Origin of the sequence: Mesorhizobium sp. WSM4989, assembly GCF_029625795.1 — a bacterium.
In the GTDB taxonomy this organism is placed as follows: domain Bacteria; phylum Pseudomonadota; class Alphaproteobacteria; order Rhizobiales; family Rhizobiaceae; genus Mesorhizobium.
The window spans coordinates 631690-687299 of sequence record NZ_JARTVN010000002.1 but is presented as its reverse complement, the minus strand read 5'-3'; the positions used below and the strand labels follow the sequence as shown (position 1 = coordinate 687299).

Sequence of the window (55610 nt, the reverse complement as noted above, 5' to 3'; positions counted from 1 at the left end):
GGCTTGCCGTCGCCGTCGAGCGCTACCATGACGAAATCGGCATGGGTGACCTTCTCCATCAGGTCGGCGAGATAACGCTGCGCCCAGGCCTCGACCTTGAGCGTCATCGAGGTGCGGCCGACGCGTTCAACATGGGTGTAGATGCAGAGCGTGTCGCCGATCTTCATCGGCTTGGCGAAGGACATCTCCTTGACCGCCGCCGTCACCACACGGCCCTTGGCCCGTTCGGCCGCGCGGATCCCGCAGGCCAGGTCCATCTGAGCCATCACCCAGCCGCCAAATATGTCGCCGGCGGCATTGGCATCCGACGGCATGGCGAGCGTCCTCAATGTCAGGTCGCCGAGCGGCTTTCCGTCCGCGTAGTGCACCATGAGGGATCCTCCAGCCGCTGCTTCCTGAAGCCGTACCAATGCCATCGCGATGTCGCAAGCTTTGCTGAAGGCGAAGGACGCGTCGCGGCTCGGTCGCTTTTTTCACAAGCCATGCCGGAAGCCCCAGCGACGACGTGAGCCGGCAATGTCTAGGGTAAGCCGGATCTCGGAGCCCGCCCGCGCATCATGCAGACTTATGATTTCATTATTGTCGGCTCCGGCTCGGCCGGTTCGGTGGTCGCGGAAAGGCTCTCGGCTTCCGGCCGCTTTTCGGTACTGGTGCTGGAGGCAGGCGGAACCGACCGCCGTTTCTATGTCCAGATGCCGCTCGGCTACGGGAAGACCTTCTTCGATCCGGCCGTCAACTGGAACTACAAGGCCGATCCCGATCCTGGCCTCGGCAACAATGCCGACCACTGGCCGCGCGGCAAGCTGCTCGGCGGCTCGAGCTCGATCAACGCCATGGTCTTCATTCGCGGCGCGCGCGAGGACTTCGATGCCTGGGCCGCCGCCGGCAATGCGGGCTGGAGCTTTGACGACCTGCTCCCCGCTTTCAAAGCGTTGGAGGACAACGAGGCCGGCGCCGACCAATGGCGCGGGGTCGGCGGCCCCTTGCACATCACCGATTGCTCGGATGCGGTGCATCCGCTGACCAAGCGCTATCTGGCGGCCGCCCAGCAGGCCGGACTGCCGTTAAATCCGGATTTTAACGGCGCCTCCCAGGAGGGCGTCGGCGTCTACCAGATCACCACCAGGAACGGCCGCCGCATGTCCGCCGCCCGCGCGTTCCTGCGCCCGGCGATGAAGCGCAACAATGTGCGCGTCGAGACCAACGCGCTGGCGACGAAAATCCTGTTCGAGGGCAAGCGCGCCGTCGGCGTCGAGTACCAGCAAAACGGCGAAACCAAGAGGGTCCGCGCGGGCCGCGAGGTGATCCTCTCCGGCGGCTCGGTCAACTCGCCGCAACTGCTGCAGCTCTCCGGTGTGGGCCCGTCGGCGCTGCTCGGCGATCTCGGCATCCCGGTCGTCCACGCCAACGACAATGTCGGGGCCAACCTGCAAGACCATGTCGGCATCAACTACACCTTCAAGGGCAAGCTGCCGACGCTGAACCAGATCCTGCGGCCATGGTGGGGCAAGCTGCTGGTGGGCATGCAGTACATCCTGCTGCGTTCCGGTCCGCTGTCGTTGTCGATGAACAATGCCGGCGGCTTCTTCCGCACCGACCCGTCGATGGCGCGGCCGAACATGCAGCTCTATTTCCAGGCCTTCTCCACCGTCATCCCCAAGAGCGGCGAGCGCCCGATCCTGACGCCCGATCCGTGGCCGGGCTTCTCCATCGGACTTTCCAATTGCCGGCCGTCGAGTCGCGGCGAGATCATGATCCGCTCGAAGGATCCGCGCGACTATCCGAAGATCACGGCGAACGCCTATTCGACCAACGCCGATGTCGACGAGATGCTGGCGGCGGTGAAGTTCGTGCGCAAGATCGCCTCGATGCCGGCAATGGCCGAGATCATCGAGGAAGAAGTTTTGCCTGGTCCGTCAATTACTTCCGATGCCGATCTGATTCAGGATTTCAGGAAGCGCTCGGGCACCGTCTACCATCCCGTCTCGACCTGTCGCATGGGTCCGGACGCTTCGCGCGCCGTCGTCGATCCCCGGCTTCGGGTGCATGGGCTCGAGGGCTTGCGTGTGATCGACGCATCGATCTTTCCCGACAACATCACGGGCAACACCAACGCCGCCGCAATCCTCACCGGATGGAAAGGCGCCGAGCGGGCTCTGGAGGATCAGAAATGAAAGTCACCGACGTCAAGACCTGGGTTGTCGGCAACCCGCCGCCCGGCATCGGCGGCAAGTATTTCATCTTCGTCAAGCTCACCACCGATGGCGGCGTGGTCGGCTATGGCGAGGCCTACAACGCCACCTTCTCGGCGCATGTCACTGCCAAGATGATCGAGGATATGGCCGAGCGCTACCTCATCGGCCGCGATCCGCACGATATCGAGAACCTCTTCCGCCGCGTCTATTCCTCTGGCTTCACCCAGCGTCCCGACGTTTCCGGGATGGGCTGCTTTTCGGCACTCGAAATGGCCTGCTGGGACATCATCGGCAAGGAGGCCGGCAAGCCGGCCTACAAGCTGCTCGGCGGCCAGGTGCACGAGACGCTGCGCTCCTACACCTATCTCTATCCGCACACCGGCAGCGTCCATTCGGAAGACGCCCGCGGCCAGAACGTCTACAACGATCCCGACATGGCCGCGGCCTGCGCTCTGGAATATGTCGAGCAGGGATTTAACGCCGTCAAGCTCGACCCGGCCGGGCCTTACACGGCCTATGACGGCCATCAGCCGCGCCTGATCGACATCGACCTCTCGGCGCGCATGATCAAGGCGATCCGCGAGGCGGTAGGCACCAGGGCGGACATCCTGTTCGGAACCCATGGCCAGTTCACCGCCTCCGGTGCGCTTCGTATGGCCCGTGCAATCGAGCCCTACGATCCGCTGTGGTTCGAGGAGCCGGTGCCGCCGGACATGCCCGAGGTGATGGCGCAGGTCGCTCGCGGCACCTCGATTCCTATCGCCACCGGCGAGCGGCTGACGACAAAATTCGAATTCGCGCGCGTCATCGAGAACCGCGCCGCGACCATCCTGCAGCCGGATCTCGGCCGCTCCGGCGGCATTCTCGAAACCAAGAAGATCGCCGCCATGGCCGAGGCCTACCACATCCAGGTGGCGCCGCATTGCTATTGCGGGCCGATCGTCGGCGCCGCCAATATCCAGCTTGCGGTGACTCTGCCCAACTTCCTCATCCTGGAATCGCTGAAGCAGTGGGACGGTTTTCACGCCACGCTGCTCAGGAAGAAGATCGAATGGCAGGACGGCAACGTCATCCCGTCGAAGGAGCCAGGCCTCGGTGTCGAGCTCAACGAGGAAGTCTGCGACGCGCATCCCTATAGCGGCAAGGACCTGCATCTGCAGATGATGCAGACGCCGCTGATGCCGTGACCGCACGCCTCGCCTACGCCTTCATCGGCCTTGGTCATCTCGGCGGCAACCTTGCCGCCAGCCTGCTGCGCCACGGCTTCGCTGTTGCCGTTTTCGATCGTGACCCAGCGGCGGTTGCGCGTTTGGTCGCGCTCGGCGCTACGGCGGCGGCGAGCCCGGCGGATGCCGCGACCCGCGCCGGCAATGCGATCACCTGCCTGCCCTCGCCGAAAGTGAGCGAAGCTGTGCTCGCCGGTTCTGACGGATTGCTGGACGGCCTGGCCGCCGGCGGCACCTGGATCGAAATGTCAACCAATGGCCGCGACGAGATCCTGCGGCTGGCCGCACTTGCTTCGGCGAAAGGTGTCGAGACGCTGGAATGTCCGGTCACCGGCGGCGTGCACTTGGCGGCGGCAGGAAAGATCACCGCGCTGGTAGGAGGGGACGCCGCGCTCTACGAGCGCCACCGGCCGGCGATCCAGGCAATGTGCGCCAAATCGTTCCTGATGGGACCGGTCGGCTCGGGGGCGGTGATCAAGGTCATCACCAACATGCTGGCCTTCATCCATCTGGTCGCCGCCGGCGAGGCATTGATGCTCGCCAACCAGGGCGGGCTCGACCTCGCCCAGGCCTATCACGCCATCGTCGCCTCTTCCGGCAACAGCTTCGTCCACGAGACCGAAAGCCAGCTCATCCTGAACGGCTCCTACGACATCGGCTTCACCATGGACCTGGCTTTGAAGGATCTCGGTTTCGCGTTGTGCATGGCCATGGATTTTCGCGTGCCGCTGCAACTGGCACCACTCGTCAACCAGATTTTCGAGGTCGGCAGGCAGAAGTATGGCGGTGGCGCCTGGTCGACCCAGATCGTCAAGCTTCTGGAGGATGCGGTCGGCACGGAGCTTCGCGCGCCAGGCTTCCCGGCCAAGCTCGAACTGTAATCCGCCAAAACTTTAGCCAGCTATTTCAATCGCCTAATCACGCCGGCGGAATCAAACCTTCAGGCAGGTGATTCAACACCTGAGCGTCAATGCGCCGGGCAATATCTCGAAAGTTGCCGGAATCCGACCTGGCGACTCGCCGTCTATGTCGACTAGCGCTCCGTTCTTCTCAACGTCGCCTAGCGGTTCGACCAGCACCTTGCGACCGCGCAGGATGGTGATCGCCGGATGGTTGCGGTGGCGCCCGCCATAGAGGAGACGGATGTCGCGGATCAGCCCAAGCTTGCCGGCGGCGCGCAGGATGACGACATCGAACTGGCCGTCGGACAGATCGGCGTCCGGCGCAATCATCATGCCGCCACCGAAGAATCTCCCGTTGGCTACCGCCACCAGCGCCATGCGCGCCTCGACCGGCTCGCCGTCGTCTATGGTGATCCTGACCTCCTGGAAGCGATAGCGGATGAATTCCAGCACTGTGCGCCAGAAGAAAAGCGCTTTGGCCGAGACCCTCCCCTTGCGCTTGTCCGCATTGACCGCGCGATCGGTGGCGCCGGAGAGGCCGAGGCTGGCGATGTTGATGAAGTGACGGCTGGCGAGCGCGCCGTGGTCGTCGATGTAGCAGACGCGGCCGGCATCGACCTTGCGCGCGCCGGCGCCGGCGATACGCGCCAGTGCTTCCTCGATTTCGTCGGGCAGGCCGAGCCCTCTGGCGAAATCGATACCGGTGCCGCAGGGCAAAAGGCCGAGCGCGCTGGTCCGGCCGGTCTCATGCTCTGCCTGCAGCAGCCCGTCCGCCACCTCGCTGGCGGTGCCGTCGCCGCCGGCCGCGATCACCAGATCGCACCCGCTGGCCGCGAGGTCGATTGCCAATCGCTCGGCGTCGCCGCTGGTCTGCGTCTCGCGCAGCTCGAAATCGCCGAAATGCCTCTTGAGCGATGCGGCGGCTTCGGACCAATGCCGCTTGAGCTTGCCCCCTCCCGCTATCGGATTGAGAACCACCCCGACCTTCAACCTGATCTCCCCCGAGGCATATTGCGTGGAAGCGCAAGGCGACTCGGCTGATGCAGCGCCACAGCACTTTGCCGGCATTCAAACGCGGGCCGACTGGCGGGGCAAGGCTCATCGTCGAAAGGACCGCGGAAAATGGGGACAGGCTGTCTAAGGCGTTCGGCCCGCAAATTCCGAGACTTGTCGCATCGGTCCCCGATAATCCCGCTATCCACAGGTCCGCGTCTATTCCGCAAATTCCTTACCCGGCATACATTGAACCCATCTCAGGCGGCTACCGAACGCCCCGGCCGAAAGGCAGAAGCGCAAGGCGGATTTCCTGAGGCCCGTACGGCCCAGAACGAGAGCAGGTTCGCCTGCTGGAGGGACGGATGCCGAGACCTACGGGTGCCGCGGAAAGCGTGCGAACGCCGACGGCGGACCGATGCTGCCATGAAGGCGGGTGAAACCTTCGATGGTGCGCCGGCAAAGCCCGCAAGGGTGGAGATCGGCGTGGTCTGGAACGGACGCTGCCTTCGGGTGGCGACTGGCAGGACCGTCAAAATCAAGGCCGGCCTGGCGCGACGACTTTACGGAAGTTGCTGCCGTAACCGGTTCCTGATCTGACAGGGAGGCGCTGGGAGCAATCCCAGCGCCGACTGTTTTTTGGGCTGCCCCTTTCACCGGCCCTTTTCCCAGCGTCCTGCACCTCCCCAGCATCTGCCACTGATGCTTCCCCGCCACAGTCGCAAGCCAAGCAACGCGCCGACACTCTCAATTCACAATCGCGGCCAAATCCCGCCTTGTTCCCCGGCGATTGATCGCCTGGGAACGAAGTTCAAAGGGACAAGACCGTGATCAAGACCGCCCTTGTCGCCATGACCATTGTCGGCTGCGACTGCGACGCCAAGCTCTGCGAGTATATCGGCGAGACTCCCGCCAAATGGGCGACGATTGCCGACTGCGAAGCGGCGATGAAGAGCCAGATGCTGCATCAGCGCAATTTCAATTATCCGCTGGTTTCCGGCATCTGCCGCACCAAAGGGTCGGCATCGACTTCGGAGCTCGCAGCCAAAGCGTCAAGGCCGGAGCTGAGGCCGCCGAACCGCGTCGCCGAACCCATTGCCCCATTGCCGCCCGAGCTCAGCCGTCGGCCGAGCGTCCCGGTCGGCACGACGGTGACGGCCAGCGAGACGGAAGCCGCGCGGCCTGTTGCCTTCGAGGCCGCGGTCGACGGCGGCAGCGCCGTGCTCTATCGCACCAAGGCTGGTTATGCCGTGGTCAAGACCGATCTCGGCCGCGCGGCCAACGCGACGGTGGACATGGCAAAGCGATCGGCGAACTGGCTGGCGGGACTGGTGCCGAGCGGGCTGTAATCCAGCACCGGAAGCGCACGAAACCGGTATTCCAGGCACTTGAATATCAGCGCGCCTTACAGTTTGACCTTCAGCGTCTGCCAGAATTTGTCGATCATCGGTTGCTCGGTTGCGGTGTCCTGATCGCCGATGCGCGTGATGAACAGCAGCCCCTGATCGGCAAGACCGAAGCCGACGATCTCGAAATCGGCCTTGTCGGTACGCGTCTTCACCGTGGCTTTGATGCCGGTCAACTGCTTGCCGTCGGCGAGCTTGCGGGTCGTCGGCTCCTGTATCAGCGTGCCGCCCGCCTGAACCGACTCCTTGGTCATCTCTTGCAGCATCAGCTGATTGAGCGACACCGGATTCATCTTGCCGTATTCCTGCACCACGACGACGGTGCCGAGGGCCGAGGCAGCGAGGTATTGGGTGATGCTCTCGCTGAGATCCGTCTTGGTGACGGAAATGCTGCTCGGATGAACAAAGGAAAACCTGCCGCCGGAGAAAGTGTCGAAGTCGTTGCGGTCGAGCCGCACCCTGGCCCTCTTACCGCCGGGCAAGGTCACGTCTGCATCCTCGCCGGGATCATCGCCGTGGCACCAAGTTTCATTCGCATGTCCTGTCCTCTCCGGCGCTCGGCGCTTTCGACTCTTTGACGACCGAGAGCGCTTCAGTTCCCGTTACCATCCGCTCGTGACGGATAGACTGACCACCCGGCAAAAACCATAGGGGTACCGGAACGCTGCAGACGAAGGCCGCCGCTGGCGCGTCGGAACAATGCAGTGCCTGATTGATAATGCCGGCACGATGCGGGAAGATGAGCGCCTACCTGGAGTTGGGGGGCTTCATGACCTTTGCCGTTCGCGCCACACTAAGCTTGTTACTGGCACTCGCGCCCTTGCCTCTTCGAGCGCAGGACACCGATCAGGGTGACGACAAAACGGTGATGGTAGCCCCGGACGATGCCCAAATGGCGGCGGCGATTGCAAAGGCACGATCCAGCCTGGACGACTTCCTGGCTTTGTCCGACGCGCCGCCGCCGGGAACCGGCAGGTTCAAGCTGAAGGTCATGGTGGTCGACGGACATGCGACGGAGCATTTCTGGGTCATCCCCTTCAAGCGGACCGCCACCGGCTTTGTCGGCATATTGGCGAGCGAGCCTAAACTCGTCCGCAACGTGGTATTCGGCCAGAACATCGAATTCTCCAAGGACGATATCTCCGACTGGGGATACACCAGGGACGGCCATCAGGTCGGCAGCTTCACCGTCTGCGTGATGTTCAAGAAAATGTCCAAGGAAGAAGCGGATTACATGCGCACCCAATACGGCTTCGACTGCTGAACTGCATCCAAGGCATTACAGCTGCCTTTGCGGCAAGCTCGCCGCGGCCAGTCGGTCCGGGTCAGAAGTCGGCTGTCAGCCGGAAAAGATCGCGCTTAGGCGTTCGGTAACCTTCCGCTTCAACAATCCCTCCTCCAGCGCCTCCACCGGCACCAGCCGCTCATGGCTGCCTTTGGCGAGGCGCATGAAGAAATGCAGTTTGTAAGCGGCAATCTTGCCTCGCGCGGCTGCGTCCGTGCGGACGTCGACGACCAGGATCGAACCGATGCGGCCGGGCCATGGCTGCCTGGCAAAAGCCGTGCCGAGGAAGTCGCCAAGACCGTAGGCGACGAGCGCATCGCCGATGCGCTCGAGCGGCTGTACGACATGGGCGTGGTGGCCGGCAATCAGCCGGACGCCGCGACCCGCCAGCCGTCGCGCCAGTGCCCGCGTCGCAGGTCTCGGAAAATGTCGGAACTCCCAGTCCCAATGCGGCACCGCACAGAGCAAGTCGACGTCCGCGAGGATCCCGAGCGGCCATTCGGCCGGATCGCCCGCCATGGAAATCCGCGCCCGAAATTCGGCCTCGTCAGCGTTGCGCCAAAGCGTGAACGCGGCGAAGCCGATCGTCAGCGACCCGGCGGCCTGGTGTTGGACCGGGCCGCCGGCCGCGGTGCCGATGGTGCGGATGCCGAGCCGCTTCAGCGCCGCGACCGTCTCGTCGAAGCCGGCAACGCCCTGGTCGAGGACATGATTGTTGGCGAGCGACAGCACGAGACTGTCACGGGCAATGCCGACGGCTGCCAGCGAATCCGCCAGGAAGCGTTCGCTCATCGCGTGATGCGTGCCAAGCCGCGTGCCCGCCACCGCGCTCGGCCGCTCGACGATCGGGCTTTCGCAATTGCCGACCACGAGATCGGCCGAAGCGAGCAGCGCCGCGATCGCAGGGTCGCATTCCGGCACCCTGCGATTGGCGACCGCCGACAGGTCGCCGATGAAGGCAAGCCGCACAGTTTGCGTTGGCCCCGGCACCATCAGCGTCGCTGCCGGCGCCGCGAAACCGTTTCTGTCGCCGCCAAGCGACGGCTTCAGAAAACGCGGCAGCCACGACAATTTGTAGGAGAGCGGATAATTCGACACGCGATGCCCAACCGTTTGCCATCGTGTGTAGACCGTCTACGCGACAGGAGAAAGCTGCAGGCGAAGCGCCGCAAATCCGTATATTGTGGCTGGCGGGATTGGGACGGGAGGATCCATCGTGAAGCGACTGTCGGGCCTTTTGGCACTCACACTCTTGCTGCTCCTGCCGTTTGCTTACGCCAAAGCGGCTAGCCCCGACCCGGCCGCCCTGTTCGAGGCGAAGACCGTAGCGGATCGGAATACTGCCTTGGCGGCACTGGAGGCGGCGGCACCGGGCGATCCGGCATCGGCCTATGCCGCCGGCGCCGGCGAATTCTTTACCGCGCTGGAAATCCTGGCCAGCCGTCTGCATCGGCACGGTTTCGAGAGCCCGCAATCCTTCATGCTGCCGCTGATGCGGCTGCCCGTGCCGGACAATCCCAGTCCCGAGCCGCTGACCTATGAAAAGTTCCGCGCCATCCTGATCGCTTTCCGCGACCGTCTGGAGAAATCCGCCGCCACGCTGGGCTCGGTGCCCGCCGACGCCGATATCGGCATGGTGGTCGACCTCGCCCATGCCGGCATCGATCTCAACGAGGACGGCAACATCGCGCCGGACGAAAGCATCGCCGCGATCATGGCCTCGCTGTCACGCGGCGGCGTCGACGCAAGCGATGCCGCCCCTTCGCTTGCCTTCCGCTTCGACCGCGCCGACGGCTTCTGGCTGCAAGGTTACGCCGAGTTCCTGATGGCGCAGGCCGATTTCTGGCTGGCGCATGATTTCAAAGCCATGTTCGACGGCTCTTTCCACATGCTGTTTCCGCACGCGAAACTGCCGTTGCAGGACGCGCTGCTCCCGCCGGATGGCGGCATGAGCGGCAGCATCTTCGCCTCGGAATGGCGCTTTGCCGACTTCATCTCGCTGGTGCATCTCGTCAACTGGCCGGTGATCGAGCCGGAGCGCCGGAAGGCGGCGCGCAGTCACCTGCTGGAGATGATCCGGCTTTCGCGCGATGACTGGAAAGCGATACGCGCCGAAACCGACAATGACCGCGAATGGCTGCCCGGACCGCAGCAGAAGGGCGTCAACCCGCTCACCGGCCTCGAGGTCGGCGAGGCGCAAGTGCAGGCATGGCTTGCCGCCCTGACCATGGCAGAGGACCTTCTTGAAGGCCGCGTGCTGCTGCCGCATTTCCGCATCATCGGCAAAGGCATCAACATGAAGCGCTTCTTCGACGAGCCGAAACCTTTCGACCTCGTCCTGTCGATCACCGGCCCGGCCATCGCGCCCTATCTCGAAAGTGGAAAAATCCTCACCAGCGACGATTTCAATCAGATTCAGCGCGAGTTCGGCGGCGCCGGCTTCCTGATATTCGCGCTGTGGTTCAACTGAAACGAAACGGCGCGTGCGACATGCCTCCTGACAGCCTTCTGTCAGCAGGCTCGGCAGCGCGCACCCGCCATTTCACTCCGCTCTTTCCATTTCGGCCGAGTCCTCCCATATTCGGGCCATGGCCAAACGCACCGACAAGAAAACGCCCTCGCCGGCGCAAGAGGGCGCGCCGAAACGGCGCAGTCCGCTGACCGAATTCCTCGACGCCGCCGAGCCCCTGGAGCGCGGCGGCTTCGCCGAAGCGCCGCAAAGCGAGTTCTCCGGCGCGCCTCTCACCGGCTCGATCTCCGATTGGGCCGGGCAGATCGAGCGCGAGGCGCAAAAGCAGCCGAAGGCTAAAGCGCCGAAGAAGGTCCCCGAGCGCTCTGCTGCGCCCGGGCGGACGGCGCGCGGCACCTCGATGGGCGGCGCGGCATCGGCGAAAGAACGCGCCGCCGCCGGCCTCAACCCGGTGGCCGGCCTCGACATCAGCCTGGAGGACGCCGAGCAGGTTTCCTCGAGCGGTGTGACCGCGACCGTCGCCGCACTGTCGAAACTCATCGAATCCGGCAATCCGCTGCACAAGGATGGCCAGCTTTGGACGCCGCACCGGCCTGCCCGGCCGGAAAAATCGGAAGGCGGCATCGCCATCAAGATGGTGTCGGATTTCGAGCCCGCCGGCGACCAGCCGACCGCCATCAAGGACCTTGTCGAGGGTGTCGAGCAAAGCGACCGCACCCAGGTGCTGCTCGGCGTGACCGGCTCCGGCAAGACCTTCACCATGGCCAAGGTGATCGAGGAGACGCAGCGCCCTGCCCTGATCCTGGCGCCGAACAAGACGCTGGCCGCGCAACTCTACGCTGAGTTCAAGAAATTCTTCCCCGAAAACGCGGTCGAGTATTTCGTCTCCTATTACGACTACTACCAGCCGGAAGCCTATGTCCCGCGCACCGACACCTATATCGAGAAGGAATCCTCGATCAACGAGCAGATCGATCGCATGCGCCACTCGGCGACGCGCTCGCTGCTGGAGCGTGATGACGTCATCATCGTCGCTTCGGTCTCCTGCATCTACGGTATCGGCTCGGTCGAGACCTACACGGCGATGACCTTCCAGATGCAGGTCGGTGACCGGCTCGACCAGCGCGCCTTGCTCGCCGACCTCGTCGCCCAGCAATACAAGCGCCAGGACATCAACTTCGTGCGCGGCTCGTTCCGCGTGCGCGGCGACACGATCGAGATCTTTCCGGCCCACCTCGAAGACCGCGCCTGGCGCATCTCGATGTTCGGCGACGAGATCGAGGCGATCACCGAGTTCGATCCGCTGACCGGCCAGAAGACCGGCGAGCTGAAGAGCGTCAAGATCTACGCCAATTCGCACTATGTGACGCCGCGGCCGACCTTGAATCAGGCTATCAAGTCGATCAAGGAAGAGCTGCAATACCGCCTGCAAGAGCTTGAAAAGGCTGGCCGTCTGCTTGAAGCGCAACGTCTCGAGCAGCGCACGCGCTTCGACCTCGAGATGCTCGAGGCGACCGGTTCCTGCGCCGGCATCGAGAATTATTCGCGCTATCTCACCGGTCGCCAGCCGGGCGAGCCGCCGCCGACCCTGTTCGAATATGTGCCGGACAATGCGCTGATCTTCATCGACGAGAGCCACGTCACAGTGCCGCAGATCGGCGGCATGTATCGCGGCGACTTCCGCCGCAAGGCGACGCTGGCCGAGTATGGCTTCCGCCTGCCCTCCTGCATGGACAACCGGCCGCTGCGCTTCGAGGAATGGGACGCCATGCGCCCGCTGTCGATCGCCGTCTCGGCGACGCCGGGCGGCTGGGAGCTCGACCAGTCCGGCGGCGTCTTCGCCGAGCAGGTCATCCGCCCGACCGGCCTGATCGACCCGCCGGTCGAGGTGCGCCCCGCCAAGAGCCAGGTCGACGATGTCGTCGGCGAAATCCGTGAGACGACCAGGCTGGGCTACCGTACGCTGGTCACGGTTCTCACCAAGCGCATGGCCGAAGACCTCACCGAATATCTGCATGAGAACGGCATTCGAGTCCGCTACATGCACTCCGATATCGACACGCTGGAGCGCATCGAGATCCTGCGCGACCTGCGCCTCGGCGCCTTCGACGTGCTGGTCGGCATCAACCTGCTCCGCGAAGGCCTCGACATTCCCGAATGCGGCTTCGTCGCCATCCTCGATGCCGACAAGGAAGGTTTCCTTCGTTCGGAAACCTCGCTGATCCAGACCATCGGCCGCGCCGCCCGCAACGTCGACGGCAAGGTCATCCTCTACGCCGACCAGATCACCGGCTCGATGGAACGGGCGATGGCGGAGACCAACCGCCGCCGCGAGAAGCAGATGGAGTGGAACGCGGCCAACGGCATCACGCCGGAATCGGTCAAGTCGCGCATCGCCGACATCCTCGACTCCGTCTACGAGAAGGATCACGTGCGCGCCGACATCTCGCAGTTCACCGACGATGCCGGCGCCATGATCGGCAACAATCTGAAAACCCATCTCGAGGCGCTGGACAAGCAGATGCGCGATGCCGCCGCCAATCTCGACTTCGAGAAGGCCGCCCGCATCCGCGACGAGATCAAGCGGCTGCGCGAAATGGAGCTGTCCATCTCGGACGATCCGCTCGCCCGCTACGCCGACATGGAAAGCCCGGTTTCCGGCCGCGAGAAAGGCAGGCACAACAAGGGACGTGCGGTGCACCGCACCGTCGATGACGACGGCAAGGGCCTGTTCCGCAAGCCGGATCTCGATGAGATGGGCGCGGACGGCGCGGTGCCGGTGAAGAAGCCTCTTTTCGCCAAGCCCTCGATCGACGACATGGGACCGGGCACCGATATGGCAACACCCGCTGGCGCGGTCTCGCGTTCGCTGTTCAAGAAGCAGTCGGCGCAGGAAGCGCATGGCTCCGACTTCGGCATCCCGGGCGATCGCACCGGGTCGCTGTTCCGCAAGAACTCGCTCGACGAGATGACGGTGCGCCGTACCGAAAAACCCGTCGAAGGAACGGTGCCTACGAAGCCACGGCCAATCTCCCCCCTTGTGGGGGAGATGTCCGGCAGGACAGAGGGGGGCGCGAAGGAACGCGACGATAAACCCATCGTCCGCCAGCGCTCTGGCATCGGCTCTTACGAAGACCCAGCCGATGAGCGCCGTCAAAAGCGCCGGCCGAGCAAGACTGGGCGGCCGGGGCATTGATTTTCTGAAGAGATTGATATGTTAACATGCCGGCGGGACAGCGCTCTGTCCTGCCGGACATCTCGCCCACAATGGGCCCACAAGAGGGGAGATCGGTAGTTTCAGCGCCCCCGCTCTGACCTGCCGCCCCTTGCCATGCCCCCCTCCCCAGGTGTACCAGTTTCCCCAACTCGAACATCTGGAAAGGAGGGCTGCGTGTCTATCGATCACCACCGTCAGCGCGGCCCTGTCTGTGCCCTGCGAGCTTGCTTGCAGGGCTGACCAGGACGGTCCGGGAATTTTCCCCCGCTTCGATTTTTGGTCTGCCCTTCGTGGTGCCGCTGATCTCGGCCTGATGGCCTACCGGCGCACCGTCAAAGTGCATTGAGCCGGGCTCCGGCAAGACCAGAGAAATCGACATGGCCCTGATCAGCCTCAAATCCCTCGGCGTCACCATGAGTGCGCCGCTCTTCTCCAACCTCGACCTCATCATCGGTGCCGGCGACCGGCTGGGCATCGTCGCGGCCAACGGCCGTGGCAAATCCACCCTGCTCAGATGCCTGGCCGGCGAGTTGGACGCCACGACCGGCGATATCACCCGGACGCGCGGCTTGCGCGTCGGCCATGTCGAGCAATCCGTCCCCGGCGCGTTGCTCGACCGCAGCTTCCATCAGGTGGTTGCCGATGTCTTGCCGCCTGGGCAGCTTGGCAGCGAGCTTTGGCGCGTCGACGTGGTGCTGGATTCGCTCGATGTGCCTGAGGACATGCGCGACAGGCCGATGCGGGCCTTGAGCGGCGGCTGGCAAAGGCTGGCGCTGATCGCCCGCGTCTGGGTCACCGACCCGGACGTGCTTCTGCTCGACGAGCCGACCAACCATCTCGACCTCGCCAGGATCGGCCAGCTCGAAACCTGGCTCAACGCGCTGCCACGCGAGGTCCCGGTGATCATCGCCAGCCACGACCGCGCCTTTCTCGACGCCACCACCAACCGCACGCTCTTCCTGCGCCCGGAAGAATCGCCGGTGTTTTCGCTGCCCTATTCGCGCGCCCGGCAGGCGCTCGACGAGGTCGACGCCTCGACGGCGCGGCGGTTCGAGCGCGACATGAAGGTCGCACAGCAGTTGCGCCGGCAGGCAGCCAAGCTCAACAACATCGGCATCAATTCCGGCAGCGACCTGCTGACGGTCAAAACCAAGCAGCTCAGGGAGCGGGCCGAAAGGCTGGAAGATGCAGCCGTGGCAGCGCATCGCGAGCGTTCGGCCGGCGCGATCCGATTGGCCAACCGTGGCACCCACGCCAAGGTGCTGATCACGCTCGACGACCCGGCGGTCGAAACGCCCGACGGCACGCTGCTGTTCAGGACCGGCAAGCGCCATATCTGCCAAGGCGACCGCATCGTGCTGCTCGGCCGCAACGGTGTCGGCAAATCGCGCTTCATTGCGATGATCCGCGCCGCCATCGCCGAACTGGGGTCGGAAGAAAGCGTCAAGGTGACGCCGTCGACCGTGCTCGGCTACAGCGACCAGGCTCTGTCCGGCATCGGCGCCGACGCCACCCCGCTGGCGATGGTCTCGCGCCGCTTCGAGATCGGCGAGCAGCGCGCCCGCTCGCTTCTCGCCGGCGCCGGCGTCGCCATCGAGATGCAGGAGAAAAGGATTGCCGCGTTGTCGGGCGGACAGCGGTCGAGGCTGATGTTGCTGGTGCTGCGGCTCCTCAACCCCAATTTCTACCTCCTCGACGAGCCGACCAATCACCTCGACATTGACGGCCAGGAAGCGCTGGAGGACGAGTTGCTGAAGCATCAGGCAAGCTGCCTGCTCGCCTCGCACGACCGCTCCTTCATCCGCGCGATCGGCAACCGGTTCTGGCTGATCGAGAAGCGGCGGCTGACCGAAGTCGACAGTCCGGAAGGGTTCTTCCGCTCGGTGGCCGCGACGGAGCGCTGATAGCCACGACAAGGCCGGCCTATACGGGGGGCCGGCCTATACGGGCCGGCTTTCCGGGCGCGCATGAAAAATTCCGGTGACCTGTCGGATTGCCGCAGCATTCCTCGTCCTTGGGATGCCGACACGGTGCTGACGGCACCAACCAGGGAGAGTTTATCATGTCCATCTTGTCATCCATCAGCCGCATCGCCAGCCAATATGCGACGGCGCGCGCCCGCTACCGCAGCGAGCGCATTCTGCTTTCGCTGCCGGCCGACCTGCGCAAGGACATCGGTTTTCCGGAAATTCTCGACACGCGAAACGGCCGCTGCACAGCCACCTTCTCGACCGACGTCATTTGAAAGCGACCAACGGGTTCATGCGACGGTCATCGGCTTCACCGGCTGCGCGGCCGGTCCGGGCCCGGGCCCGCTAAAAAAAATTCCGCTGCCCGTGTAGGATTGCTGTCGCCTCGTCCGTCTTTTGATCGCAACGCCCAATCAACCCGTGAAGAGGAACACGTGAAATGACCGACCAGAACCCGCCCCGCGCCAAAGTTCTTGGCGGATTGACCCCCTATCTGCAGGTCGACGGCGCCATCAAGGCGGCCGAGTTCTACAAGAAGGCTTTCGGGGCCGAGGAAGTCTTTGCCTATCCGCCGGACGACAAGGGCCGCACCATGCATATCCATCTCTATGTCAACGGCTCGACGCTCATGCTGGGCGACGCCTATCCCGAGCACGGCCATCCGCATCAGGCGGCGCAGGGTTATACGCTCCAACTCCATCTCGGTAGTGACGACGTCGATGCCTGGTGGAAGCGCGCGGTAGACGCCGGCTGCGAAGTCGTCACGCCCCTCCAGGTAATGTTCTGGGGCGACCGCTGGGGCCAGGTGAAGGATCCCTTCGGCGTCGCCTGGGCGATGAACGCGCCGGTAAAATAGGTTTCCCAGCGAGCAAGCGTCGGCCGCCAATCCCAGGGCTGACGCGCTCACCCGCGCCGGGTCGTATCCCCGCCGGCCCGGCGCTCGTTTTCAGCGAAGGAGTTTACCCATGTCCTATGTCGATGGTTTCGTGCTTGCCGTGCCGAAGGCAAATCTTGATGACTACAAGAAAATGGCTGCGAATGCCGGCGCCGTCTGGAAGGAGCACGGCGCGCTCGCCTATGTCGAATGCATCGGCGACGACGTGCCCTATGGCGAACTGACCTCGTTCCCGCGCGCCGTGCAGGCGAAGGACGACGAAGTCGTCATCTTTGCCTGGGTCGTTTACGAATCCAGGCAGAGCCGCGACGCGGTCATGGCGAAAGTGATGGCCGACGAACGTCTCAAGATGGACTGGTCGACAATGCCCTTCGACGGGAAGCGCATGATCTTCGGCGGCTTCCAGCCATTTATCGAGGTTTGAGCACAGCCGATTCGGTCCTCATCCAGGGCGGAGCAGGAACGGAGCTCCTGCTTCCCCCTGGAATGACGAGGTTGCGAGGCAGCGGCTAATCTCACAGGCCTGCGATGGCTGAGAGCAAGCGGCCTACCATCCAACCCGGCCCTATCCGTTCTGGAGCTTGACGAGCAGCGGCTTCAGCCGCTCCCCATAACGCTTCCACAGGTCGACCGAGCCCTGATACATCGGCTGGCGCACCTGCGCGGCCGACGCCGTGCGCACCGGCCGGTCGGTCTCGTGGAACGCCAGCACCTTGTCGTCCCAAGGCAGGCCGAGATGCGCCATCAGCGCCCGCGTCTGGCCTTCCTGATCGGCGACGAAATCCTCGTAGCGGACGTCGTGGACGACGCCGGGCAGAACTTTGTGCCAATGCGCCATGATATCGGTGTAGAGGTTATGGAAATCGGCGAGCTCGCCAAGATCGTAGCCGTAACGATGGCTGTCGCCGCGGAAATGCACTTTGAAGATCGACAGGCACGTGGCCGCGGCGTCGCGCGCGCAATGCACGATCTTCGCCTTCGGCAGCATCATGTGCAGGAAGCCGACCAGCAGGAAGTTGCCCGGCATCTTGTCGGTGACATGGCGGAAGCCCGGATACCGGGCATGCAGCATGTCGATATAGGCCTGCCCGGCCTCGGCAAAGGCCTTGTCCGGCATGTCGGCTATCCCTGAGGGAAAACCGCCCGGCATGCTCATCGGAAACTGCTTGCCGACGACCGACTTCAGGATGCTGAGCTCGCCCGCGCCAAAGACCTGCGGATGGCTGGCTATGATCTGCTCGACCAGCGTCGTGCCGGAACGCGGCATGCCGACGACGAAGATCGGCGTGTCGTCGGAAATGTCGCTCGGCCTGTGCTTTTCGAAGAAGGCCTTGTCGAAGGCCGACTTCATCGCTTCGAACTCGTCGCGCGTTCTCACCGGGTCGTAGTCGATGCCCTTGCGGCGGATCGCATTGCCCTCGGCGAAATAGTCGAAGGCGCGGCCATAATCCTTCAGATCGTCATTGGCCTTGCCGAGGCCGAAGGAAAGCTGCATGCGCGCAAGGCTGTCCTGCGGCGCCTTGGCGTGCTCGGCCTCCATGCCGGCAAGCTCGGCGTCGCGCTCTGTCTGGCGCTTGACCTGGGTCAGCAGAAGCCAGGCTTTCGCCATCGCCGGAGCGATCGCCACCGCCTGGCGGGCAAGATCGGCGGCCTCGGCGAGCTTGCCCTTCTCCATCAGGGCGACGCCCAGTCCGTAGAGCAGCTCGGCATCCTTGGGCCGGATCGACAGCGACTCGCGGAAGAGCGCAATCGCCTCGTCGAGCCGCCCGGCTTCCTGCAGCGTTTCGGCAAGGCCGATGCGGGCGCGGACATGGAACGGGTTGCGGCCGATCGTGCTGCGATAGATCTCCTCAGCGCCATCGAACTGGCCGAGCTGCTTCAGCGACGAGCCGAGATTGTCGCGTGCCGCGAGTTGGTCCGGGCGGATGTCCACTGCGCCACGGAAGAAATCGACGGCGGCGGCAACGCGGCCGAGGTCGCGCATCACCGTGCCCATGTTGTTGAGGAAATCGGCATTTTGGGGCTGCAGCGTGACCGACTGCTCGATGAAGTCCAGCCCTTCCTCGCTGCGACCGGTCTGGTGCAGGAGGAGCCCGAGGAAATGCAGCGCGGCGGCATGATTAGGCTGCTGCCCCAGCACCTGCCGGTAAAGCGACTCCGCCTCCTGCCGGCGTCCTGCCTGGTGCAGCTGCAGCGCCCGTTGCACATAGGGATCGAGGGGGCTCGCCGATCCTGGCTTGCCGCCCGCGTTTGCCGCTCTTCTCTGATCTCTGTTAATGGGAAACCTGCCGTGTTTGTCCGCCCGCCGGACCTAAGCCAAGCGGGCGGCAGATGCAAGTGTGTGGGCAGCGCTCCGGCGACTTGCCCGCAATGCCGCTAGCAAGGCCCGTCGCCGATGATGCGATAGTCCGCCGCGCGGGCCTCGCACGCATTCGGGAAAGTGCGCACCTCGCCGTAGCGTCTGGCGCAGACCGGCGCGTATTCGCGGGTGCAGAAGGTTTGCTCGCCGCCACCGCCGCCATCCCGGCAAGGCCCGTCACGCACGATGCGATACCCTGCCCGCTCCGCCAGGCAGGCATTGGCGAAGGTCTGGCGGTCGCCGCCGCGTCTTGCGCACACCGGTTCGTATTGCATCGTGCAGAGCTGCGGATGCGGCCCCGGCGGACGCGGACGCGGTCCTTCGTCGACGACCACGGTACAGGCCGCCAGCAATGCCGACAGTAGCAGGGCGACAAGGCCCTGCCGCGAAACGATTGCCGCAAGAAATCGCATAGGTCCCTCTCCTATCTGGCTCAGGCGCGATCGCGCCAGCTCGCGCAATTCCTCGCCATTTTGGGATCGAACGCAACCCCGGCTTGTGCTTTGCCCGGGCGAAATTTATCGCCGGTCGGCTTCTCGCACTGGCCCATGCCCGGCTTTTCACTGGCCGATGACCGGTCATGGCGCCGGGTCTATCGATGGCCTGGCGTTGGGCGCGCCGAGGGCGGCCCGCGGTGCTGTCTTGCAACCATCACATTTCCGTGTAATAAATTTGGTGTTCGGGCATTTGCGACCCGGAGAGCGGCACGTTTTGGACGACCTTTCCCCGATAGTGTGAATCTCTGACGGCCCCGTTTTTCGGCGGGGGCTTTGACCATGCGCGAATGCATGACTGCCGAAGCAACACCGGGATCAGCCCAAGGAAGCGGGCGAGCCCACGAGACTGATACGGGTGAAGGAGTTTCCCCCATGGCCCAGACCGGCACCGTAAAGTTCTTCAACGCCACCAAAGGCTTCGGCTTCATCACGCCTGACGGCGGCGCCAAGGACGTGTTCGTCCACATCTCCGCGATCGAGGCCTCCGGCCTGCGTACGCTCGTCGACGGCCAGAAGGTCACCTTCGACGTCGAGCCTGACCGCATGGGCAAGGGTCCGAAGGCGGTCAACCTCCGCGCCGCCTGAGCGGGCGACGCTGCCTGTCTTCCGCTGATGAACGGCGCGGCAGGATCATGAATCGGCTTCGCAGGAAGCTTGAGTTTTCGAGGGCGCGACGGTTCCGTCGCGCCCTTTTTTGTCCGGCAAATAGTTGTATTGGCAGGCGAAAACTTTCTCTTGCCGATAGCGCTAAAATAAAGGACAAATTTCCTCTCGGGCAGTTTGCCGGCCCGAGACTGACTTGATGGGATCAAAGGAGCTTCCCATGCCGCAGACCGGCACCGTCAAATTCTTCAACCATGCCAAGGGCTTCGGCTTCATCACGCCCGACGATGGCGCGAAGGACGTCTTCGTCCATATTTCGGCCGTGCAGGCGTCGGGCCTTCCCGGTCTTGAGGATGGGCAGAAAGTGACATTCGACACCGAGCCCGACAAGCGAGGCAAGGGTCCGAAGGCCGTCAACCTGTCTATCGGCTAAGCCGGCTCAAGACAGATCCGACGGAGACTGAGCAGGCGGGGCGCTCCCGCAGAGCTCGGAATTTTGTCGAGCCGCGAAATCGTTCGCGCAGTGCCGTTCAGCCTCCGTTCAGCCACGGTCTTCTACTAACCCCTGCTAAAGCCGACCCGCATCCCCTGAAATACGCGGGCCGGCGCGAAGGAGACCGAAAATGAACCGAATTCTCAAGACCGCCATTGTGACCGCCGGCGTCGCCGCGACCACTTTGGCCACCTTCTCGGCGGCAAATGCTGATGATTGGCGCTGGCGTCGTCATCATCACAATGGCGGCGACGCCCTTGCCGCGGGCGTTGTCGGCCTGGCGGCGGGCGCCCTGATCGGTAGTGCTCTCAGCAACCCTGGGCCGAGATACTACGATCCCGCCTATGATGACGGCTATTATGTCGACCGCCCCGTTCGCCGCTACTATGTACAGCCGCGCGTCGTCTATGCCGACCGCTATGCCGAGCCGTGGACCCGCGAATGGTACGAGTATTGCTCCGACCGCTACCGCACCTTCAACTCGCGTACCGGCACATTCACCGGCAACGATGGCGAACAGCATTTCTGTGTTGCCAACTAAGACTTAGGTTTCCAGTCCAGGCAAAAGCGCCGCCCTCGAGCGGCGCTTTTTTCTTTGCGCAGAGGATCAGGCCAGGAAGGGATTCGTCCGGCGCTCCTCGCCGAAGCGGCCGCCCGGACCGTGACCGCAGATGAAGCCGATATCGTCTCCGAGCGGCAGCAGCTTGTCTTTGATCGAGGTGATCAGCGCGGCGTGATCGCCGCCTGGCAGATCGGTGCGGCCGATAGAGCCGCGAAACAGCACGTCGCCGACATGGGCGAATTTGGCCGAGCGGTTGTAGTAGACGACGTGGCCCGGCGCGTGCCCCGGACAATGCAGCACCTCGAACGAATGCTCCCCGAAAGAGACCGTGTCGCCTTCGCTGACGAAACGGTCTGGAATGCAATTGCGCACCGGATCGGTAAGGCCGAAGCGCTTGGCCTGGTTCTCGAGATTGGCAAGCAGCGGCCGATCGGCCTCGTGCGGGCCGATGATGTCGATGCTGAGTGCATCCTTCAGATCCATCGCGCCGCCGGCATGATCGATATGGCCGTGAGTGATCCAGATCGCCTTCGCCGTGATCGCGTTGTCCTTGAGTACCGCCAGAATCTTGTCGACGTCGCCGCCGGGATCGACGACGACACCCTGTTTGTCGTCCATGTCGAAGAGAATGGTGCAATTCTGCTGGAAGGGCGTGACCGGCACGATGCCGGCATTGAGCTGACCCATGGCTTTCCTTTCGAGGTGTTGCCCTGATGTAGAGAGCACAGCCGACTGCGTCCACCGGTGATCCCTCTAAAAGAAATGGGCGGCCATAGCCGTCCATGGGAAGCCTGAAATTCTGCCAAGCCTATTCTTCATCACGGTCATGACCGCGCGCATGATGTCGGTGAGGATGGCGCCGGCGCCGACGATGATGCTTTGTATGCCCATCGCCCTGCCAGTCCACCGGCTGCTCCGCTGCCGTCGCCGGATCGCCCGCACCCATGAGACGCCGAATTGCTGCGCAGGCGCCTAAATAAAAGGGGCGGCCCGAAACCGCCCCGTTGCACAAAAAGGCTGTGACTATCGCTATTCTGCGGCGATGGCGTGCTTTGGCTGCACCGCGGCAGAATAGTCGTTCATCAGCGTCTTGGCGATCTCGCCGACCTCGAATCGGTACGGGCCGATTTCCGAGACCGGCGTGACTTCCGCGGCCGTGCCGGTAAGGAAGCACTGCTCAAAGCCATCGAGCTCTTCGGGCATGATGGCGCGCTCGATCACCTCGATGCCGCGGTCCTTGGCCAGGCCGATAACGGTGCGGCGGGTGATGCCGTCGAGGAAGCAGTCGGGCGTCGGCGTGTGGATCTTGCCGTCCTTGACGAAGAAGATGTTGGCGCCGGTGGCTTCCGCCACCTGGCCGCGCCAGTCGAGCATCATGGCGTCGGCATAGCCCTTGGCCTCGGCGGCGTGCTTGGAAAGCGTGCAGATCATGTAGAGGCCGGCGGCCTTGGACTTGGATGGCGCGGTGCGCGGGTCGGGCCGGCGCCATTCGGCGACGTCGAGACGGATGCCCTTCAGCTTCTGCGCCGGGTCGAAATAGCTCGGCCACTGCCAGATGGCGATGGCGCAGTTGATGCGGTTGTTCTGCGCCGAAACACCCATCTGCTCGCTGCCGCGCCAGGCGATCGGACGCACATAGGCGTCCTTGAAACCCTGCTTTTTCAGAAGCTTGCGGCAAGCCTCGTCGACCTCGCCGACCGAGTAGGGAATCTTGAAGCCGAGCAGGCGCGCCGATTCATGCAGGCGCTCATTGTGCTCGGTGAGCTTGAATATCTGGCCGCCATAGGCGCGCTCGCCCTCGAAGACGGCGCTGGCATAGTGCAGGCCATGGGTCAGCACGTGGATCTTGGCCTCGCCCCATTTGACGAACTCCCCGTTCATCCAGATGAAGCCGTCCAGTTGATCGAAGGGAACGGATGCCATGGAAACCTCCCGCGGGCGGCCGCCCGCCAATCGTTGTGTCATACGGCCTTTCGTATCGGCCCCGCCACTGGGTCCGAAACCGCCGGCCTGTGTCTGGAAGCGTAGGCGGATATTCAATCCCTGGCAAACTTAGGAAGTTCCGGAAAAACGGCTTCCGCTTGCCTTTTCGTTCGCAATCCGCCGAAAAGCTTGTCAAAAATTATCATTTGCGGGAAATTACGTCAACAGTACTGACGTAATTCCCGCTTGGCATGGAGAAATGATGACGGAACGAAGCCCCGCAGCCGGAAAACCGATCAGGACGGCGATCACCGACGAGGACGGCATCGACTTTGCCATCATCGAGCTGTTTTTCTTCGCTTATCGCGACTTCACCTCCGATCCCGACCAGATCCTTGCCGATTACGGCTTCGGCCGTGCCCATCACCGCGTCCTGCATTTCGTCAACCGCAGGCCCGGACTGACGGTAGCCGAGCTGCTCGATGTGCTGAAGATCACCAAGCAGAGCCTGGCGCGGGTGTTGAAGCAGCTGATCGACACGGACCATATTGTCCAGGTGCAAGGGTTGCGCGACCGCCGGCAGCGCGAGCTCTATCCGACTGCCAAAGGCCGCGCGCTGGCACTGGCGCTGGCACGGCCACAGTCGCGCCGCATCCGTGCTGCATTGGAGGATTCCGGGACCGCCGAGCGCGCCTCGATCGAGAGATTCCTCGAGGCGATGGTCAATCCGGAACTTAGAGCGCAGATCGACATTGTGCCTGCGCAAACATCGGGGAAGCAAAATGGAGACCACTGAGAAGGTTGATCATCCGGCAGCGCCCGGCGATGATGCGCCGCATCTGCTGGTGGTCGACGACGACACCCGCATTCGCAATCTGCTCAAGCAATATTTGTCCGAGAACGGTTTTCGGGTCACCGTCGCCGGCAACTCGGGCGAGGCCCGGCGCAAGCTCGCGGGGCTGGACTTCGACCTGCTCGTGCTTGACGTCATGATGCCCGGCGAAACCGGCGTCGACCTCACCAAGGCGCTGCGGGCCGAGAAGAACGTGCCGATCCTGATGCTTACGGCGCTGTCGGAAACCGACAGCCGTATCACCGGGCTCGAGGCCGGCGCCGACGACTATCTTCCGAAGCCCTTCGATCCGCGCGAGCTCATCCTGCGCATCAACAACATCCTGCGCCGCGGCGGCCCGGCGGCGACGCCGAAAGTCGAGCAGCTCGTCTTCGGCCCCTACACGTTCCAGATCGCCAAGCGCGAACTGAAGCGTGGCGGCGAGGCGCTGAAGCTGACCGACCGCGAGCAGGAAATCCTGGCGATCTTCGCCGCCCGGGCGGGCGAAACCATACCTCGGCACGAGCTCGTCGGCGACGAATCGGATGTCGGCGAGCGGACCATCGATGTCCAGATCAACCGGCTGCGCCGCAAGATCGAGCGCGATCCGTCAAATCCGGTGTGGCTGCAGACCGTGCGCGGTATTGGGTATCGGCTCAGCGTGGAATAACATGCTCGCAGACGGCCTTGGCTGAATGGCCGTCTACGAGCGGAAGGGCGAATGGCGACCACGCAACTGGAAAAGCCCAAGACCGGGAGCCTCGGCGATCTCGCTTTGCGCACGCTGAGGGCGATGCCGCGCGCCTGGAACCGGTTCTGGCGCCTGGTCGCGCTCTACATGCCGAAGCGGCTTTATGCCCGCTCCCTGATCATCGTCATCGCGCCGATGATCCTTTTGCAGTCGGTCGTTGCCTTCGTCTTCATGGAGCGCCACTGGCAGACAGTTACCCAACGCCTGTCGCAGGCGACGATCGCAGACATCGCTGCCATCATCGACATGATGGAGACCTATCCCCACGACGCCGATTACGCCAACATCATCCGCATCGCCCAAGACCGCATGCAGCTGAAAGTGGATCTGCTGCCGCCCGATCCCCTGCCGGCCCCCGGGCCGAAGCCGTTCTTCTCAATCCTCGACACGGCCCTGTCGTCGGAGATTACCCGGCAGATCAACCGTCCCTTTTGGATCGACACGGTCGGCAACTCCAATGTCGTCGAGGTCCGCGTCCAGCTCGAAGGCAAGGTGCTGCGCGTCTTCGTGCGTCGCAGCCAGGCTTATGCCTCAAACACCCATATCTTCCTGATCTGGATGGTCGGCACCTCGCTGGTGCTCTTGATGATCGCCATCCCCTTCCTGCGCAATCAAATAAGGCCGATCCTGACCCTGGCCGAAGCCGCCGAGAGCTTCGGCAAGGGCCGGCCGATGCCGCGCGATTTCCGTCCGCGCGGCGCGGAGGAAGTGCGCCGCGCCGGCTTCGCCTTCATCCAGATGCGCGAGCGCATCGAGCGCCAGATCGAGCAGCGCACCGCCATGCTGACCGGCGTCAGCCATGATCTCAGGACCATTCTGACCCGCTTCAAGCTGCAGCTGGCCCTGGCCGGCGGCAAGGCCGAGACCAAGGCCGCGCTGAACCAGGACATCGACGACATGCAGTCGATGCTGGAGGGCTATCTCTCCTTTGCCCGCGGCGAGGCGGCGGAAGACACCGGCCGCTTCGATCTCGATGCCTATTTCCAGAAGCTTGGCGAGGAAGCGCAACTGCGCAAATGCAAGCTGTCGACGACACTGACCGGCGATCCGACCGTGCATGTGCGGCCGAACGCCTTTGCCAGGCTGATGTCCAACGTCATCGGCAATGCCTTCCGATATGCCAAGACGGTCGAGGTCCATGCCAATCATGGGCGCGGCTCGCTGACCGTCACCATCGACGATGACGGTCCCGGCATCGCGCCGGACAAGCGCGAGGAAGTGTTCAAGCCATTCCTGCGGCTCGACGAAGCGCGCAATCTTGATGCCAGCGGCACCGGCCTTGGTCTGTCGATCGCCCGCGACATCGCCCGAACTCATGGCGGCGACATCATGCTGGAAGACAGCCCGCTTGGCGGTTTGCGAGCCGTGATCAAGGTGCCGGCTTAGTCGGACAAAGACGGCCTTCATCCCTCCGTCATGAGATCATGGTCAAGAGCGCGCATGAAGCGCGCGACTTTTATCGATTCGGCCATGCCGCCCCGCTTCGATCCCGCACCCGCCCGGGTGCGCTGGAGCGAAGCGCGAGCTGCAGCCTGGCTGCCGTTCCGCCATCGTGCCGGCGCGCCCAAGAATCTGTGCGAAGGGTCGCCATGCGAATCCTGATGGTCACCGATGCATGGCGACCGCAGGTCAACGGCGTGGTTCACACGCTGGAGCGGCTTACCGAAACGCTGAAATCCTTCGACGTCCAGCTCGATTTTCTGACGCCGAACATCTTCCGCACCTTGCCGCTGCCGACCTATCCGGACATTCGCCTCGCCTTGACAACCCCCGGTCATGTTGCGCGGCTGATCGAAGCGGGAAAGGCCGACCACATCCACATTGTCACCGAAGGGCCGCTCGGCATCGTGGCGCGCCGCTACTGCCGCAAGGCCGGCCGTCCCTTTACCACCAGCTACCACACGCGTTTTCCCGAATATCTCAGCGCCCGCCTGCCGGTGCCGGAGAGGTGGGCCTATAACTGGCTGCGCGACTTCCACAATTCCGGGCAGGGCACGTTGGTCGCCACGCAATCGTTGGCGGACGACCTTGCCTCGCGCGGCTTCGATAAGCTGAGGCCCTGGACTCGCGGCGTCGACACCGATCATTTCCGACCGGACAAACGCAAGGACACCAGCTTTCCCCGCCCCATCTTCCTCTGCGTCGGCCGTGTCGCGATCGAAAAGAACCTGACCGCCTTCCTCGATCTCGATCTCCCCGGCAGCAAGGTGGTGGTCGGCGAAGGGCCGGAACTGGCAAAGCTCAGCGCCCGCTATCCGAACGCGCATTTCCTCGGCCATCGCCCGAACGACGAACTGGCGGAAATCTACGCTTCGGCCGACGTCTTCGTCTTTCCGAGCCGCACCGACACCTTCGGCAACGTCATCATCGAGGCTCTGGCCAGCGGCACGCCGGTGGCTGCCTATCCGGTGACCGGACCGATCGACATCGTCGGCGACGGCGTCGGTGGGGCCGTATCCGGGGATTTGCGCGATGCGGCGCTCAAGGCGCTTCACATTGACCGCGCGGGGGCGCGCCAGCGCGCTCTGCGCTACAGTTGGAAGGCATGCGCCGAGATGTTCCTCGACGTTGTCGAAGAAGCGCTGGGAATGCCGCGCAAGCGCGCCGATCAGAACGCGGTGACGTCAGGCCGGCCCAGGCTGGTTCTAGAATAGACGCCCGCCGTCCGGCACTTTGCGCTCGATGGCGCCGAGCACGACGGCGCCCTCCTCGTCCGGAAAGCCAAGCGTCAGCACTTCCGACATGAACGGGCCGATCTGGCGCGGCGGGAAATTGACCACCGCGAAGACCTGCCGGCCGATCAGCGTCTCCGGCGCATAATATTTGGTGATCTGCGCCGACGACTTCTTCACTCCCAGCGCCGGGCCGAAATCGATCTTCAGCTTGAATGCCGGCTTGCGCGCCTCCGGAAAGGGCTCAGCCTCGACGATCGTGCCGGCACGGATGTCGACACGATCGAAATCGGCAAAGCTGATCTCGGGCTTGCGCTCGCTGCTGGAACTCATCGGCGGTATTGGCTTCGCTCAGGCGCTTCCGTGGGTTTCAAAGAGCACGCTGGACAGCGCGTCCTTGGCCGACGTACCCGACCAGACGACGAATTGGAAGGCCTGGAAATAGCATTCGCAGGCCTCTAACGCCGATGACAGAAGCACCTCGACCTGCTGGCTCGACGGCTCGACCCCGCCGGCGAGCAGCAGCGATTGCCGGAACATGATCGCGCCCTCCTGCTCCCACAGGTCGAAATGGCCGAACAGCATCTGTTCGTTGATCAGCGAAAGGAGCCGCATCACCTCCAGCGCGCGCGTTTCCGGCACCTTGATGTCGAAGGCGCAGGCCAGATGCAGCGCCTCGAAATCTTCCATCCAGGAGAAGGAGACATGATAGTCGGTCCAGCTGCCTGTTACCGAAATCGAGATCTCGTCGTCGCCGGCGCGTTCGAAGGACCAGTCATTGTTGTGGGCCACCTGCTCGATGACGTCCACCGGGTGGATTTCGCGGGAGAATTCGAGTTCGAGGAGTTCCATGAATGCTTCCTGTCGTTCTGAGAGCGCCGCCACACGCTCCGCGAGAGAGGGCACGCACAACGAACAATCTTGTCTAGAACTCGGACGGCCAGGACTTTCCAAACGCAAAGACCCCAACCGGACCCCACCGCCCGGCGCATGACCCTGCTTCGAATCATGCAACAAATTCAGTCTATTGATCGGGAGTCGCGTGAACAGCCCAATTTTTCGCACTGCGTCATTCGCATGTGGAAAGGCGCTGTCAAAAAGATTCATGCAATGCCGGTAAGCGATTCACGGCAAAGCGATTTTTCGGATCGTGCTTTGTGGAAAAGTTTACGATTATTTTTTTGATCTGGGCTTCGCCGCAGCCGCAGGTGCGGCTTGCCCGGTCAATTCGGCGAGCTTGGCCTCGAGCGCTTCGACGCGCACCGCAAGCTGGATGTTGTCTTCTCTTGCCTTGACGGCCATCTCGCGCGCAGCCTCGAACTCCTCGCGTTTCACCACATCCATGGAGTTGAGCAGGCGCTCGGCCTGGCTGCGGAAAGCCGTCTCCATCTCGCGCCTGACGCCTTGGGCTGCCCCCGCGGCATCGGTCATCAGCTTGGCGAATTCATCGAGAATGCGGTTCGTTCCGGTCGACATGGCAAATCCTCGCTTGATTGTTTTGACGTAGTAGCGCGCGGCACGGATTGCAAGCGAAGCGTGCCTTGACCCCGCCAAAACCCTGCCGCATGGTCCGCGCCCGATAGACGACCGCAACCGGAGCGACCCAGTTTGAGCAAATATTTCCTGCTGCCGCTGGCCTCCCTGCCCTTCCCCAATATCGACCCGGTTATCGTCCATATCGGGCCGCTGGCGGTGCATTGGTATGGCGTCGGCTACATCGTCGGCATTCTGTTCGCCTGGTGGTACGCCAAGCGCCTGGTCAGCAATGCCAGCCTTTGGCCGGACGGCAAGCTGCCGATGAAGCCCGAGGATCTTGACGATTTCATCGTCTGGGCGGCGATCGGCGTGGTGCTCGGCGGGCGCACCGGCTATGTCCTCTTCTACGACCTTCCACGCTATATCGCGCATCCGCTCGACACCTTGGCGGTCTGGCAGGGCGGCATGTCGTTCCATGGCGGACTGCTCGGCGTGATCCTCGCCATGACCCTCTTTTCGCTCAAGCGCGGCATTCATACCTGGACGCTGTTTGACGTCGTCTCGGCCGGCGTGCCGGTCGGCCTTGGGCTGGTGCGTGTGGCCAATTTCATCAATTCGGAGCTCTGGGGCCGTCCGTCGGACGTGCCCTGGGCGATCGAATTCCCCAATGGCGGCCCGTTCACCCGGCATCCCAGCCAGCTCTACGAGGCGCTGCTGGAAGGTCTTGTGCTCTTCCTGGTGCTGCGCTTTCTCACCCACTCGCGGCTGAAGCTGAAGACACCGCGCTTCGTCGGCGGCGCCTTCATCTGCGGCTACGGCCTGTCTCGCATCTTCGTCGAGTTCTTCCGCGAGCCTGACCGGCAGCTCGGTTATCTGCTCGGCACCAACTGGCTGACCATGGGCATGGTCCTGTCCTCGCCGATGGTGCTCGCCGGCATCTGGGCCATGGCCACCGCAAAGCCGACGACGCAGACGCAGCCGGCATGACCAGGCTGAAGGAGCGCATCGTCGGCCTGATCGGCGCGGTGGGGCCGATCCCGGTCAGCGAATACATGGCGCTCTGCCTGTTCGACCCTGAGGACGGCTATTATACGACGCGCGAGCCCTTCGGCGCCGCCGGCGACTTCGTCACCGCGCCGGAGATCAGCCAGATGTTCGGCGAGCTTGTCGCCGTCTGGCTCTACCAGGCCTGGCAAGGCGGCGGGCGTCCGCTGCCAGCCACCTTCGCCGAAATCGGCCCCGGTCGCGGCACGCTGATGAAGGACATGCTGCGCACCTGGTCCCGCCTCGATCCGGCGCTTGCCGCCAAGGCTTCCTTCGCCATGATCGAGACCAGTCCGCGCCTGGCCGAAATCCAGAAAGAGACGCTCGCCGGCCAGAGCCCCGCCCTGAGCTGGCACCAAACCATCGACACGCTGCCGCAGCAGCCGCTCTTCATCGTCGGCAATGAACTCTTCGACGCCGTGCCGATCCGCCAGTTCGTCTATGTCGGCGCCGGCTGGCGCGAGCGCATGGTCGGGCTCGACGAACAAGACAATCTTCATTTCTTCGCCGGCGCGGGTTCCGTCGACCCGGCGCTGCTGCCGGCCGGCGCGGCCGATGCTCTGCAAGGCGCCATCGTCGAGGTGGCGCCGGCCCGCGCCGCGCTGATGGCAGCGATTGCCGAGCGTATCGCCGGCCATGGCGGCGCCGGGCTGTTCATCGACTACGGCCATCTTGAGCCGGGCTTCGGCGACACATTGCAGGCTGTGCGCAGGCACGATCACGAAGACGTGCTGGCCAATCCCGGCGGGGCCGATCTTACCGCTCACGTCGATTTCGCCGCGTTGGCTGCAGCTGTCCGGGAGCACGGCCTCCAGGCGGAACTGACCACGCAGAGCGAATTCCTGCTCGGCATGGGCTTGCTCGAGCGCGCCGGCGCGCTGGGCGCCCGGGCCGATGATGTCGCGCGTCAGGCGATTTCCGAGGCGGTCAAGCGCCTTGCCGGCCCCGATGCGATGGGCGAGTTGTTCAAGGTGATGAAGATCCTGCCAGCCGCGAAAACTGGCTGACATCGGCGGGCAACCCGTGCAAGCTGACCCTGCCACTTGCCCGAGCCTCACATCCCCAACCGAACTCCACCTTGACGAAATCGCCCACGCGGACAACAAACCCTTCCATGCTGAATCAGACCAGACCCGATCCAGTACGCTCGCCGCTGCTTGCGAAGGCGCCAGGCATACGCCACGGCTATTTCACCCGCATCGGCGGCGTCTCCGGCGGCATCTATCAAGGCCTCAACATCGGCACGGGCTCCGGCGATGATCAGACGCTGGTTGCCGAGAACCGTCGCCGCGTTGCCTACTGGATGGGCGTGCCGGCGGATCATCTCCTCACCGCGCACCAGGTCCATTCTCCCGATGTCGTCATTGCCAGGGAGCCTTTTGCCGGCCCCCGCCCCAAGGCAGACGCCATCGTCACCGACCGGCCGGGCATCGCTGTCGGCGCCTCGACGGCCGATTGCGGACCGGTGCTGTTCGCCGACGCGGAGGCGCGCGTCATCGGCGCGGCCCATGCCGGCTGGAAAGGCGCCCTCACCGGCGTGCTCGAAAACACCGTAGCCGCGATGGAAGGGCTCGGCGCCCGCCGCGATCGCATCGTCGCCGTGCTCGGCCCTTCCATCGGACCCGACAATTACGAGGTGGGACCGGAATTCGTCGCTCGCTTCGTCGAGGCCGACCCCGGCAATCAACTCTACTTCAGATCGTCGCAGAACCCTGGCCACTCGATGTTCGACCTCAACCAATATACGGTCGATCGGTTGCGCAAGGCCGGCGTGACCGCCGACGGGCTCGGCCGCTGCACTTACGCCGAAGAACACCTTTTCTATTCCTACCGCCGCACCACCCACCGCAAGGAAGCGGATTACGGGCGGCAGGTTTCGGCAATCGTTCTGGAGAAAGAGTAAATGGCGCTGCATTTCGAACGTTCGGAATTCGACGCGCGGCGCGACCGGCTGCTGATCGAGATGGCCGAGAAGAAGCTCGACGCCGTGCTTTTGTTCGCGCAGGAGAGCATGTACTGGCTGACCGGCTACGACACTTTCGGCTTCTGCTTCTTCCAGTGCCTGGTGGTGAAGGGCGACGGCTCGATGGTGCTGCTCACCCGCTCGGCCGATTTCAGGCAGGCGCGAAACACCTCGACCATCGAGAATATCGTATTGTGGACCGATCGTGATGGCGCCAATCCCGCGATCGACCTGCGCAACCTGCTCAACGATCTCGATCTGCTTGGCGCCCGCATCGGCGTGGAATACGACACGCACGGCCTCACGGCCTACAATGGCCGTCGCGTGGACGAGCAGTTGCAGACCTTCGGCCAGATCGCCGATGCTTCCGGGATAGTCGGCCGGCTGCGTCTCTTCAAGAGTCCGGCCGAGATCGCCAAGGCCGAAAAAGCCGCAAGCCTCGCCGACGATGCGCTCGATGCCGCGCTGCCGCTGATCAAGCAGGGCGGCGACGAGGCGCTGATCCTGGCCGCCATGCAAGGAGCAGTTTTTGCCGGCGGCGGCGACTATCCCGCCAACGAATTCATCATCGGCTCCGGCGCCGATGCCCTGCTCTGCCGCTACAAGGCCGGCCGCCGCAAGCTCACCAAGAACGACCAGCTGACGCTCGAATGGGCGGGCGTCTTCCATCACTATCACGCGGCGATGATGCGCACCGTTTTGACCGGGAAGGTCTCGAAGCGCCACCAGGAACTGTTCGATGCCGCCCGCGCGGCCCTGCTTGCCGTCGAGAAGGCGATGACGCCGGGCAATTCCTTCGGCAACGTCTTCGACGCGCATGCCCGCACGCTGGAGGCGCATAATCTGACCAAGCACCGGCTGAACGCCTGCGGCTATTCGCTCGGCGCCCGCTTCACGCCGTCCTGGATGGACATGCCGATGTTCTACCAGGGCAATCCGGAGCCGATCGCGCCCAGCATGACGCTGTTCGCGCATATGATCATCATGGATTCGGAAACCGATACGGCGATGACGCTCGGCCGCACCTATCTTACCACGGAATCGGCGCCGAAGCCGCTCTCGCGCCATGATCTCGACTTGATCGTGCAGTGAATCCATAATGGTTGGTTCACGCGGGGGCGTTCGCCACCAAGGAGTTGTCGGGCAAATGAGACGATCGCAGGTGACGACCGTGTCATTGCTTGCGGCGCTGGCGCTGGCCGCCTGCACCAACGCCAAGGACGTCCTCGATCCTTCTGCCGTCAAGCCGCCGGCGGGTTCGGCCCAGGCTCTGCCGGCCACCCAGGGCACGTCGGCCACCGCATCGCCAACAACGACCACCGCGCCCGCGCCCACAGCGACCGCGGCGGCTTCAACGCCTGCCACGCCGGCTCAGGCCGCCGCCATCGCCAAGACCCGGCTGCAGGTAGCGCCGATCGTCGGCGCCTCGGTGGAGGCCGCAGCACCCTTGACGGCGGAATTGCAGACGCGCGCCAGGCAGCGCGGCGTGACCCTTGTCGGCAGCACCGACCAGACGGCGACGCATGTGCTGAAGGGATATTTTTCGACGATGTCCGAAGGCAAGGAGACCACAGTCATCTATGTCTGGGACATCTACGATCCTTCGGGCAACCGCCTGCATCGCATCAATGGGCAGCAGAAAGCGGCCTCGGTTGGCAGTGGCGAAGGCTGGCCGGCGGTAGCGCCGGCGACCATGCAGGCCATCGCCGACCAGACGATCGACCAGTTCACCGCGTGGCTCGGCGGCGACGGCGCCGGTTGATCGACCAACCTGTTGCCGGCTTGCGATCCAGCCGGCCTTTGTTGCGCCTTGTCGAACGATTCCCGATCACGAGGCTTGCAATACCGGCGCGGGCCGCTAAAAGCCCGGCATAAAGGCTCATGAGAGTCTGTCCCGTCTCTCCATCCTTCACCAGGAACGGTGCATGAAGCTTTTTGCGGGCAATTCCAACAGGGTGCTGGCCGAAGCGGTCGCTCGCTATCTCAACATCCCGCTGGGGAAGGCCAGCGTCAGGCGCTTCGCCGATCAGGAGATCTTCGTCGAGATCCAGGAGAACGTGCGCGGCGAGGATGTCTTCATCCTGCAGTCGACCTCCTATCCGACCAACGACCATCTGATGGAGCTGCTCATCATGATGGACGCCTTCATGCGCTCCTCGGCAAGGCGCATCACGGCGGTCATTCCCTATTTCGGCTACGCCAGGCAGGACCGCCGCGCCTCAGGCCGCACGCCGATTTCGGCCAAGCTCGTCGCCAACATGATCACCCGCGCCGGCGCCGATCGCGTGCTGACGCTCGACCTGCACGCCGGCCAGATCCAGGGCTTCTTCGACATCCCGACCGACAATCTGTTCTCGGTGCCGGTGATGGCCCGCGACGTGAAGGCGAAATACAAGCAGCTCGGCAATGTCGTCGTCGTATCGCCCGACATTGGCGGCGTAGTGCGGGCGCGCGCGCTTGCAAAACGCTTCGATGCGCAGCTCGCCATCGTCGACAAGCGCCGCGAGCGGCCCGGCGAATCCGAGGTGATGAATATCATCGGCGCCGTCGCCGGCAAGGATTGCCTCTTGATCGACGACATCGTCGATTCCGGCGGCACGCTCTGCAACGCGGCCGATGCCTTGCTCGCCAACGGCGCGACCAGCGTCACTGCCTACATCACCCATGGCGTGCTCTCGGGCGGCGCCGTTGCCCGCATCAGTGGCTCGAAACTGCAAGAACTGGTGATCACCGATTCCATCCAGCCCAGCCAGGCCGTGCTCGACGCGCCCAACATCCGCGTCATCTCGATCGCCGACCTGATGGGCGAGGCGATCTCGCGCACGGCGACAGAAGAATCGGTCTCAAGCCTGTTCGACTAAGCCGCGGCGCTGCTGGCTTGAACCGGGCCGCTTGATCGCTTTGGCCCCTCGCCTGACTCGCGCGCGCCGCGCATATAGCCGCGAGGCGAGCTGCCGAGCATGCGCCTGAACATGGTGATGAACGCCGGCACGCTGTCATAGCCAAGATCGAGCGCCACCCTGGTGATGGGTTCGCCGTCGGCGAGCCTCGGCAGCGCCGCGAACAGGCAGGCCTGCTGGCGCCAAGTGGAGAGCGACAGCCCGGTCTGGCGGTGGAAGGCGCGTGTGAAGGAGCGCCGGCTCATGCCAGCGGCATCCGCCCATTCGTCGATCGTCGCATGTGGCGAAGGCGCCGCGACAAAGCGCCGGCAGAGCGCCGCGAGCTTCGGATCCGACGGAAAAGGCAGGCCGAGCGGCCGCTCCGGCAGGTTCGGTATCTCATGCAGCAAGAGCCCCATGATCAGCCCGGCGCGTCCTTCGAGCTCGCCGCCCTGAGGCAGCTTCTCCGATTCCACGATCAGGCTGTGCATCAGCTCGGTGATGCCGACGACGCGTAATCCCTCCGGCAGGCCGGGAATTGCATCCGGCACCACATAAACCGAGCGCATCGAGACGTCGCCCAGCATCTCGACCGAATGCTCGATGCCGGCCGGTATCCACATCGCATGGTCGGGCGGCACCATCCAGCGGCCGTGCCTGGTCGTCACCAGCACGACGCCGACAAGCGCATGCAGCAACTGGCTGCGGCTGTGGCGGTGCCGCGGCACGTGGTAGCCGTCGGGATATTCGGTCGGCAGCGCGACCGCCGGCCCGACCGCCTGCTCCAGCCACTGCCAGCGGCTTTCATGCAGCCGGCCGAGCTCGGCGGCATCGCCCCTGAAGATTTCCCGGCCATGCGGCATTCGATGTGGCCCACTTGCGAAACTATTGGACCAAACCACGAAAGAAGTCGCCATTCAAGCCGATTATAAGACAAGCGGCCAATAAAGCTGGCTGGCTGCGGTTCGCCGCCAAAAAGACCCGGAGCATTGCCTTGACCGATACGACCGCCACCGCCGTCGCCACCCCAGCGCCGGCAAGCCACACCTCGGCGCAAGCGACGGCCTTCACCGTCATTCTTGCGGTGAGCTTCTGCCACTGCGTCAACGACATCATGCAGTCGCTGCTTTCGGCGATCTATCCGCTGCTCAAAGAGAATTACGGTCTCGATTTCTGGCAGATCGGCCTTCTTACGTTCACTTTCCAGGTGACGGCCTCGCTGCTGCAGCCTGTGATCGGCATGATCACCGACAAGCGGCCGATGCCCTATTCCTTGCCTTGGGGCATGGCCTCGTCACTGGTCGGGCTGGTGGTGCTCGCGCATGCCGGCCATTACTGGCTGCTCCTGATCGGCGCCTCGCTGATCGGTATCGGCTCGGCGATCTTCCATCCGGAATCCTCGCGCATCGCCCGCTTCGCCTCGGGCGGCCGCTTCGGTCTCGCGCAATCGCTGTTCCAGGTCGGCGGCAATTTCGGCCAGGCGATGGGCCCGCTGCTCGCCGCCTTCATCGTCGTGCCTTTCGGCCAGACGAGCATTTCCTGGTTCGCCGTCGGCTCGCTGATCGGCATCGTCGTGCTGTGGCAGGTTGGCGGCTGGTACAGCCGGCTGCGCGCCTCGATGGCCAGCCGCAAGCCGGCGGCTCACGTCTCGCCCTTCCCACGCAAAAAGGTCATGGGGGCACTGGCGGTGCTGACGCTGCTGGTGTTGAGCAAGAACGCCTATATCGCCTCGCTGTCCAGCTACTACACCTTCTACGCCATCCATAAGTTCGGCGTTTCGGTGCAGATGTCGCAGGTCATGCTCTTCCTGTTCCTCGGCGCCTCGGCGCTTGGCATCCTGCTCGGCGGCCCGTTCGGCGACCGCTACGGACAGAAGGCGATGATCTGGTTCTCGATCGTCGGCGTTCTGCCCTTCACGCTGGCGCTGCCTTACGCCAATTTGGAATGGACGATGGTGCTTACCGTTGTGATCGGCCTGATCCTGTCGTCGGCCTTCTCCAACATCGTCGTCTTCGCGCAGGAACTGGTTCCCGGCCGCGTCGGCATGATCGCCGGCATCTTCTTCGGCTTCGCCTTCGGCATGGGCGGCATCGCTGCGGCCGTGCTCGGCGTCATCGCCGACATGAAAGGCATCGACTTCGTCTACCACGTCTGCTCGTACCTGCCCTTCCTCGGCCTGCTGACCGTGTTCCTGCCGAACATGAAGGAGGCCAGGAAAGCCTGAGCCGGCCACTCCGGACGAGCTCCAGAGAGCAAAGCACCCGCGCGATGGCGGGTGCTTTTCTGGCGCTGGGACTCAGGCCTGGAAGAAAGCCAGGAGGTCGGCATTGATGACGTCCGCATGGGTCGTCGCCATGCCGTGCGGAAGGCCCTTGTAGACTTTGAGCTCGCCCTTCTTGAGCAGCTTGATCGCGAGCAGCGCCGAATCCGCGATCGGCACGATCTGGTCGTCGTCGCCATGCATGACCAGCACCGGTACGTCGATCTTCTTCAGGTCCTCGGTGAAGTCGGTTTCCGAGAACGCCTTGATGCAGTCGTAATGCGCCTTGGCGCCGCCCATCATGCCCTGCCGCCACCAATTGTCGACCACACCTTCCGACACCGTCGCGCCTGGACGGTTGAAGCCGTAGAAAGGGCCGGCCGGAACGTCGCGGAAGAACTGGGCGCGGTTCGTCGTCAGCGCCGAGCGAAAGCCGTCGAACACTTCGATAGGCAAGCCGCCGGGATTGGCAGCGGTCTTGAGCATGATCGGCGGCACCGCGCCGATCAGCACAGCCTTGGCGACACGGCCTTCGGAACCGTACCGCGCGACATAGCGCGCCACTTCGCCACCGCCGGTCGAATGCCCGACATGGATGGCGTTCTTGAGGTCGAGATGCGCAACCAGCGCCGTCACATCGGCGGCGTAGGTGTCCATCTCATTGCCGGTGTCAGTCTGGCTGGAGCGGCCATGGCCGCGGCGGTCATGGGCGATGACCCGATAGCCCTTGGAGAGGAAGAACAGCATCTGGGCATCCCAGTCGTCGCTGCTCAGTGGCCAGCCATGGTGGAAGACGACCGGCTGACCGGTGCCCCAATCCTTGTAGTAGATCTGCGTGCCGTCGTTGGTGGTGATCGTGCCGCTGCCCGAGCCGGCCTTCGCATGTGAAGCTTCAGTCATCTCAATCTCCGTTTTAGGTGTCGCGATAAATGATATCGCTATAATGATGTGTCTAGCGCAACAATGACTTCTTGTCCACGATAATATGTATCGCGATATGATTTTTTGTGCTAAAGAGCCTCACGACGTCGACAAAAGGATCATGGCGCGATGCCTCTGCCCCTGGACAATCAGCTCTGTTTCGCGCTCTACGCCACGAGCATGGCGATCAACCGTACCTACAAGCCCGTGCTCGACGAGATGGGGATCACGTATCCCCAGTATCTCGTGCTCAATGCGCTTGGAGAGGCCGATGGCATGTCGGTCGGCACCATAGCGCGCCGGCTGGCGCTGGAATCGAGCACCGTCACCCCGCTGGTCAAGCGCATGGAGCAGGCGGGTCTGGTGACCCGCCAGCGCAGCCATCACGATGAGCGGCAGGTGCAGGTCGATCTCACCGCGGCAGGCCGGGCGCTGCTCACGCAATGCAGCTGTCTGGGCGAAACGCTGGTCGAGCGTTCAGGCATGACCTCGGCCGAGATCGATGCTCTCACGCGAAAAGTCCGGGCGTTGCGCGATGCGTTGAGCGGCGACCAATCGGCTGATGCTGCCTGACCTCCAAACGCCGGACAAAGTCTGCTTAGTGCAGGCCACGGCCCGCGTCCCATCGCCGGGGCCATTTCCGCCGCGGCTTGGCAGGCATCCTCGACGATGGTCCTTCGAGAAGGGCCGTTCAAAATCCTTGCTTAACCCGGCACGGCCTCTCTGCTGACCGGCGGCAGTGGCGGCGCATCCAGCCCCTGGAACGGGTCGCTCCAGGCATCGATATGCTCGATCCGCCGATACCAGCGGCTGAGCGATGGATAGTCATCGAGCGGCAACCGGGCAGCATCATTGAACGCGAGAAAGGTCGCCATACGAAAGTCGGCATAGCAAACCGAATTGCCGACCAGCCATTGGCGCCCGCAAAGCTCGGCTTCAAGGATGGCGGCCGTCATGTGGAACTGCCTCAGCCCCTCCTCGACCAATGCCTTGTCGATCGGCCCCAGTCCCCAGCGCTGTTTCGTGCCGCGCTCGAAATGCACCATGTCGCAGGCCCTGACGAAATTCTCCTTGCCCCAGCTCAGCCAGCGGATCATCTGCGGCTCGTCGTCGCCGGTGCGCCAGAAATCCGAATGCATGTCGCGCGAGAGCCGGCATGCGATCGCATCGGCTTCCCACAGGCTCCATCCCCGGCCGACCAGGATAGGCAAGGTCAAATTGGGGTTAAGCGCGCGGTAGCGCTCGGCCTGCCCCGGTGCCATGGGCGAGGCGAATTCGAAGGCGACATCGGCCTTCAGATAGCGCGCTGCCGCGACCGCGAGGCGAGGATTGGGATTGCGGCTGAACAGTAGTTTCATGTCGATCTCCGGTCCTTCGATTGCCTGCCAAGGACGTTTGAAACCGGCCCGATGCTACATGACGCATGCGGGCGGGACCCGGCGCAACTCGCCAGATCCGACTTTGCAGCGGAGCAACGCGTCGGCTATGCCTCCCCGACTGGATATCATCGCGCAGCCTCCATCCGGCTGCCGATAAAACCGGACAACTCGTGCTACCTAATCTGGACAACTCATGTGCTTACGACACCTTGCGGTCCAACGGCTTGCGCCCCTGCCCGCCTTCCGCTATAGAGCCGCCACCCGCGTAGACACCCTTGGAGGCAACGCGGAGGAAGGCCGGCCAGGCCTGCATGATCCCCGAAGCGTTTGGACAGCCAAAAGCGTTGGATCGACCATGCAAGGCCGCGACGGCTTTCGACGTTTACGGATGGGCTTGCCCGCCGCGAACGCTCCATAACACGCGAAAGGAAATGCCATGAGCCACGAGGCTTACGAGCTCAAGGCCGAAGCGCGCGAACAGGTCGGTAAGGGGTCCGCCCGTGCAGTTCGCCGCAACGGCAAAGTGCCTGCAGTTATTTACGGCGACAAGCAGCCCCCCCTGGCGATCGCCCTCAACTACAAGGACATCTTCTACAAGATCCACGGCGGCGGGTTTCTGACCACGATCGCTACGATCGACGTCGACGGCAAGAAGATCCAGGTCCTGCCGAAGGATTTTCAGCTCGATCCGGTCAAGGACTTCCCGGTCCATGTCGACTTCCTGCGCATCGGCAAGGACACCGAGGTCAATGTCGACGTGCCCGTCCACTTCATCAATGAGGACAAGTCGCCCGGCATCAAGCGCGGCGGCGTGCTCAACATCGTTCGTCACGAAGTCGAGTTCCACTGCCCTGCCAACGCGATCCCGGAATTCATCACCGTCGATCTCGCCGGCACCGAAATCGGCGACTCGATTCACATTTCGGCGGTTGCCCTGCCGGCCGGCGTCAAGCCGGTGATCTCCGATCGCGACTTCACCATCGCGACCATCGCCGGCTCCGCGGCAATGAAGCCGGAGACGGAGGAGACTGCCGAAGCGGCGGCGCCGGAAGCTGAGGCCGCTGAGGCCGAAGAGAAGTAATTCTCTCGGCGCCAGGAGACGACGATGCTTGTCTTTGCAGGCCTCGGCAATCCGGGCGCGAAATATCAGAACAACCGGCACAATGTCGGCTTCATGGCGGCGGACGCGATAGCCCGCCGCCATTCCTTTTCGCCCTGGTCGAAGAAGTTCCAGGGCCTGATCGCCGAGGGCGCCCTGGGCGGCGAGAAGATCCTTTTGATCAAGCCGCAGACCTTCATGAATTTATCCGGCCAGTCGGTCGGCGAGGCGTTGCGCTTCTACAAACTCGATGCCGCCGCCCTCACCGTCTTCTACGACGAGATCGACCTTGCCTCCGGCAAGCTCAGGGTCAAGGTCGGCGGCGGTTCCGGCGGCCACAACGGCATCCGATCGCTCGACCAGCATGTCGGCAATGCCTATCGCCGGGTGCGCATCGGCGTCGGCCATCCCGGCGTCAAAGAGATGGTGCACGGCCATGTGCTCGGCGATTTCGCCAAGGCCGACCGTGAATGGCTCGACGTGTTGCTCGACGCGATCGCCGACGACGCCGCACTGCTGGCCAAGGGCGACGACAACTCCTTCATGAACCGCATCACCCTGGCGCTGCGCGAGAAGCTCGTGCCGACCGGCGATGACGATCGGCCTCCGCCCAAGGCGCCAAAACAGCAGAGCCATATCCGCCAGGCCCGCCCGCAGCAGCCGCCGGCGAAGGTTCCCGAGAGCGGGCCGATGGCCGCGATGCTGAAGAAGCTGTTCGGAAAAGACTGAGCGTCGAAACGATCATGCCAAGGGCTTGACGATCGTCCGCGCTTTCGCCCATAGCCCTCACCAAATCTCGAATTCCCGATAGGACCGGACGAACATGGGTTTCAAATGTGGCATCGTTGGCTTGCCCAACGTCGGCAAGTCGACGCTGTTCAACGCGTTGACCAGGACGGCTGCCGCGCAGGCCGCCAACTATCCTTTCTGCACCATCGAGCCGAACACCGGCGAGGTGGCGGTTCCGGACCCGCGGCTGCAGAAGATCGCCGCGATCGGCAAGTCGAAGGAGATCATCCCGACCCGCATCTCCTTCGTCGACATTGCCGGACTGGTGCGCGGCGCCTCCAAGGGCGAAGGTCTGGGCAACCAGTTCCTCGCCAACATCCGCGAGGTCGACGCCATCGTGCATGTGCTGCGCTGCTTCGAGGATGACGACATCACCCATGTCGAGGGCCGCATCGATCCGGTCGCCGACGCCGAGACCGTCGAGACCGAGCTGATGCTCGCCGATCTCGAAAGCCTGGAGCGCCGCATCGTGCAGGTCCGCAAGCGCGCCGCCGGCAAGGACAAGGAAGCAATGACCGTTCTGCCGATGATGGAGGCGGCGCTCGAACTGCTGCAGGCAGGTCGCCCGACCCGCGTCCTGCTCAATGGCATCGCGGCGGAGGATCTGCGCATCCTGCAGGGCCTGAACCTGCTCACATCGCATCCCGTGCTCTATGTCTGCAACGTCGCTGAGGCGGACGCTGCCACGGGAAACGAGCATACAAAGGCGGTGGAGAAGATGGCCGCCGCGCAGGGCGCGGGCACGGTGGTGATCTCGGCGGCGATCGAGGCGGAAGTTGCCCAGCTTTCCGACGAGGAGGAAATGGAGTTCCTCACCTCGCTCGGCCTTGACGAGCCGGGCCTCAACAAGGTGATCCGCGCCGGCTACGAACTGTTGCATCTGATCACCTATTTCACCGTCGGGCCGAAGGAGACGCGCGCCTGGACGATCCACAAGGGCGATAAGGCACCGCAAGCTGCCGGCGTCATTCACACCGACTTCGAACGTGGTTTCATCCGCGCCCAGACGATCTCCTACAACGACTTCGTCACGCTCGGCGGCGAAGTGGCGGCCAAGGAAGCCGGCAAGGCGCGCGACGAAGGCAAGGAGTATGTCGTCCAGGACGGCGACATCATGCTGTTCAAGTTCAACACCTGAGTGCCTGGCTGGCTCACCAGAAAGGACTTGACCAAATTGGCTCGGGCCTCCATCCGGGATGCTCGACCTTCGGGATCACGCGTTCGTCAACCGGATTGCCGACATGACCGGAAAGACCTGGGCCTATGAGGATTTCGTCGAGGGCGCCTCGCTCGACCTCGGCAGCAAGAATGTAAGCGCGGCTGAGATCATCGAGTTTGCCAGCGAATTCGACGCCCAGCCGATGCATCTCGACGAGGCGGCCGGCAAGGCCAGCATCCTGGGCGGCCTTTCGGCTTCGGGCTGGCACACTTGCGCGATGTTCATGCGCATGCTGTGCGATGCCTTCCTGCTCGATTCGACCTCGCAAGGCTCACCCGGCATCGAGCATGTCAAATGGAAGAAGCCGGTTCTGGCCGGTGACCGTCTCACCGGCAAGGTCACCGTGCTTTCCAAGCGCCAGTCCAAGTCGCGGCCGCAGATCGGCCTGGTCAGCATGCGCAGCGAGCTGTTCAACCAGCGCGGCGAATGCGTCTTCGAGCTTGAGAACACCGGCATGTTTCTGACCCGCGGGGCCGTCGCGTGACCCTGGACGAGTATTTCCTCATCGGCCAAACCGTCACCCTCGGCGCGCACAAATTCGAGGCCGACGAGATCAAGGCGTTCGCCAGGAAATACGATCCGCAAATCTTCCATGTCGACGAGGAGGCGGCGAAGAAGAGCATGCTTGGCGGTCTCTGCGCCTCCGGCTGGCACACCGCCGCCACCTGGATGAAATACAACCTCGAAAAGCGCATGGAGACCGAGGGCGTGCGTTGGACCGGTCCCGGCCCGCAGCCCGAATTCGGCCCCTCGCCCGGGTTTCGCAACCTCAAATGGTTGAAGCCGGTCTATGCCGGCGAAACCGTGACCTTCACCCGCACAGCGCTTGCCCATCGGCCCCTTGCCGGCCGCCCCGGCTGGAGCCTGCTCACGCTGCGTTCCGAAGGTTTCGACTCCAGCGGCGATAAGGTTATCGAGTTCGACAGCGCGGTGCTGGTGAAGGTGGAGTAGCGAATGGTGAATAGTGAATGGTGACCAGTGAACCATTCCCTATTCACCATTCACTATTCACCATTCAACACTGATTAATGCCCCTCGAAGCCGATCAGCGTCCTTACCGGCACGCCGAGCGCTTCCAGTTTCTGGCGCCCGCCGAGATCCGGCAGGTCGATGACGAAGCAGGCGGCGACGATGTCGGCGCCGATCTGCCTGAGCAGCTTGACGGCCGCCTCCGCCGTGCCGCCGGTGGCGATCAGATCGTCGACCAGGATCACCTTCTCGCCTTGCGAGACGCCGTCCTTGTGCATCTCCATCTCGTCCAGACCGTATTCGAGGCTGTAGGCGACGCGCACGGTCTCGTAAGGCAGCTTGCCCTTCTTGCGGATCGGGACGAAACCCGCCGAAAGCTGATGCGCCACTGCGCCGCCCAGGATGAAGCCGCGCGCCTCGATGCCGGCGATCTTGTCGATCTTCAGCCCGGCGTAAGGATGCACAAGCTCGTCGATGGCGCGGCGAAAGGCGCGAGCGTCGCCGAGCAGCGTGGTGATATCGCGAAACAGGATGCCGGGTTTGGGGTAATCCGGAATGGTGCGGATGGCCGCAAGCAGCGTGTCTTCGAGCGAGGGTTTCATGAGACGAGCTCCGCGTGTCCGGCTGTCGGATATAACGGCGTCGACGCGCCCGGCGCAACGCAACCAACAACGGCTACCGCGATGGAGCCCGGGAGACAAGCGCATCCGGCAAAGGATCGGCATCGCCTGCCTTGCTCCCGTGCCGGCGCCGCAAGCGAAAAAGGCGCCCGCTGGCGCCCTTGCAGAAACGTCGGCGACGGACGGCTCACATGCCGAGGTCGGACCGCAGCTCGGATCGCGCCACCTCGAACTCGGTCTTGAAATCGGGCCGGCTGAGCAGGACCGCGGCGATCGCGCTGCCGGAAATCTTGCCCATCTCGACATCCGACGGATAATGGATGCCGCCGACCACGCGGTTATGGGCATATTCGGCCGCGCGGGCCATGATCTCGGCCCGCTTCTCCGGCACCATGTCGGACAGGATGATGCCCATCATGGTGCCGACCGTCGCATGGCCCGAGGGCCAGGAACCGGAATTCGACAGCTTCACCGCGGGTTTGACGCTGATGCGGACGCGGACGCTTCCACACGTCCTTGGCCGGATCGACGACCGCGCCTTCGGTCGCCACCACGCGGTCGAAGAAGGCGCTGAACTTCGGCAGCGTCTCCTTGCTGAATTTCGGTCCCATGACATCGGCGAAGCGCCAGACGTCCTCTTCGGCGTCGGCGATAGCACGCTTTTCCATTTCGGGAGTTCGCGTCACTTGCAGGGTCAGCACCTCGCCGAGCTCTGCCTTGATCTCGGCCGAATCATTGGCCGGCGGCGGCGGCAGGATCATCGTCAAGTGGACGTCCTTGTTGGTGACAAAGGGCTGGGCGTCCTCGGCGCGGACTGCCGAGGGGGCGACAAGAAGCAGCACCACGGCTGCAAGCGGCGCAAGTCTTTTCATGGGCACGATCCTTGGCGGTGGGGCAACGCAGGATCGCGATGCGCAATGACAGCCATGTGACACGGCCGGATCAAAGCGGTCCCGAAATATGAAAAGGGCGCCTTTACGGCGCCCCTCGAAAGTGTCTGACCGATCGCGGCTCAGTGCGCTACTTCGGCCCACACCTTGCGCTTGGTCAGGTAGACCAGCGCGCCGAACAGCAGCAGGAACACCAGCACGCGGAAGCCGGTCTTCTTGCGCTCTTCGAGATGCGGCTCGGCGGCCCACATCAGGAACGCCGACACGTCGCGCGAATACTGGTCGACCGTCTGCGGCGAGCCGTCGTCATAGGTCACCTGGCCGTCCGAAAGCGGTTTCGGCATCTTCAGCGACACGCCGGACAGGAAGTATGGATTGTAGTGCGTGCCTTCGGGGATCACCATGCCGGCCGGCGGCGCCTGGTCGTAGCCGGTGAGCAGCGAGTGGATGTAGTCCGGGCCGCCCTGAGCATACTGGGTGAAAATGTCGAAGATGAAACGCGGAAAGCCGCGCTCGACGCCGCGCGCCTTGGCGAGCAGCGACATGTCGGGCGGAGCGGCGCCGCCATTGGCGGACGCGGCGGCCTGTTCGTTCGGGAACGGCGACGGGAAGTGATCCGACGGCTTGCCCGGGCGGTCGAACATGTCGCCGGCATCGTTCGGGCCGTCATGGATGGTGTACTCGGCGGCAAGCGTCTTGATCTGCGCTTCCGAGTAGCCGAGGCCTTCCAGCGTGCGGAACGCCACCAGGTTCATCGAGTGGCAGGCCGAGCAGACTTCCTTGTAGACCTTCAGGCCGCGCTGCAGCTGGGCCTTGTCGTAGGTGCCGAACGGCCCGGCGAAGCTCCAGCTCATTTCCTTCGGTTCATTGATCGGGAAATGCGTCGGGGCCGCCGCGTTGTGTTCCTCTTCGGCGGCGATGGCAGCGGTGCCCGCAACCACCAGGCCAAGCAGCGCCAGCGCGGTGAGAATCTTCTTCATGCCAAATCCCCTCAGATTCTCAGCCCTTGGTTTCCGGCGCGCTGACCGCGCCTGCCGGATGCCCGCCGGCTCCCTTGTTTTTCTTTTCCAGCACCGCCTCGGTGATCGAGTTCGGCAGCCGCCGCGGCGTCTCGATCAGGCCGAGCACCGGCATCACGACCAGGAAGAAGGCGAAGTAGAACAGCGTCGCCATCTGCGCCATGAACACGTATGAGCCTTCCGCCGGCTGCGAGCCCAGCCACCCGAGCAGGATGGCGTCGGCCACGAACAGCCAGAAGAACAGTTTGTACCAGGGCCGGTAGACCGCCGAGCGCACCTTGGAGGTGTCGAGCCACGGCACCAGGAACAGCATGGCGATGGCGCCGAACATGCACAGCACGCCGCCGAGCTTGGAGTTGATCGGCCCGATGTTGAAGGTGATGGCGCGTAGGATCGCGTAGAACGGCAGGAAGTACCATTCCGGAACGATGTGGGCCGGCGTCTTCAGCGGATTGGCGACCGTGTAGTTGTCCGGATGGCCGAGGTAGTTCGGCAGGTAGAAGACGAAATAGGCGAAGAAGAACAGGAACACGATCATGCCGAACGCGTCCTTGATGGTCGCATAGGGCGTGAAGGCGACGGTGTCGGTCTTCGACTTGACCTCGATGCCGGTCGGGTTCGACTGGCCGACGACATGCAGCGCCCAGACGTGCAGCACGACGACGCCGGCGATCATGAACGGCAACAGGTAATGCAGGGCGAAGAAGCGGTTCAGCGTCGGATTGTCGACGGCGAAGCCGCCGAGCAGCAGTTCCTGGATCCAGTTGCCGACCAGCGGGATGGCGCTGAAGAAGCCGGTGATGACGGTGGCGCCCCAGAAGCTCATCTGTCCCCATGGCAGCACATAGCCCATGAAGCCGGTCGCCATCATCAGGAGGTAGATGATGCAGCCGAGGATCCAGAGCAGCTCGCGCGGCGCCTTGTAGGAGCCGTAGAACAGCCCGCGGAAGATGTGAATGTAGACGGCCACGAAGAAGAACGAGGCGCCGTTGGAATGGAGATAGCGCAACAGCCATCCCGAATTCACGTCGCGCATGATCTTCTCGACCGAATCGAAGGCGAGTGTGGTGTCGGACGTGTAGTGCATGGCCAGCACGATGCCGGTGAGGATCTGCGATACCAGCATGATCGACAGGATGCCGCCGAACGTCCACATGTAGTTGAGGTTGCGCGGCACCGGATAGGCAATGAAGCTGTCATAGACAAGCCGGGGAAGCGGCATACGGGCGTCGAACCAGCGTCCGAGACCCGTCTTCGGTGTGTAGGTGGAGTGTCCCTCGCTCATCGAAATATCCCCCTGCCTCAACCGATAAGGATCTTGGTATCGGAAATGAATTTAAACACCGGGATCGCCATGTTCTCCGGCGCCGGGCCTTTGCGGATGCGGCCGGCGGTATCGTACACCGAGCCGTGGCACGGGCAGAACCAGCCGCCGAAATCGCCTTCCTGGCCGAGCGGGATGCAGCCGAGATGGGTGCAGACCTGCACCATGACCATCCAGGCTTCCTTGCCGGGCGTGGTGCGGTTGGCGTCGGTCGCCGGCGCATCGGCCGGCAAGTTGGCATTGCGGGCGATCGGATCCTTGAGATCGTTGAGGCTAACCGCCGCGCCGTCCTTCATTTCCTTGTCGGTGCGGTTGCGCACCACGACCGGCTTGCCGCGCCACTTGACGACCAGCGAGCTGCCGGGCTGCAGCGAGGAGACATCGACCTCGACAGAAGCCAGCGCCAGCGTCGAGGCATCCGGCTGCATCTGGTCGATGAACGGCCAGGCGACGGCCCCGGCGCCGACCACGCCGGCCATGCCAGTGGCGATGTAGAGAAAATCGCGACGGTTGGGATCGTGGATGTCGGTTGCGCTCACGGGTGCCTGATCCTTTCGCCTCTTTCCGTGCCGGCGGCCGAGCCTTGTCCCCGCTCAATCGCGCCGGCCCGACAGCGCATGGCGAACAGGCTAGCGAATTCCTCCGGCATTTGGAGGTTCGGTTTATGCGTGAAGCCCGTTTTTGTCCAGACGCGTGGAGGCACAAGGGCACATTGTCGCGGGCACATGCCGCGGCCCGCGCAACGGCTTGATGATCGGGCCGCCGAACAGCGCTAAATAGCGCTAACTTCAGCGGTAAATCGGAACTCCGCTTGCCTCGACAGCAACCGCCGGCCCGGTCTATTGTCGAGCCATGGCGCATGTCATCGACCGCGACAAATGGGCGAGCACTCCCGACCGTTGGCAAGGTGAGCTGCAATGCGGCGCATTTGGCTCCAACTCCTGCCTGATCTTCAATTATCAGCCCGAGATCGGCGGCGGCCCGCGTCTGCATAAGCATCCTTACGCGGAGATCTTCGTCATCCGTTCCGGCACCGGCCTGTTCACGGTCGGCGATCGGCAGATAACGGCCACCGCAGGCCAAATTCTGATCGTGCCGGCCGAGACGCCGCACAAATTCACCAATCTCGGCCCCGGTCCGCTCGAGACCACCGACATCCACGAGAACGGCAGCTTCATCACCGAATGGCTGGAGTGATGCGGCTTATTCGAGAGACAGGCCCTGTCCGCGGACCGATTCCCGCCTAGTTCTGTCGGTCGGAGCGATCGGACAGGTGAAGGCCGGGCGGATGGAAACTTCCAGCATCGAGGTTGAAGGACTGACCATTGCGATCCGCGAAGCCGGGCCACGGGATGCGCCCGGCCTCGTGCTGCTCCACGGCTGGCCTCAAAGTTCCCATGCCTTCGAGAACGTGATCGGTCGGCTGGCCACCGATCAGCGCGTGATCGCGCCGGACCTGCCGGGTATAGGCGGCTCGCAAGGCACGCGCAAAACCGGTGAGAAAGCCCATCTGGCCAGGGTGATAGCGGCCTTGATTGACGCCTGCGGCCTGCGACAGGTCATGGTGGCCGGCCATGATGTCGGCGGCCAGATCGTCTTCGCGCTTTTGCGCAACCATCCGGAAATCCTCTCCGCCGCTGCGATCATGGATGTTGTCGTTCCGGGCGTGGCGCCGTGGGACAAGGTCATCCGCAATCCAAACCTCTGGCATTTCGCCTTTCACGCGGTTCCTGCTCTCCCGGAACTGCTGGTTGGGGGTCACGAGCGCGCCTATTTCGACTTCTTCTTCGACACCCTTTCGAACGAGAAATCCGCCATCCCGGCCGAAGCAAGAGACATCTACGCCAAGGCCTATTCGCGGCCGGAAAGCCTCAAGGCGGGCTTCGACTGGTACCGCGCCTTTTCCGAGGACGCCAAGGCCAATGCCGTTCCGCCGGCAAGCCCGATCGATACGCCGGTGCTCTGCCTCAGGGGCGCTGCCGAGACCGGCGAGATCACCGATTACCTCAATGGCTTGAAGGCCGCCGGCCTCTCCAATGTCGAGGGCGACATCATCCCCGATAGCGGGCACTTCGTCGCCGATGAGAATCCCGGAGCGCTCGCCTTGCGCCTGGCGCGCTTTCGGAAGGAAGTCAGCGCTTAGCTGGCGCCGAGCCTGGCCAGCACCGCCCGCGGGATGTCGTATTCGCGGATCACGGCGTCATGCTTGCGCAGCCCGCAGAGTTCGCGCTGGATGAAATAGGCGTGGACGGCTTCTGCCGCTTCTTTCAGCAGCCGGTTGCGGTCCCCGCCTTCCCCATTTTCGCGCAGCTTCGCCAAGGCCTCTTCGACGCGCTGGCCGGCGCGACCGAGGGCGGCGGCCTTCTCGGCGAGTATTTCGTGGCCGAGCAGATCGAGAGCGCTCTCCTGCGCGCCTGACCGTCCGAAATTGCTGGGCATTCTGATCGACATGGCTGCGTTTCTACTCCGCCGGGCGCGTCTCTTCCAGCGCGCTTTCCTCATTGAAGAGGAAGCCGCCGGACTGCCGTTTCCAGAGCCGCGCATAAAGACCGTCCAGCGCCACCAGCTCATCATGCGTGCCTTCTTCGACGATGCGGCCGCCGTCGAGCACGACCAGCCGGTCGAGCGCTGCGATGGTGGAAAGCCGGTGGGCGATGGCGATGACGGTCTTGTTCTCCATCAGCCTTGCCAGGTTTTCCTGGATCGCCGCCTCGATGTCGGAATCGAGTGCCGAGGTCGCCTCGTCAAGGATGAGGATCGGCGCATCCTTGAGGAAGAGGCGGGCGATCGCCACGCGCTGACGCTGGCCGCCGGAGAGCTTGACGCCGCGCTCGCCGACATAGGCTTCGTAGCCAAGGCGCTCGCGATTGTCGCGCAGCCCCATGATGAAGTCATGCGCCTCGGCTTTGCGCGCCGCGGCGATCACCTCAGCGTCGGTAGCGTCCGGCATGCCGAGCTTGATGTTGTCGCGCAGCGAGCGGTGGAACAGCGCCGTGTCCTGGCTGACCACGCCGATATTGGCGCGCAGCGAATTCTGCGTCACGCCGGCGATATCCTGGCCGTCGATCAGGATCCTGCCGCCCTCGAGGTCGTAAAGGCGCAGGATGAGATTGGCCAGCGTCGTCTTGCCGGCGCCGGACGGACCGACCAGCCCGACCTTCTCGCCTGGACGCACGACGAGGTCGATGCCTTCGAGGACCCCTGCCCCTTTCCCGTAGTGGAAGGTGACGTTCTTGAGGTCGATGCGGCCACCCGCAACCACCAGCTCCTTGGCATCCGGGGCGTCGGTCAGGCCGAGCGGCTGCGAGATCAGCGCCTTGGAATTTTCCAGCACGCCGAGATTCCTGAGGATACTGTTGAGCTGCATCATCAGCCGTCCCAGCAGCATGTTGAGCCTCAGCACAAGCGAGAGCGTGAAGGCGACGGCGCCGACGGTGATCGAGCCTTCCACCCACAGATAGACTGCAAAGGCGGCGATCGCCGTGATCATGATGCCGGAAAGCGTCGTCAGCGCCACGCGCACGCCGGTCAGCCGCCGCGTGAAGGGCCGCAGCGCATCGAGATAGATGTCGAAGCCGTTGCGGATGTAGCGGTCGTCGCCGTCGGCCGCGAACAGCTTCAGCGTCTGCACATTGGAATAGGAATCGACGAAGCGGCCGGTGATCATCGAGCCGGCCTCGGCGGTCGCCTCGGCATGCTTGCGGATTGCCGGCAAATGGAGCCTGGCCAGCCAGCCGAAGGCGACGATCCAGATCACCACCAGCGCCGCCAGCCTGAGGTCGAGGCCGGCGACCAGCGCCAGCGTCGTCACCGTGTAGACGATCATGAACCAGACGACCTCGATGAAGCTTTCCATGAGGTCGCCCGTGGCCTGCCCCGCCTGCCAGACCTTGGTGGCGATACGCCCGGCGAAGTCGTTTTGGAAGAAGGCGTAGGACTGGCGCGAGACATGCCGATGCGCCTGCCAGCGCACCAGGCTGTAGAAGCCCGGCGTGATCGTCTGCTCGTCGACCAGCGCCGAAAGGCCGACCACCAGCGTGCGGATGATCAGCACCACCGCGCCCATGAACAGCAGCTCTGGCCCAGCGGCCCCCCACAGCGCGTGCCAGCTGCGTTCGCCGGGAAGCTGGTCGAGGATATCGACCAGCCGTCCGACGAAATAGAACAGCCCGGCCTCGACCAGCGGCGCGATGCCGCCGATGATCAGCATGGCGAAGAAAGCGAGCTTCGCTTGCCCGACATAGTGCCAGAGGAAGCCGCCGACGCTGGCACGCGGACGAAGATTCGCCGGCTCGCGGAACGGGTAGACCCAGCTTTCGAACCAGCGATAGACGGCCTTCATCATTCCGCGGCTTCACCTTTCGTCGGCAGATCGTCGGCCGCCTGCTTTTCCTCGAGCAGGAAGCCGCCCGACTGGCGCCGCCAGAGCTGGGCATAGAGCCCGCCCTTGGCGATCAACGCCTCATGCGAGCCGTCCTCGACGATGCGCCCCTTGTCCATGACGACGAGCCGATCCATTGCCGCGATGGTCGACAGACGGTGGGCGATGGCGATGACCGTCTTGCCCTGCATGAGCTTGTAGAGGTTCTCCTGGATAGCGGCCTCCACCTCGGAATCGAGCGCAGACGTAGCTTCGTCGAGAATGAGGATCGGCGCGTCCTTCAGCATAACGCGGGCAATGGCGATGCGTTGCCGCTGGCCGCCGGACAGCTTCACGCCGCGCTCGCCGACGAGCGCCTCATAGCCGCTTTGCCCATGCGGATCGGTCAGCCCCGCGATCACATCGTCGATCTGCGCGGCCTTGGCGGCGCTGAACATCGCCTCATCGCTGGCGGACTGTCGTCCATATTTGAGGTTCTCGCGAACGGATCGATGCAGGAGCGACGTATCCTGATTGACGAAGCCGATCGCCGCGCGAACGCTTTCCTGCGAGACGTTGCGGATGTCCTGTCCGTCGATCAGCACCTTGCCGTCCTGCACGTCGAACAGCCGCAGCACGAGATTGACCAGTGTCGACTTGCCGGCCCCGGAACGGCCGATCAGGCCGACCCGCTCGCCCGGCGCGATCTTCAGCGACAGATTGTCGATGACGCCGCCTTTGCCGTCCTTGCGCCAATAGTTGAAGTTCACCTGCTCGAACTCGATGCCGCCGGCTTTGACCACGAGGGCCGGCGCGTCCTGCTGGTCCTGCATGGTGATGGGGCGCGCGATCGTCGTCATCGAATTGCTGGCGACGCCGATCTGCCGGAAGACGTTGGCGCCGACATCGAGAATCCTGCCGGAAATGTTGGCGATCTGCAGCGCGAACGGTATCGCCGTCGCCACGGCCGCCGTGGTCATGGCGCCGGCGTTCCAGCCGGCCAGCGCCAGCCAGCTTATGGCGATAAGCAGCGCAGCGTTGAGGACGAACAGGGCCGACCACATCAGTGTGAAAACGCGCATCAGCTGATAAAACGTGTCGGCGTGCTCGACGACGGCTTGCGAGACATATTTGTCTTCGTGCTCGCCGGTCGAGAATGTCTTGAGCGTCAGGATGTTCGTGTAGCTGTCGACCATGCGGCCGCTCACCTGCGACCACCGCTCCGACAGTTGGGACGAGCGCTGGGTGATCCTCGGCATCGCAAACCAGAAGATCATGCAATAGAACACCAGCCAGGCCGCCACCACAGCCAGAAGAAGCGGGTCGAGCCGCGCCAGCACAACGATGGCGACCGCGACGAAGACCAGCGCGTACCAGACGGCATCGACGGTGAGATTGACGCTCATCTCCACCGAGTCGCCGCTTTGCATGACCTTCGTTCCGATGCGGCCGGCGAAGTCGTTCTGGAAGAATGACCAGTCCTGACGCACGACATGCCAATGGCTTTGCCAGCGGATGAGGTCGATGAGGTTCGGTGCGATGGCGTGGTTCCGGATGAGCGCGTCGATAACCATGGACAGCGGACGCAGCAGCACGATGATCGCCATGATGACGAGCAGCGGCCCATGCGCGACGAAGAAATCGCCCGGCCTGGTGTTGGAGAGCAGGCCCACGATCAGGCCGACGAAAATCGGCAGCATCGCGTCCACTATTGCCGCGACGGCAACGATGATCATGCGCAGCCAATAGGCGGCGCGAAACTGCCTTATGAAATACCAGTAGAACCGCCAAAGTCCCATTGGCGGCTGCCTGTCTTCGGCCAGCGCCACCGGCGAATAATGGCTTTCGAACCAGGTGAAGATGCGGTCGAACATTTTTCTCTCGTAGATGCCGGAACCCCGCCGGCACCCGATTTGGTCGCCGGCGGGCCTCTGACAGGTCGTGGTTACGCCCGGGAGCGATTCCCCGCAATTGCCGTAACCTTGATGCCAATCGCGATCGCGTTACTCCGCCGCCATCTCGGAGTGAGACCCTTTGGCATCGGACTCAGCCGGCGCATCATCGAGGAGGAACCCACCCGACTGGCGCTGCCAGAGCTGGGCATAAAGGCCGCCCTTGGTGACAAGCTCTTCGTGCGAGCCTTCCTCGATGATGCGCCCCTTGTCCATGACGACGAGCCTGTCCATCGCAGCGATGGTCGACAGCCGATGCGCGATGGCGATCACGGTCTTGCCTTGCATCAGCTTGTAGAGGTTCTCCTGGATCGCCGCCTCGGCTTCCGAATCGAGCGCCGACGTCGCCTCGTCGAGGATGAGGATCGGTGCGTCCTTCAGCATGACGCGGGCAATGGCGATGCGCTGCCGCTGACCGCCGGACAATTTGACGCCGCGGTCGCCGACATGTGCATCGAATCCCTTGCGGCCGTTATGGTCCGAAAGCGCGCCGATGAAATCGAGCGCCTCCGCCCGCCGGGCCGCCTCGATCAGCATCTCGTCGGTGGCGTCAGGGCGCCCGTAGAGGATATTCTCCCGCACCGACCGATGCAGCAGCGAGGTGTCCTGCGTCACCATGCCGATCTGCGCGCGCAACGAATCCTGCGTTACCCCGGCGATCTCCTGGCCATCGATGAGGATCCTGCCGCTTTCCAGGTCGTAAAAACGCAGCAAAAGGTTGACCAGCGTCGACTTGCCGGCGCCGGAGCGGCCGACGATGCCGACCTTCTCGCCGGGTTTCGCAGTGAGCGACAGGTTCTCGATGACGCCCTTCTGCTTGCCGTAGTGGAAGCGGATCTCCTCGAAACGGATCTCGCCCTGACTGACGGCGATGTCGCTGGCGCCCGGGCGGTCCTCGACCAGCCGCGGCAGCGAGATCGACTGGATGCCGTCTTGCACCGTGCCGATATTCTCGAACAGGCTCGACATCTCCCACATGATCCACTGCGACATGCCCCACATCCTGAGCACCAGGCCGATAACCACGGCGACTGCGCCGATCGTCACCGCCTCGCCCAGCCATAGCCACAGCGAGATCGCCGTCACGGAAAACAGAAGCAGCGAATTCAGGATGTAGAGCATCCCGTATAACTGCGTCACCAGCCGCATCGAGCGGTAGACCGTATCGAGGAAGCTCGCCATGCCCTCCCTGGCGAAAGTTGCCTCGCGGCGGGCATGCGAAAACAGCTTCACCGTCTGGATGTTGGTGTAGCTGTCGACGACGCGGCCGGTCATGGTCGAGCGCGCATTGGCCTGCTCCTCGCCGACCTTGCCGAGCTTCGGGATGAAAAAGCGCAAGAGCCCGATATAGCCGACCAGCCATACACCCAAGGGCACAGCCAGTCGCAAGTCTGCCGAGCCGACGATGAACAGCATGCTGAGGAAGTAGACGACGACATAGTTTAGGACATCGATCAGCTTGATGACGCATTCGCGCACGGCAAGAGCGGTCTGCATCAGCTTGGTGGCGATACGGCCGGCAAACTCGTCCTGGTAGAAGGCCATCGACTGCTTGAGCAGGTAGCGATGCACCTGCCAGCGGATGCGCATGGGATAATTGCCCATCAGCGTCTGCTGGTTGAGCAGCGAATGCAGCCATACCGTGCCCGGCAGCGCGAACAGCACGATGAAGGCCATGCCGGCGAGTTTCCAGCGCTCCGTCTCAAGGAAGGTTTCGCGGTTCTGCGCCGACAGCCAGTCGACGATGCGGCCCATGAAACCGAACATCCACGCTTCGGCAAGGGCTATCGCTGCCACAAGCACGGCATCGACGAGGATATAGGGCCAGGCCCCGCGCGTGTAATGCACGCAGAAGGCGACCAGCGTCTTCGGCGGCTCGACCGGCTCCGCGGCGGGAAACGGATCGAGCCTCTTCTCAAACCAGCGGAACATTCGAGGCACTCGACGATTTGTGCGCTCACGCGGCTCGGGGTTGATTGGTAAGGCCGTTCGGCCGCACGGCGCCGCGGGCCGGCGATACGGAATTGTCCGTATCGCCGGCCCTGCTTCGCGCAATATAGGGTGTCGCGGGCTTTTCGCCGACAGGCTTGCCAGAGGATCCTGACGACAAGCTGTCGCCAGCCCTGGTTTTGCCCGGTCGGACCATGCGGATGATCCGGCGCACCAGCGAGGGTCGACCGGGATCGGGCACCGCGC

Annotated in this window: 57 protein-coding genes and 1 pseudogene (2 of these 58 only partly in view); 33 read left to right on the top strand and 25 right to left on the bottom strand. The window is 63.6% G+C overall.

Features of this window, described 5'->3' with window-relative positions; genetic code table 11:
* Positions 1-371: the 5' portion of an acyl-CoA thioesterase gene (locus tag P9217_RS16015; protein WP_278087247.1), read on the bottom strand. It extends 25 nt beyond the left edge of the window; 371 of the gene's 396 nt are visible here — the first part of the coding sequence; its start codon is at positions 369-371; its stop codon lies beyond the left edge, outside the window.
* A 186-nt stretch (positions 372-557) separates the two neighbouring features.
* Here P9217_RS16015 and P9217_RS16010 point away from each other — a divergent pair, with 186 nt between their 5' ends.
* From P9217_RS16010 to P9217_RS16000, 3 genes are read left to right on the top strand one after another with little or no spacing between them, the layout of a single operon-like run.
* Positions 558-2174, top strand: coding sequence for a GMC family oxidoreductase N-terminal domain-containing protein (locus P9217_RS16010; protein WP_278087246.1), 1617 nt, complete (start codon positions 558-560; stop codon positions 2172-2174).
* Positions 2171-3382: a mandelate racemase/muconate lactonizing enzyme family protein gene (locus tag P9217_RS16005; RefSeq protein ID WP_066994453.1), complete on the top strand. Its 1212-nt coding sequence runs from the start codon at positions 2171-2173 to the stop codon at positions 3380-3382. Before P9217_RS16010 ends, P9217_RS16005 begins: the two co-directional genes overlap by 4 nt.
* Positions 3379-4302, top strand: coding sequence for an NAD(P)-dependent oxidoreductase (locus P9217_RS16000; protein WP_278087245.1), 924 nt, complete (start codon positions 3379-3381; stop codon positions 4300-4302). Before P9217_RS16005 ends, P9217_RS16000 begins: the two co-directional genes overlap by 4 nt.
* Before the next feature lie 72 nt (positions 4303-4374).
* Here the strand turns inward: P9217_RS16000 and P9217_RS15995 are convergent, their stop codons facing one another.
* Positions 4375-5313 carry a diacylglycerol kinase family protein gene (locus P9217_RS15995; protein ID WP_278087244.1) on the bottom strand — a complete coding sequence of 313 codons (939 nt, stop codon included), beginning with the start codon at positions 5311-5313 and terminating at the stop codon, positions 4375-4377.
* An 830-nt stretch (positions 5314-6143) separates the two neighbouring features.
* On the opposite strand from P9217_RS15995, the gene P9217_RS15990 reads away from it, so the two are divergent.
* Positions 6144-6665: a hypothetical protein gene (locus tag P9217_RS15990; RefSeq protein WP_067326623.1), complete on the top strand. Its 522-nt coding sequence runs from the start codon at positions 6144-6146 to the stop codon at positions 6663-6665.
* 56 nt (positions 6666-6721) lie between these two features.
* On the opposite strand, the gene P9217_RS15985 is transcribed toward P9217_RS15990, so the two are convergent.
* Positions 6722-7210, bottom strand: a complete 489-nt coding sequence (locus P9217_RS15985) for a hypothetical protein (protein ID WP_278087243.1) — start codon at positions 7208-7210, stop codon at positions 6722-6724.
* A 251-nt stretch (positions 7211-7461) separates the two neighbouring features.
* Between P9217_RS15985 and P9217_RS15980 the strand changes: the two genes are divergently transcribed.
* Positions 7462-7986, top strand: a complete 525-nt coding sequence (locus tag P9217_RS15980) for a DUF2314 domain-containing protein (RefSeq protein ID WP_336618899.1) — start codon at positions 7462-7464, stop codon at positions 7984-7986.
* 75 nt (positions 7987-8061) lie between these two features.
* On the opposite strand, the gene P9217_RS15975 is transcribed toward P9217_RS15980, so the two are convergent.
* On the bottom strand, positions 8062-9105 hold the full coding sequence (locus tag P9217_RS15975) for a CapA family protein (protein WP_095801651.1): 1044 nt from the start codon (positions 9103-9105) through the stop codon (positions 8062-8064).
* A 118-nt stretch (positions 9106-9223) separates the two neighbouring features.
* On the opposite strand from P9217_RS15975, the gene P9217_RS15970 reads away from it, so the two are divergent.
* The 6 genes from P9217_RS15970 (at position 9224) to P9217_RS15945 (ending at position 16983) form a co-directional block, all read left to right on the top strand.
* Positions 9224-10477 carry a hypothetical protein gene (locus P9217_RS15970; RefSeq protein WP_278087242.1) on the top strand — a complete coding sequence of 418 codons (1254 nt, stop codon included), beginning with the start codon at positions 9224-9226 and terminating at the stop codon, positions 10475-10477.
* A 118-nt stretch (positions 10478-10595) separates the two neighbouring features.
* The gene (uvrB, locus tag P9217_RS15965; protein ID WP_067326616.1) at positions 10596-13673 is read left to right on the top strand and encodes an excinuclease ABC subunit UvrB; all 3078 of its coding nucleotides are present in this window, start codon (positions 10596-10598) and stop codon (positions 13671-13673) included.
* Between the two features lie 398 nt (positions 13674-14071).
* A complete protein-coding gene (locus P9217_RS15960; RefSeq protein ID WP_278087241.1) occupies positions 14072-15598 on the top strand; it encodes an ABC-F family ATP-binding cassette domain-containing protein in 1527 nt (508 codons plus the stop codon).
* A 158-nt stretch (positions 15599-15756) separates the two neighbouring features.
* Entirely contained in the window at positions 15757-15939 is a 183-nt protein-coding gene (locus P9217_RS15955; RefSeq protein WP_067326607.1) for a hypothetical protein, read from the top strand.
* Between the two features lie 164 nt (positions 15940-16103).
* The gene (locus P9217_RS15950) at positions 16104-16520 is read left to right on the top strand and encodes a glyoxalase/bleomycin resistance/extradiol dioxygenase family protein (protein ID WP_066994423.1); all 417 of its coding nucleotides are present in this window, start codon (positions 16104-16106) and stop codon (positions 16518-16520) included.
* 109 nt (positions 16521-16629) lie between these two features.
* Positions 16630-16983, top strand: coding sequence for a DUF1428 family protein (locus tag P9217_RS15945; protein WP_067326604.1), 354 nt, complete (start codon positions 16630-16632; stop codon positions 16981-16983).
* A gap of 141 nt (positions 16984-17124) precedes the next feature.
* Here the strand turns inward: P9217_RS15945 and P9217_RS15940 are convergent, their stop codons facing one another.
* Both P9217_RS15940 and P9217_RS15935 read right to left on the bottom strand, forming a co-directional pair.
* The gene (locus tag P9217_RS15940; RefSeq protein WP_278087240.1) at positions 17125-18765 is read right to left on the bottom strand and encodes a tetratricopeptide repeat-containing sulfotransferase family protein; all 1641 of its coding nucleotides are present in this window, start codon (positions 18763-18765) and stop codon (positions 17125-17127) included.
* Positions 18766-18935: 170 nt separating this feature from the next.
* Complete coding sequence (locus P9217_RS15935; RefSeq protein WP_067326597.1) at positions 18936-19331, bottom strand: Kazal-type serine protease inhibitor domain-containing protein; 396 nt, start codon at positions 19329-19331, stop codon at positions 18936-18938.
* Positions 19332-19787: 456 nt separating this feature from the next.
* Between P9217_RS15935 and P9217_RS15930 the strand changes: the two genes are divergently transcribed.
* From P9217_RS15930 to P9217_RS15920, 3 genes are all read left to right on the top strand, one after another.
* On the top strand, positions 19788-20000 hold the full coding sequence (locus P9217_RS15930) for a cold-shock protein (protein ID WP_006202520.1): 213 nt from the start codon (positions 19788-19790) through the stop codon (positions 19998-20000).
* 238 nt (positions 20001-20238) lie between these two features.
* A complete protein-coding gene (locus tag P9217_RS15925; RefSeq protein WP_006202521.1) occupies positions 20239-20451 on the top strand; it encodes a cold-shock protein in 213 nt (70 codons plus the stop codon).
* A gap of 190 nt (positions 20452-20641) precedes the next feature.
* Complete coding sequence (locus tag P9217_RS15920) at positions 20642-21052, top strand: BA14K family protein (RefSeq protein WP_066994411.1); 411 nt, start codon at positions 20642-20644, stop codon at positions 21050-21052.
* 66 nt (positions 21053-21118) lie between these two features.
* Here the strand turns inward: P9217_RS15920 and P9217_RS15915 are convergent, their stop codons facing one another.
* From P9217_RS15915 to P9217_RS15905, 3 genes are all read right to left on the bottom strand, one after another.
* Positions 21119-21760 carry an MBL fold metallo-hydrolase gene (locus P9217_RS15915; protein WP_278087239.1) on the bottom strand — a complete coding sequence of 214 codons (642 nt, stop codon included), beginning with the start codon at positions 21758-21760 and terminating at the stop codon, positions 21119-21121.
* Between the two features lie 66 nt (positions 21761-21826).
* On the bottom strand, positions 21827-21964 hold the full coding sequence (locus P9217_RS15910; RefSeq protein ID WP_164763686.1) for a hypothetical protein: 138 nt from the start codon (positions 21962-21964) through the stop codon (positions 21827-21829).
* A gap of 138 nt (positions 21965-22102) precedes the next feature.
* Positions 22103-22996 (bottom strand): branched-chain amino acid aminotransferase, encoded by an 894-nt coding sequence (locus P9217_RS15905; RefSeq protein ID WP_278087238.1) that lies wholly within the window; start codon positions 22994-22996, stop codon positions 22103-22105.
* A 262-nt stretch (positions 22997-23258) separates the two neighbouring features.
* Between P9217_RS15905 and P9217_RS15900 the strand changes: the two genes are divergently transcribed.
* The 4 genes from P9217_RS15900 (at position 23259) to P9217_RS15885 (ending at position 27233) form a co-directional block, all read left to right on the top strand.
* Positions 23259-23792 carry a MarR family transcriptional regulator gene (locus tag P9217_RS15900; protein ID WP_128203069.1) on the top strand — a complete coding sequence of 178 codons (534 nt, stop codon included), beginning with the start codon at positions 23259-23261 and terminating at the stop codon, positions 23790-23792.
* Positions 23779-24498: a response regulator transcription factor gene (locus tag P9217_RS15895; RefSeq protein WP_059188911.1), complete on the top strand. Its 720-nt coding sequence runs from the start codon at positions 23779-23781 to the stop codon at positions 24496-24498. The genes P9217_RS15900 and P9217_RS15895 overlap by 14 nt, the downstream gene beginning before the upstream one ends.
* A 51-nt stretch (positions 24499-24549) precedes the next feature.
* Positions 24550-25965, top strand: a complete 1416-nt coding sequence (locus tag P9217_RS15890) for an ATP-binding protein (protein WP_082953957.1) — start codon at positions 24550-24552, stop codon at positions 25963-25965.
* A gap of 203 nt (positions 25966-26168) precedes the next feature.
* Positions 26169-27233: a glycosyltransferase family 1 protein gene (locus P9217_RS15885; RefSeq protein ID WP_278087237.1), complete on the top strand. Its 1065-nt coding sequence runs from the start codon at positions 26169-26171 to the stop codon at positions 27231-27233.
* Here P9217_RS15885 and P9217_RS15880 read toward each other — a convergent pair.
* The 3 genes from P9217_RS15880 to P9217_RS15870 all read right to left on the bottom strand — a co-directional run bounded on the left by P9217_RS15880 (position 27225) and on the right by P9217_RS15870 (position 28727).
* Positions 27225-27584 (bottom strand): tRNA-binding protein, encoded by a 360-nt coding sequence (locus P9217_RS15880; protein WP_278053579.1) that lies wholly within the window; start codon positions 27582-27584, stop codon positions 27225-27227. The genes P9217_RS15885 and P9217_RS15880 overlap by 9 nt on opposite strands.
* Positions 27585-27602: 18 nt before the next feature.
* Entirely contained in the window at positions 27603-28103 is a 501-nt protein-coding gene (locus tag P9217_RS15875; protein ID WP_066994911.1) for a YbjN domain-containing protein, read from the bottom strand.
* A gap of 321 nt (positions 28104-28424) precedes the next feature.
* Complete coding sequence (locus P9217_RS15870) at positions 28425-28727, bottom strand: accessory factor UbiK family protein (RefSeq protein ID WP_066994397.1); 303 nt, start codon at positions 28725-28727, stop codon at positions 28425-28427.
* A 132-nt stretch (positions 28728-28859) separates the two neighbouring features.
* Between P9217_RS15870 and lgt the strand changes: the two genes are divergently transcribed.
* The 6 genes from lgt (at position 28860) to P9217_RS15840 (ending at position 34595) form a co-directional block, all read left to right on the top strand.
* Complete coding sequence (lgt, locus tag P9217_RS15865; RefSeq protein WP_278087236.1) at positions 28860-29714, top strand: prolipoprotein diacylglyceryl transferase; 855 nt, start codon at positions 28860-28862, stop codon at positions 29712-29714.
* Positions 29711-30778, top strand: a complete 1068-nt coding sequence (locus P9217_RS15860) for a class I SAM-dependent methyltransferase (protein ID WP_278087235.1) — start codon at positions 29711-29713, stop codon at positions 30776-30778. The genes lgt and P9217_RS15860 overlap by 4 nt, the downstream gene beginning before the upstream one ends.
* A gap of 107 nt (positions 30779-30885) precedes the next feature.
* A complete protein-coding gene (gene pgeF / locus P9217_RS15855) occupies positions 30886-31674 on the top strand; it encodes a peptidoglycan editing factor PgeF (RefSeq protein ID WP_278087234.1) in 789 nt (262 codons plus the stop codon).
* The gene (locus P9217_RS15850) at positions 31675-32826 is read left to right on the top strand and encodes a Xaa-Pro peptidase family protein (protein ID WP_278087233.1); all 1152 of its coding nucleotides are present in this window, start codon (positions 31675-31677) and stop codon (positions 32824-32826) included.
* 55 nt (positions 32827-32881) lie between these two features.
* On the top strand, positions 32882-33496 hold the full coding sequence (locus P9217_RS15845; protein WP_095801664.1) for a hypothetical protein: 615 nt from the start codon (positions 32882-32884) through the stop codon (positions 33494-33496).
* Between the two features lie 163 nt (positions 33497-33659).
* Entirely contained in the window at positions 33660-34595 is a 936-nt protein-coding gene (locus P9217_RS15840; RefSeq protein WP_066994382.1) for a ribose-phosphate pyrophosphokinase, read from the top strand.
* Here the strand turns inward: P9217_RS15840 and P9217_RS15835 are convergent.
* Complete coding sequence (locus P9217_RS15835) at positions 34592-35476, bottom strand: helix-turn-helix transcriptional regulator (protein WP_278087232.1); 885 nt, start codon at positions 35474-35476, stop codon at positions 34592-34594. The genes P9217_RS15840 and P9217_RS15835 overlap by 4 nt on opposite strands.
* 131 nt (positions 35477-35607) lie before the next feature.
* On the opposite strand from P9217_RS15835, the gene P9217_RS15830 reads away from it, so the two are divergent.
* A complete protein-coding gene (locus P9217_RS15830; RefSeq protein ID WP_176477688.1) occupies positions 35608-36837 on the top strand; it encodes an MFS transporter in 1230 nt (409 codons plus the stop codon).
* Between the two features lie 72 nt (positions 36838-36909).
* Here P9217_RS15830 and P9217_RS15825 read toward each other — a convergent pair whose 3' ends face one another.
* Positions 36910-37773: an alpha/beta hydrolase gene (locus P9217_RS15825; RefSeq protein WP_278087231.1), complete on the bottom strand. Its 864-nt coding sequence runs from the start codon at positions 37771-37773 to the stop codon at positions 36910-36912.
* A 150-nt stretch (positions 37774-37923) separates the two neighbouring features.
* Here P9217_RS15825 and P9217_RS15820 point away from each other — a divergent pair, with 150 nt between their 5' ends.
* The gene (locus P9217_RS15820; protein WP_278087230.1) at positions 37924-38367 is read left to right on the top strand and encodes a MarR family transcriptional regulator; all 444 of its coding nucleotides are present in this window, start codon (positions 37924-37926) and stop codon (positions 38365-38367) included.
* A gap of 131 nt (positions 38368-38498) precedes the next feature.
* Here P9217_RS15820 and P9217_RS15815 read toward each other — a convergent pair whose 3' ends face one another.
* Positions 38499-39152 (bottom strand): glutathione S-transferase family protein, encoded by a 654-nt coding sequence (locus tag P9217_RS15815; protein ID WP_278087229.1) that lies wholly within the window; start codon positions 39150-39152, stop codon positions 38499-38501.
* Between the two features lie 457 nt (positions 39153-39609).
* Between P9217_RS15815 and P9217_RS15810 the strand changes: the two genes are divergently transcribed.
* The 5 genes from P9217_RS15810 to P9217_RS15790 all read left to right on the top strand — a co-directional run bounded on the left by P9217_RS15810 (position 39610) and on the right by P9217_RS15790 (position 43231).
* Complete coding sequence (locus P9217_RS15810) at positions 39610-40254, top strand: 50S ribosomal protein L25/general stress protein Ctc (RefSeq protein WP_066994365.1); 645 nt, start codon at positions 39610-39612, stop codon at positions 40252-40254.
* 24 nt (positions 40255-40278) lie between these two features.
* Positions 40279-41001 (top strand): aminoacyl-tRNA hydrolase, encoded by a 723-nt coding sequence (gene pth / locus P9217_RS15805; protein ID WP_095801668.1) that lies wholly within the window; start codon positions 40279-40281, stop codon positions 40999-41001.
* Between the two features lie 94 nt (positions 41002-41095).
* Positions 41096-42199: a redox-regulated ATPase YchF gene (gene ychF, locus P9217_RS15800; protein ID WP_127245972.1), complete on the top strand. Its 1104-nt coding sequence runs from the start codon at positions 41096-41098 to the stop codon at positions 42197-42199.
* Between the two features lie 103 nt (positions 42200-42302).
* Complete coding sequence (locus P9217_RS15795) at positions 42303-42764, top strand: MaoC family dehydratase (protein ID WP_066994904.1); 462 nt, start codon at positions 42303-42305, stop codon at positions 42762-42764.
* Positions 42761-43231, top strand: a complete 471-nt coding sequence (locus P9217_RS15790; RefSeq protein ID WP_066994357.1) for a MaoC family dehydratase — start codon at positions 42761-42763, stop codon at positions 43229-43231. The genes P9217_RS15795 and P9217_RS15790 overlap by 4 nt, the downstream gene beginning before the upstream one ends.
* Positions 43232-43305: 74 nt before the next feature.
* On the opposite strand, the gene P9217_RS15785 is transcribed toward P9217_RS15790, so the two are convergent.
* From P9217_RS15785 to petA, 5 genes and pseudogenes are all read right to left on the bottom strand, one after another.
* Positions 43306-43851 (bottom strand): adenine phosphoribosyltransferase, encoded by a 546-nt coding sequence (locus P9217_RS15785; RefSeq protein WP_066994354.1) that lies wholly within the window; start codon positions 43849-43851, stop codon positions 43306-43308.
* 205 nt (positions 43852-44056) lie between these two features.
* Positions 44057-44741: pseudogene (locus tag P9217_RS15775) on the bottom strand (phosphatase PAP2 family protein).
* 140 nt (positions 44742-44881) lie between these two features.
* A complete protein-coding gene (locus P9217_RS15770; protein WP_278087228.1) occupies positions 44882-45739 on the bottom strand; it encodes a cytochrome c1 in 858 nt (285 codons plus the stop codon).
* A 19-nt stretch (positions 45740-45758) separates the two neighbouring features.
* Complete coding sequence (locus P9217_RS15765) at positions 45759-47063, bottom strand: cytochrome b N-terminal domain-containing protein (protein ID WP_066994345.1); 1305 nt, start codon at positions 47061-47063, stop codon at positions 45759-45761.
* 17 nt (positions 47064-47080) lie between these two features.
* On the bottom strand, positions 47081-47641 hold the full coding sequence (gene petA, locus P9217_RS15760) for a ubiquinol-cytochrome c reductase iron-sulfur subunit (protein WP_066994342.1): 561 nt from the start codon (positions 47639-47641) through the stop codon (positions 47081-47083).
* Between the two features lie 313 nt (positions 47642-47954).
* Between petA and P9217_RS15755 the strand changes: the two genes are divergently transcribed.
* A complete protein-coding gene (locus tag P9217_RS15755) occupies positions 47955-48299 on the top strand; it encodes a cupin domain-containing protein (RefSeq protein WP_127216747.1) in 345 nt (114 codons plus the stop codon).
* A gap of 91 nt (positions 48300-48390) precedes the next feature.
* Positions 48391-49245, top strand: coding sequence for an alpha/beta hydrolase (locus P9217_RS15750; protein ID WP_278087227.1), 855 nt, complete (start codon positions 48391-48393; stop codon positions 49243-49245).
* Here the strand turns inward: P9217_RS15750 and P9217_RS15745 are convergent.
* The 5 genes from P9217_RS15745 to P9217_RS15725 form a co-directional block, all read right to left on the bottom strand.
* The gene (locus P9217_RS15745; protein WP_278087226.1) at positions 49242-49553 is read right to left on the bottom strand and encodes a DUF6665 family protein; all 312 of its coding nucleotides are present in this window, start codon (positions 49551-49553) and stop codon (positions 49242-49244) included. The genes P9217_RS15750 and P9217_RS15745 overlap by 4 nt on opposite strands.
* 10 nt (positions 49554-49563) lie before the next feature.
* Positions 49564-51447 carry an ABC transporter ATP-binding protein gene (locus tag P9217_RS15740; RefSeq protein WP_278087225.1) on the bottom strand — a complete coding sequence of 628 codons (1884 nt, stop codon included), beginning with the start codon at positions 51445-51447 and terminating at the stop codon, positions 49564-49566.
* Entirely contained in the window at positions 51444-53336 is a 1893-nt protein-coding gene (locus P9217_RS15735; RefSeq protein ID WP_095801674.1) for an ABC transporter ATP-binding protein, read from the bottom strand. The genes P9217_RS15740 and P9217_RS15735 overlap by 4 nt, the downstream gene beginning before the upstream one ends.
* Before the next feature lie 129 nt (positions 53337-53465).
* A complete protein-coding gene (locus tag P9217_RS15730; protein ID WP_278087224.1) occupies positions 53466-55346 on the bottom strand; it encodes an ABC transporter ATP-binding protein in 1881 nt (626 codons plus the stop codon).
* A 25-nt stretch (positions 55347-55371) separates the two neighbouring features.
* Positions 55372-55610, bottom strand: the 3' portion of a protein-coding gene (locus P9217_RS15725) for a hypothetical protein (protein WP_095781273.1). Its footprint extends 157 nt past the window's final position; 239 of the gene's 396 nt are visible here — the last part of the coding sequence; the start codon falls outside the window, past its right edge; it ends in the stop codon at positions 55372-55374.

What these genes read in the sequence shown, in the direction of transcription:
- P9217_RS16010 (WP_278087246.1), top strand. Translation starts at nt 558, where the DNA reads ATGCAGACTTATGATTTCATTATTGTCGGCTCCGGCTCGGCCGGTTCG.
- P9217_RS16005 (WP_066994453.1), top strand. Translation starts at nt 2,171, where the DNA reads ATGAAAGTCACCGACGTCAAGACCTGGGTTGTCGGCAACCCGCCGCCC.
- P9217_RS15980 (WP_336618899.1), top strand. Translation starts at nt 7,462, where the DNA reads ATGAGCGCCTACCTGGAGTTGGGGGGCTTCATGACCTTTGCCGTTCGC.
- uvrB (WP_067326616.1), top strand. Translation starts at nt 10,596, where the DNA reads ATGGCCAAACGCACCGACAAGAAAACGCCCTCGCCGGCGCAAGAGGGC.
- P9217_RS15960 (WP_278087241.1), top strand. Translation starts at nt 14,072, where the DNA reads ATGGCCCTGATCAGCCTCAAATCCCTCGGCGTCACCATGAGTGCGCCG.
- P9217_RS15955 (WP_067326607.1), top strand. Translation starts at nt 15,757, where the DNA reads ATGTCCATCTTGTCATCCATCAGCCGCATCGCCAGCCAATATGCGACG.
- P9217_RS15950 (WP_066994423.1), top strand. Translation starts at nt 16,104, where the DNA reads ATGACCGACCAGAACCCGCCCCGCGCCAAAGTTCTTGGCGGATTGACC.
- P9217_RS15945 (WP_067326604.1), top strand. Translation starts at nt 16,630, where the DNA reads ATGTCCTATGTCGATGGTTTCGTGCTTGCCGTGCCGAAGGCAAATCTT.
- P9217_RS15935 (WP_067326597.1), bottom strand. Translation starts at nt 19,331, where the DNA reads ATGCGATTTCTTGCGGCAATCGTTTCGCGGCAGGGCCTTGTCGCCCTG.
- P9217_RS15930 (WP_006202520.1), top strand. Translation starts at nt 19,788, where the DNA reads ATGGCCCAGACCGGCACCGTAAAGTTCTTCAACGCCACCAAAGGCTTC.
- P9217_RS15925 (WP_006202521.1), top strand. Translation starts at nt 20,239, where the DNA reads ATGCCGCAGACCGGCACCGTCAAATTCTTCAACCATGCCAAGGGCTTC.
- P9217_RS15920 (WP_066994411.1), top strand. Translation starts at nt 20,642, where the DNA reads ATGAACCGAATTCTCAAGACCGCCATTGTGACCGCCGGCGTCGCCGCG.
- P9217_RS15915 (WP_278087239.1), bottom strand. Translation starts at nt 21,760, where the DNA reads ATGGGTCAGCTCAATGCCGGCATCGTGCCGGTCACGCCCTTCCAGCAG.
- P9217_RS15910 (WP_164763686.1), bottom strand. Translation starts at nt 21,964, where the DNA reads ATGGGCATACAAAGCATCATCGTCGGCGCCGGCGCCATCCTCACCGAC.
- P9217_RS15905 (WP_278087238.1), bottom strand. Translation starts at nt 22,996, where the DNA reads ATGGCATCCGTTCCCTTCGATCAACTGGACGGCTTCATCTGGATGAAC.
- P9217_RS15900 (WP_128203069.1), top strand. Translation starts at nt 23,259, where the DNA reads ATGACGGAACGAAGCCCCGCAGCCGGAAAACCGATCAGGACGGCGATC.
- P9217_RS15895 (WP_059188911.1), top strand. Translation starts at nt 23,779, where the DNA reads ATGGAGACCACTGAGAAGGTTGATCATCCGGCAGCGCCCGGCGATGAT.
- P9217_RS15890 (WP_082953957.1), top strand. Translation starts at nt 24,550, where the DNA reads ATGGCGACCACGCAACTGGAAAAGCCCAAGACCGGGAGCCTCGGCGAT.
- P9217_RS15885 (WP_278087237.1), top strand. Translation starts at nt 26,169, where the DNA reads ATGCGAATCCTGATGGTCACCGATGCATGGCGACCGCAGGTCAACGGC.
- P9217_RS15880 (WP_278053579.1), bottom strand. Translation starts at nt 27,584, where the DNA reads ATGAGTTCCAGCAGCGAGCGCAAGCCCGAGATCAGCTTTGCCGATTTC.
- P9217_RS15875 (WP_066994911.1), bottom strand. Translation starts at nt 28,103, where the DNA reads ATGGAACTCCTCGAACTCGAATTCTCCCGCGAAATCCACCCGGTGGAC.
- P9217_RS15870 (WP_066994397.1), bottom strand. Translation starts at nt 28,727, where the DNA reads ATGTCGACCGGAACGAACCGCATTCTCGATGAATTCGCCAAGCTGATG.
- P9217_RS15860 (WP_278087235.1), top strand. Translation starts at nt 29,711, where the DNA reads ATGACCAGGCTGAAGGAGCGCATCGTCGGCCTGATCGGCGCGGTGGGG.
- pgeF (WP_278087234.1), top strand. Translation starts at nt 30,886, where the DNA reads ATGCTGAATCAGACCAGACCCGATCCAGTACGCTCGCCGCTGCTTGCG.
- P9217_RS15850 (WP_278087233.1), top strand. Translation starts at nt 31,675, where the DNA reads ATGGCGCTGCATTTCGAACGTTCGGAATTCGACGCGCGGCGCGACCGG.
- P9217_RS15845 (WP_095801664.1), top strand. Translation starts at nt 32,882, where the DNA reads ATGAGACGATCGCAGGTGACGACCGTGTCATTGCTTGCGGCGCTGGCG.
- P9217_RS15840 (WP_066994382.1), top strand. Translation starts at nt 33,660, where the DNA reads ATGAAGCTTTTTGCGGGCAATTCCAACAGGGTGCTGGCCGAAGCGGTC.
- P9217_RS15835 (WP_278087232.1), bottom strand. Translation starts at nt 35,476, where the DNA reads ATGCCGCATGGCCGGGAAATCTTCAGGGGCGATGCCGCCGAGCTCGGC.
- P9217_RS15825 (WP_278087231.1), bottom strand. Translation starts at nt 37,773, where the DNA reads ATGACTGAAGCTTCACATGCGAAGGCCGGCTCGGGCAGCGGCACGATC.
- P9217_RS15820 (WP_278087230.1), top strand. Translation starts at nt 37,924, where the DNA reads ATGCCTCTGCCCCTGGACAATCAGCTCTGTTTCGCGCTCTACGCCACG.
- P9217_RS15815 (WP_278087229.1), bottom strand. Translation starts at nt 39,152, where the DNA reads ATGAAACTACTGTTCAGCCGCAATCCCAATCCTCGCCTCGCGGTCGCG.
- P9217_RS15810 (WP_066994365.1), top strand. Translation starts at nt 39,610, where the DNA reads ATGAGCCACGAGGCTTACGAGCTCAAGGCCGAAGCGCGCGAACAGGTC.
- pth (WP_095801668.1), top strand. Translation starts at nt 40,279, where the DNA reads ATGCTTGTCTTTGCAGGCCTCGGCAATCCGGGCGCGAAATATCAGAAC.
- ychF (WP_127245972.1), top strand. Translation starts at nt 41,096, where the DNA reads ATGGGTTTCAAATGTGGCATCGTTGGCTTGCCCAACGTCGGCAAGTCG.
- P9217_RS15795 (WP_066994904.1), top strand. Translation starts at nt 42,303, where the DNA reads ATGACCGGAAAGACCTGGGCCTATGAGGATTTCGTCGAGGGCGCCTCG.
- P9217_RS15785 (WP_066994354.1), bottom strand. Translation starts at nt 43,851, where the DNA reads ATGAAACCCTCGCTCGAAGACACGCTGCTTGCGGCCATCCGCACCATT.
- P9217_RS15770 (WP_278087228.1), bottom strand. Translation starts at nt 45,739, where the DNA reads ATGAAGAAGATTCTCACCGCGCTGGCGCTGCTTGGCCTGGTGGTTGCG.
- P9217_RS15765 (WP_066994345.1), bottom strand. Translation starts at nt 47,063, where the DNA reads ATGAGCGAGGGACACTCCACCTACACACCGAAGACGGGTCTCGGACGC.
- P9217_RS15755 (WP_127216747.1), top strand. Translation starts at nt 47,955, where the DNA reads ATGGCGCATGTCATCGACCGCGACAAATGGGCGAGCACTCCCGACCGT.
- P9217_RS15750 (WP_278087227.1), top strand. Translation starts at nt 48,391, where the DNA reads ATGGAAACTTCCAGCATCGAGGTTGAAGGACTGACCATTGCGATCCGC.
- P9217_RS15745 (WP_278087226.1), bottom strand. Translation starts at nt 49,553, where the DNA reads ATGTCGATCAGAATGCCCAGCAATTTCGGACGGTCAGGCGCGCAGGAG.
- P9217_RS15740 (WP_278087225.1), bottom strand. Translation starts at nt 51,447, where the DNA reads ATGATGAAGGCCGTCTATCGCTGGTTCGAAAGCTGGGTCTACCCGTTC.
- P9217_RS15735 (WP_095801674.1), bottom strand. Translation starts at nt 53,336, where the DNA reads ATGTTCGACCGCATCTTCACCTGGTTCGAAAGCCATTATTCGCCGGTG.
- P9217_RS15730 (WP_278087224.1), bottom strand. Translation starts at nt 55,346, where the DNA reads ATGTTCCGCTGGTTTGAGAAGAGGCTCGATCCGTTTCCCGCCGCGGAG.